The organism is Photobacterium sp. GB-72 (assembly GCF_003026095.1).
In the GTDB taxonomy this organism is placed as follows: domain Bacteria; phylum Pseudomonadota; class Gammaproteobacteria; order Enterobacterales; family Vibrionaceae; genus Photobacterium.
Genome location: NZ_PYNV01000013.1, coordinates 1 through 57,671 on the forward strand (window position 1 = coordinate 1; position 57,671 = coordinate 57,671).

A 57,671-nucleotide genomic window follows, 5' to 3' on the forward strand; every position below is an offset into this window, starting at 1 on the left:
TTGTAACTGGTCGTGTTGAGCAAGGTATCATCAAAGTTGGTGACGAAGTTGCTATCGTTGGTATCGTAGACACTATTACAACTACTTGTACTGGTGTTGAGATGTTCCGTAAGCTTCTTGACGAAGGCCGTGCTGGTGAGAACGTTGGTGTTCTTCTACGTGGTACTAAGCGTGATGAAGTTCAACGTGGTCAAGTACTTGCTAAGCCAGGTTCAATCACTCCACACACAACTTTCACTTCAGAAATCTATGTGCTTTCTAAAGATGAAGGTGGTCGTCACACTCCTTTCTTCAAAGGTTACCGTCCACAGTTCTACTTCCGTACAACTGACGTAACTGGTACTATCGAGCTACCAGAAGGCGTTGAAATGGTAATGCCTGGTGATAACATCGCAATGACTGTTACTCTAATCGCACCTATCGCGATGGACGAAGGTCTACGTTTTGCTATCCGTGAAGGTGGCCGTACAGTTGGTGCTGGTGTTGTTGCAACTATCATTGCATAAGTTACGACGACTTCGTTGAATTTAATTTGACGACAGCGCACAAAAAAGGGCATCATTTGATGCCCTTTTTCTACACTTTAATACAAAAATGCATGTTTTTTGTTCAAGTGATAGAGATAAATTTTCGTAAGATGAAGTTTTTTATTAATGTTATTAAAGGCTTACCCCTTTTTCTTCATCCATGGCCTCGCTATAGCGGGGTTATTTTCGTCTAAATAAAGACTAGTTACAGGTTGGTTGTATGAATGCGAATGCCGAAAACCAAGAAAGCGAAAGCAAAATGGATGGCCTGAAATGGGTCGTAGTTTTTGCTTTGCTAGCTGCTGCTGTGGTTGGTAATTACCTGTACAGTGATGTTTCTGTTGTGCTGCGTACATCTGCAGTAATTGTTTTAGTGGCAGTTGCTGGGATCACTGCTGCATTTACAGCAAAAGGTAAAGCCGCGATTCGTTTTGCAAGTGAGTCGCGCATGGAAGTCCGCAAGGTGGTATGGCCTACTCGTCAGGAAGCTACGCAGACAACCTTTATCGTTCTAGCAGTCACTGTAGTGATGGCGTTAGCCCTTTGGGGTATCGACGGCATTATGGTCCGTTTAGTACGCCTATTTACCGGCGTGTGAGGTAAGAATTCATGAGCGAAGCTCCAAAAAAACGATGGTATGTAGTACAGGCTTTTTCAGGTTTTGAAGGCCGAGTTGCACAGTCACTACGCGAACATATCAAAATGCACGGTATGGAAGAGCACTTTGATGAAGTTCTTGTTCCTACAGAAGAGGTAGTTGAAGTTCGTGCAGGTCAGCGCCGTAAGAGTGAGCGTAAGTTCTTCCCAGGTTACGTACTGGTACAAATGGTGATGAACGACGAAACATGGCACTTAGTACGCAGTATTCCACGTGTTATGGGCTTCATTGGCGGAACTTCTGATCGCCCAGCTCCGATTTCTGATAAAGAAGCGGATGCGATCCTAAACCGTCTACAGCAAGCTAGTGAGTCTCCTGTTCATAAAACAGTATTTGAACCTGGTGAAGTTGTTCGTGTGACTGATGGTCCATTTGCTGATTTCAATGGTACAATTGAATCAGTAGATTACGATAAGAGCCGCGTGAAGGTTTCTGTATCGATTTTCGGTCGTGCAACGCCAGTAGAATTAGAGTTCGGTCAAATCGAAAAGAACTGATCAAATTCTGTTCAAGTTGTATTGTCAGGGGCGTGAGATTAGGCTATAATTTCGCGCCCTTTCGTTAGACGGGGAGTCTGTTTGTTTAAAAATAGACGTTTGAACCCAAATTTAGGTATATAGCAATGGCTAAAAAAGTAGAAGCTTACATCAAGCTGCAAGTTGCAGCTGGTATGGCGAACCCTAGTCCACCAGTTGGTCCAGCTCTTGGTCAACATGGTGTTAACATCATGGAATTCTGTAAAGCGTTTAACGCTAAGACTGACTCAGTAGAGAAAGGTCTTCCAACTCCAGTTGTTATCACTGTTTACAGTGACCGTTCATTCACGTTCGTAACTAAGACTCCACCTGCAGCAGTTCTTCTGCTTAAAGCAGCTGGCCTTAAGTCTGGTTCTGGTCGTCCGAACACTGAGAAAGTAGGTACTGTAACTGACGCTCAGATCCAAGAGATCGCTGAGACTAAAGCTGCAGACATGACTGGTGCTGATATTGAAGCTATGAAGCGTTCAATTGCTGGTACTGCTCGCTCAATGGGCCTAGTGGTAGAGGGTTAATAAGATGGCTAAACTGACTAAGCGCATGCGCGTTATCCGTGACAAAGTTGACTCTACTCGTGAGTACGAAATCAACGAAGCTGTTGCTCTTCTAAAAGAACTAGCTACTGCTAAATTCAATGAAAGTGTTGACGTTGCAGTTAACCTAGGCATTGATGCACGTAAATCTGACCAAAACGTACGTGGTGCAACTGTACTACCAAACGGTACTGGTCGTGATATCCGTGTTGCTGTATTTACTCAAGGCGCAAACGCTGAAGCTGCTAAAGAAGCTGGCGCTGAGCTTGTAGGTATGGAAGATCTAGCTGATCTAGTTAAGAAAGGCGAGATGAACTTCGACGTAGTTATCGCATCTCCTGATGCAATGCGCGTTGTAGGTCAACTTGGTACTATCTTAGGTCCTCGTGGTCTTATGCCAAACCCTAAAGTTGGTACTGTAACTCCTAACGTTGCTGAAGCAGTTAAAAATGCTAAAGCAGGTCAGGTTCGTTACCGTAACGACAAAAACGGTATCATTCACACTACTATCGGTAAAGTGAACTTCGATGCCGCTCAACTACAAGAGAACTTAGAAGCTCTTCTAGTTGCACTGAAGAAAGCTAAGCCTTCTTCAGCGAAAGGTACTTTCATTAAGAAAGTAAGCATCTCTACTACTATGGGTGCAGGCGTAGCATTAGATCAGAACTCTCTGAAAACTAACGTAGCGTAATAATTTGCAGAAGCGATAAGTTAGTGTATAATTTGTCGCTTCCGAATTCGTGGCTGGGGCTAATTGCTTGCAGTTAGCCTCCGTCAAAGACCGTAGGTGTTTTTCGGAACTTAATATTTACCTACGTAGACGGTGCCAGAGCATGATTGATGTATGTCTTTCTTGGATCTGCGCCGTAAGACTCTCCTGCTATTTGAGCAGTGAGTGGTGTCAAACAATCCAGGAGCAAATCCAATGGCATTAAATCTTCAAGACAAAAAAGCAATTGTTGCTGAAGTCAACGAAGCTGCCAACGGTGCACTTTCTGCTGTTGTTGCTGACTCTCGCGGTGTTACTGTGGGTGCGATGACTACTTTACGTAAGCAAGCTCGTGAAGCTGGCGTATACGTTAAAGTTGTTCGTAACACACTAGCACGCCGTGCAGTGGAAGGAACTGACTTCGAATGTCTACAAGACGTTTTTGTTGGTCCTTCTCTAATCGGTTTCTCTAATGAGCACCCAGGTGCTGCAGCGCGTCTTTTTAAAGACTTCGCTAAAGAGAACAAAGCATTCGAGATCAAAGCAGCTGCATTTGAAGGCGCTGTTGCAAACGTTGAAGTACTAGCAACTCTACCAACTTACGACGAAGCTATCGCACGCTTAATGATGTGCATGAAAGAAGCGTCTGCTGGTAAACTTGTACGTACTATCGCTGCAGTACGTGATCAGAAAGAAGAAGCTGCTGCTTAATAGCAGAGTTTTATCTGATTACTATTTAAACTTATTGTTGACTTTAAAAGAGAATTGTTATGTCTATCACTAACGAGCAAATCCTAGACGCAGTTGCAGAAATGTCTGTAATGCAAGTTGTTGAGCTAATTGAAGCTATGGAAGAAAAATTCGGTGTTACTGCTGCAGCTGCAGTTGTAGCAGGCGGCGCAGCTGCAGATGCAGCTGAAGAGCAAACTGAATTCGACGTAATCCTAACAGCTTGTGGCGCTAACAAAGTTGCTGTAATCAAAGCAGTACGTGGCGCAACTGGTCTTGGTCTTAAAGAAGCTAAAGCAGTAGTTGACGGCGCTCCAGCACCTCTAAAAGAAGGCGTTGAGAAAGCTGAAGCTGAAGCTCTTAAAGCTCAATTAGAAGAAGCTGGTGCTTCTGTTGAAATCAAGTAATAATTATTTGATTTCATAGCCTTTTATGGCTATTGGCTGGTGGCAAATTGCCACCGGCCTTTTTGCGCTGTAGGGCAGTGGTAATTTTCACCTTGTTTTGTATCCACTGTCTAGCAAAAAAACGACCCTGATTTCATTGGGTTGTTCCTACACATAAACAACGTTTAGTCACTACCCCCCGTGTGTATTGGGGTAGTTTGGATCACTTATCAGCGATCTGAGGAACCTATGGTTTACTCTTATACCGAGAAAAAGCGTATCCGTAAGGATTTTGGTAAGCGTCCGCAAGTGTTGGATGCTCCATACTTGCTGTCGATCCAGCTTGATTCTTTCCAAAAATTTATCGAGCAGGATCCAGAAGGGCATTACGGTCTAGAAGCTGCCTTTCGCTCTGTTTTTCCAATCCAGAGCTACAATGGCAATTCCGAGCTGCAATACGTTAGCTATCGTCTCGGTGAGCCGGTCTTCGATGTTAAAGAATGTCAGATTCGTGGCGTAACTTATTCTGCTCCACTGCGTGTGAAGCTACGTCTTGTCATGTACGATAAAGACGCGCCGGCTGGCACTGTAAAAGACATTAAAGAACAAGAAGTTTACATGGGCGAAATTCCGCTCATGACAGATAACGGTACATTCGTTATTAACGGTACCGAGAGGGTTATCGTATCCCAGCTACACCGTAGCCCGGGTGTCTTCTTCGACAGCGATAAGGGTAAGACCCACTCCTCAGGTAAAGTGTTATATAACGCTCGCGTAATCCCTTACCGTGGTTCATGGTTGGATTTCGAGTTCGATCCTAAGGACAGTGTATTCGTACGTATCGACCGTCGTCGTAAATTACCTGCGTCTATCATCCTTCGTGCACTTAACTACACAACAGAACAGATCCTTGACATGTTCTTCGAAAAAATTCATTTCGAAGTTCAAGGTAAATCTCTTGTTATGGAGTTGGTACCGGATCGTCTACGTGGCGAAACTGCAAGCTTTGATATCGAAGCGAACGGTACAGTTTACGTAGAGCAAGGTCGTCGTATCACTGCTCGTCATATTCGCCAATTAGGCAAAGACGGCATTGATCACATCGAAGTACCAGTTGAGTATATCGTTGGTAAGATCGCATCACGCGATTACATCAACGAAGAAACCGGTGAACTGATTGTAGCGGCTAACCAGGAATTAAGCCTGGAAGCATTAGCACTTCTATCTCAGGCGGGTCACAAGTCTATTGAAGTTCTGTTTACGAACGATTTAGACCACGGTCCTTACATGTCAGATACCCTACGTATCGACAACACAACTGACCGTTTAAGTGCATTGGTAGAAATCTACCGTATGATGCGCCCTGGCGAGCCACCAACACGTGAAGCAGCTGAGCAACTTTTTGAAAGCTTGTTCTTCTCAGAAGATCGTTACGATCTATCTGCTGTTGGTCGTATGAAGTTCAACAGTTCTCTACTTCGTGAAGAGACTACAGGTCCTGGTATCTTAGACCACGCAGACATCATTGATGTTATGCGTAAACTGATCGATATCCGTAACGGTAAAGGTGAAGTTGATGATATCGACCACCTTGGTAACCGTCGTATTCGTTCAGTTGGCGAAATGGCTGAAAACCAATTCCGCGTTGGTCTAGTACGTGTTGAGCGTGCTGTTAAAGAGCGTCTAAGTTTAGGCGATCTTGATGCAATCATGCCTCAAGACCTAATTAACGCTAAACCTATTTCTGCGGCAGTGAAAGAGTTCTTCGGCTCTTCTCAGTTGTCACAGTTTATGGACCAAAACAACCCACTGTCAGAAGTTACTCACAAACGTCGTATCTCGGCGCTTGGTCCAGGTGGTCTGACTCGTGAGCGTGCTGGCTTTGAGGTTCGAGACGTACACGCGACGCACTACGGTCGTCTATGTCCTATCGAAACGCCTGAAGGTCCAAACATCGGTCTAATCAACTCGCTATCTGTTTTTGCGCGTTGTAACCCTTACGGTTTCTTGGAAACACCTTACCGTAAAGTGGTAGACGGAAAAGTTACAGACGATATCGAATACCTATCAGCAATCGAAGAAGGTCTATACGTTATTGCACAGGCTAACGCCGCGCTTAACGAAGACGGTTCATTTGCTGACGAATTGATCACTGCTCGTCAGAAAGGTGATTCAGGTCTGCACCCACGTGACCATGTTCAATACATGGACGTTGCAACCAACCAGGTTGTATCTGTGGCGGCATCTCTGATCCCGTTCCTAGAACACGATGATGCTAACCGTGCCCTAATGGGTGCGAACATGCAACGTCAGGCAGTTCCAACTATCCGTGCTGATAAGCCGCTAGTAGGTACTGGTATTGAGCGTCAAATCGGTGTTGATTCTGGTGTTACAGCTGTAGCTAAACGTGGTGGTACAGTTCAGTCTGTAGATGCATCTCGTATCGTTATCAAAGTTAACGACGACGAGTTGATCCCTGGTGAAGCAGGTATCGATATCTACAACCTAACTAAGTACACGCGTTCTAACCAGAACACATGTATTAACCAGCGTCCAACCGTGCTACCTGGCGAGCCAGTATCACGCGGTGATGTTCTTGCTGATGGTCCTTCAACAGACCTTGGTGAGCTAGCGCTTGGTCAAAACATGCGTATCGCGTTCATGCCTTGGAACGGTTACAACTTCGAGGATTCCATCTTAGTTTCTGAGCGTGTAGTTCAGGAAGATCGTTTCACAACAATCCACATTCAAGAGCTTTCTTGTGTGGCGCGTGATACGAAGCTGGGTTCTGAAGAAATCACTGCTGATATCCCTAATGTGGGTGAAGCTGCGCTTTCTAAGTTGGACGAGTCAGGTATCGTTTACATCGGTGCTGAAGTGAAGGGTGGTGACATCCTAGTTGGTAAAGTGACACCTAAGGGTGAAACACAACTAACACCAGAAGAGAAGCTTCTACGAGCTATCTTCGGTGAGAAAGCATCTGATGTTAAAGATTCATCTCTACGTGTTCCTGGAAGTGTTACTGGTACGATTATTGACGTACAAGTATTTACTCGTGATGGCGTTGAGAAAGACAAGCGTGCTCTTGAAATTGAAGAGATGCAGCTGAAAGAAGCGAAGAAAGATATCACAGAAGAATTCCAGATCCTTGAGGGTGGTCTTCTTGCTCGTGTTCGTACGCTTCTACTATCTGCGGGTTACGGCGAAGACAAGATTGCTTCAATGAACCGCGATGCACTATTCGCTGTTACGCTTGATGACGAAGCTTTACAAAACCAGTTGGAACAGCTTGCAGAGCAGTATGATGAACTGAAAGCTGAGTTCGATAAGAAGTTTGAAACTAAGCGTCGTAAGATCACTCAAGGTGATGACCTAGCACCTGGCGTACTTAAGATTGTTAAAGTATACCTAGCTGTTCGTCGTCGCATCCAACCGGGTGATAAGATGGCGGGTCGTCACGGTAACAAGGGTGTTATCTCTAAGATTAACCCTGTTGAAGACATGCCTTACGATGAGAAAGGTCAAACGGTTGATATCGTTCTGAACCCACTGGGTGTACCGTCTCGTATGAACATCGGTCAGATCCTTGAGACTCACTTAGGTCTTGCGGCGAAAGGTATCGGTGACAAACTTAACGATATGCTTAAAGAGCAGCAGGAGTTACACAAGTTCCGTAACTTCCTACAACGCGTATACAACCTAGGTGATACTCGCCAGAAAGTTGATATCGAAGCTCTTACTGATCAGGAAGTGCGTACTCTTGTACAAAACCTTCGTAAAGGTCTACCGATTGCAACACCTGTATTTGATGGCGCACCTGAGTCATCAATTAAAGAGTTGCTAAAATTGGGTGATCTACCTGAATCAGGTCAGCTAACGTTGTTTGATGGCCGTACTGGTGATGCATTTGAGCGTCCTGTAACTGTTGGTTACATGTACATGCTTAAACTGAACCACTTGGTTGATGACAAGATGCACGCCCGTTCTACCGGTTCTTACAGCCTTGTTACTCAGCAGCCGCTGGGTGGTAAAGCTCAGTTCGGTGGTCAGCGTTTTGGTGAGATGGAAGTATGGGCGCTTGAAGCATACGGCGCAGCATATACCCTTCAAGAAATGCTAACCGTTAAGTCAGATGACGTTAACGGCCGTACGAAGATGTATAAAAACATCGTTGACGGTGATCATCGTATGGAACCAGGTATGCCGGAATCATTCAACGTATTGTTGAAAGAAATCCGCTCGTTGGGTATTAACATCGAGCTGGAAGACGAATAAGACTGGGTTAGTCACCTATACTTATTAGTTACTCCGGTATAAATATGAAGGCGCCAGTAGACTGGCGCCTTTATGGGTCAACTCCTCACAGGAGCCGAATGTGAAAGACTTACTTAAGTTTCTGAAAGCACAACATAAGACCGAAGAATTTGATGCAATCAAAATCGGTCTAGCTTCACCTGACATGATCCGTTCATGGTCTTTTGGTGAAGTTAAAAAGCCAGAAACAATCAACTATCGTACCTTCAAGCCTGAGCGTGACGGTCTTTTCTGTGCACGTATCTTTGGCCCAGTAAAAGACTACGAGTGTCTTTGTGGCAAGTACAAGCGCCTGAAGCACCGTGGTGTGATCTGTGAAAAATGTGGTGTTGAAGTTACTCAGACTAAAGTACGCCGTGAGCGTATGGGTCACATTGAGCTTGCTTCACCTGTTGCCCACATCTGGTTCTTAAAGTCACTGCCATCTCGTATCGGTTTGTTAATGGACATGCCTCTACGTGATATCGAGCGTGTACTTTACTTTGAATCATACGTAGTTATTGAACCTGGTATGACCAACCTTGAGCGTAGCCAGCTGCTTTCTGAAGAGCAGTACTTGGATGCACTTGAAGAGTGGGGCGACGAGTTCGACGCTAAGATGGGCGCAGAAGCGGTTAAAGCACTTTTAGGCAACATGGACCTAAATGCTGAAATCGAAAATATGCGTGAAGAGTTAGAAGAAACTAACTCTGAAACTAAGCGTAAGAAGCTAACTAAGCGTCTTAAGCTAGTTGAAGCTTTCCTACAGTCAGGTAACAACCCAGAGTGGATGATCCTGTCTGTACTGCCAGTTCTACCGCCGGACCTACGTCCGTTGGTACCACTAGACGGCGGTCGTTTCGCGACTTCAGATCTGAATGATCTATACCGTCGTGTTATTAACCGTAACAACCGTCTGAAGCGTCTTTTAGACCTGGCTGCTCCTGATATCATCGTACGTAACGAAAAGCGTATGCTTCAGGAATCTGTTGATGCATTACTAGATAACGGTCGTCGTGGCCGCGCTATCACTGGCTCTAACAAGCGTCCTCTGAAATCTCTTGCTGATATGATCAAGGGTAAACAAGGTCGTTTCCGTCAGAACCTTCTTGGTAAGCGTGTAGACTACTCAGGTCGTTCTGTTATCACAGTAGGTCCATACCTACGTCTGCATCAGTGTGGTCTTCCTAAGAAGATGGCACTAGAGCTATTTAAGCCATTCATCTACGGTAAGTTAGAGACTCGTGGTCTTGCTACGACAATCAAAGCTGCTAAGAAGATGGTTGAGCGCGAAGAAGCAGTCGTTTGGGATATCCTAGACGAAGTTATTCGTGAACACCCAGTAATGCTTAACCGTGCACCAACACTGCACCGTCTAGGTATTCAGGCGTTTGAACCAATCCTAATCGAAGGTAAAGCGATTCAGCTTCACCCACTTGTGTGTGCGGCATACAACGCCGACTTCGATGGTGACCAGATGGCGGTTCACTTGCCGTTGACGCTAGAAGCACAGCTAGAAGCACGTGCTCTAATGATGTCAACAAACAACATTCTTTCACCAGCATCTGGTGATCCGATCATCGTACCTTCTCAGGACGTTGTATTGGGTCTTTACTACATGACGCGTGAGAAAATCAACGCGAAAGGTGAAGGCATGTACCTTGCTGGACCAGCTGAAGCTGAGAAAGCATACCGTACTAAGATGGCTGAGCTTCACGCTCGCGTTAAAGTACGTATTACAGAATATGTGAAAGACGAGCAGGGTAACTTTGTTGAGAATTCTCAACTTGTTGATACTACTGTTGGTCGTGCAATGCTATGGCCTATCGTACCGAAAGGTCTGTCATTTAGCCTTGTAAACACTGAAGCACTAGGTAAGAAGCAAATTTCTAAGCTTCTTAACACCTGTTATCGTAAGCTGGGCATGAAAGATACTGTTATCTTTGCTGACCAGATTATGTACACAGGTTTTGCTTACGCTGCACTTTCTGGTGTATCTGTTGGTATCGACGATATGGTTGTACCTGCGGCTAAATACACTAAGATCGCTGAAGCTGAAGCTGAAGTTGCTGAAATCCAAGAGCAGTTCCAATCAGGTCTTGTAACTGCTGGTGAACGTTACAACAAAGTTATCGATATCTGGGCTACAGCGAACGAACAAGTTGCTAAAGCGATGATGGATAACCTGTCTTTCGATACTGTTATTAACCGTGACGGTGAAGAAGAGCAGCAAAAATCGTTCAACAGCGTATACATGATGGCCGACTCTGGTGCTCGTGGTTCTGCTGCACAGATTCGTCAGTTGGCGGGTATGCGTGGTCTGATGGCTAAGCCAGATGGCTCAATCATCGAAACGCCGATCACTGCGAACTTCCGTGAAGGTCTAAACGTACTCCAGTACTTTATCTCTACTCACGGTGCTCGTAAGGGTCTTGCGGATACCGCACTTAAGACAGCAAACTCAGGTTACCTAACGCGTCGTCTAGTAGACGTAGCGCAAGACGTAGTGATCACAGCAGATGACTGTGGTACTTACGCTGGTATCACCATGATGCCTCTAATCGAGGGTGGTGATGTTAAAGAACAACTTGGTGATCGTGTTCTTGGTCGTGTTGTTGCTGAAGACGTTCTAAAACCGGGTACAGAAGAAGTTCTAGCACCACGTAATACGCTTCTTGATGAGAAGTGGTGTGAGATCCTAGAAGCAAACTCTGTAGACCAAGTTAAAGTACGTTCAGTTGTAACGTGTGAAAATGACTTCGGTTGTTGTAAGTTCTGTTACGGTCGTGACCTTGCTCGTGGTCACTTGGTTAACTCTGGTGAGGCAGTGGGTGTTGTTGCTGCTCAGTCAATCGGTGAACCGGGTACACAGCTTACGATGCGTACGTTCCACATCGGTGGTGCGGCATCAGCAGCAGCAGCAGACAATAGCGTTGTAGTGAAAACTACAGGTTCTATGAAGCTGCACAATGCTAAATTCGTAACGAACAATGCTGGCAAGCTTGTAATTACTTCTCGTGCATCTGAACTAAGCATCATTGATGAGTTCGGCCGTACGAAAGAGAACTACAAACTGTCTTACGGTACTATTTTAAGCAAAGGTGACGGTGCAGACGTTGTTGCTGGTGAAACAGTAGCTAACTGGGAAGCGCACACCATGCCAATCATCACTGAAGTGGCTGGTCGTATCCAGTTCGTTGACATGATCGACGGCGTAACAGTTTCTCGTCAAACAGATGACCTAACAGGTCTATCTTCAAGCGAAGTAACTGATGCAGCAGCTCGTCCAGCAGCAGGTAAAGATATGCGTCCAGCTATCAAACTTGTTGATGCTGATGGTAATGATGTAATGATCCCTGGTACTGATATGCCAGCTCAATACTTCCTACCTGGTAAGGCGATTGTTCAGCTTGACGACGGCGCTATGGTTGGTATCGGTGATACGCTTGCACGTATTCCGCAAAAATCTGGCGGTAACAAGGATATCACGGGTGGTCTACCACGCGTTGCTGACTTGTTCGAAGCACGTAAGCCAAAAGAACCAGCTATCTTGGCAGAAATTACCGGTACAGTATCGTTCGGTAAAGAAACTAAAGGTAAGCGTCGCTTGATCATCACACCAAGTGAAGGTCAGCCGTACGAAGAGATGATCCTGAAGCATCGCCAACTTAACGTTTTCGAAGGCGAAAAAGTTGAGAAGGGTGACGTAATCGCTGATGGTCCAGAAACTCCGCACGATATTCTACGTCTACGTGGTGTACACGCAGTTGCAGAATACATCGTTAACGAAGTTCAGGAAGTTTACCGTCTACAGGGCGTTAAGATTAATGATAAGCACATTGAGACTATCATTCGTCAGATGCTACGTAAGGTAACTATCACTGTTGCTGGTGATTCTGAGTTCCTAGAAGGCGAGCAAGTTGAATTCTCTCGCGTAACGATTGCTAACCGTCAGCTTGAAGCTGAAGGTAAGACTCCTGCAAGTTACTCTCGTGACTTACTAGGTATCACTAAAGCATCGCTTGCGACTGAGTCATTCATCTCAGCAGCATCGTTCCAGGAAACAACGCGCGTACTAACAGAAGCTGCTGTTTCTGGTAAGCGTGATGACCTACGTGGTCTGAAAGAGAACGTAATCGTGGGTCGTCTGATCCCAGCGGGTACAGGTTTCTCTTACCACCAACGTCGTCAATTGCAGCGTGATGTTGAGCTTGAGCCAGTAGCACCACAAGTTGATGCAGAGCAAGCCTCTCAAGACTTAGCGGCACTATTGAATGCAGGTCTTAACGACGAGAATTAATTCTCAACGTAACTGATTCTAAAAGGCATCCTTCGGGGTGCCTTTTTTATTGTTTGTAATAAATATCAGGCTAGTGGACGGGTTATGTAAGAGGGAAAAAGAAGGTGTTGGATAGTGTGTAATGAAGTGGCAGCCTATGTTACTGCCACATATTATAATGGCTAGGCTATGCGCCAGGAGGACAAGATAGACTGTCGCTGATCAGCTCAATCAGTTTGTCTTCAAGGGCAAAGCGAAGTTCCATTAGCTCACCCACTTGAGATAAATCTTCATCAAATTTTTCAAGTAAATCGTCTTTTTTGACTTCACTGTATTTATCATTGAAGTTCAATAATGGATCTGTCGTTAAAGTGATTTTTGCGTAAAGAGTGGAAATTTCTTCGGTAGGTGAATAACCTGTTTGATGCCAGCGCTCCATTACGTTATCGTAAATTTTGAAGTGACCCGCTGAAATATAATCAACCAGAGCTTCACTGAATAACGATAATTGAGAGGCGGTAGGAAGTTGGCGGTTAGCCTCTTCTTTCGGGGCTAAGCCTGCTAGTTTACAAAAATCGATAAGCAGTTGTTGACGCATCATCAGCCATTGGTCAATGACGTCATTATGACCGCCCCATTCTTTTTTGACTTGTTCGAATTTACTAAGCATGAGCACGTCCTCATGGTCATGTCGATATCGTTAAATCGATAGTCGATGATCTTTCTCTTTTAAAGAGAGCTAGTTGTTCGGATAACTACTTGGTTTAAACTTTAGATTGCCAGTAAATTTACGCAGCCGCAAGGATGAAAGTAATAAAAATGTTAAAAAATGAGAATTTGGCATATTGCTGCGAAACCCTGAATGGTAAAATACTACTTGAAAATAGTAAGCTTCCATTGCGAGCAATGTCTGATTTAGCGACTAAGATGAGTGATATTCGACAAATAGGTACGTTTAATGGGATACCTGTTTATTGGGGAGAAGCTAAGTTTTTAGACGATTCAGACGTTTTCTATAGTTTGCGCGAATTATTAAATGAAGATTCAGGGCTTTTTAATCTTGTCGGACGAGCAATCCAATTATCTCATATGCTCTATCAACAACACTTTTGCGGACGCTGTGGTCATGAAGCAATGTTGTGTGAAGACCAATTGGCAATGCAGTGTCAAATTTGTAAGGCAATAGATTATCCACGTGTTTCGCCTTGTATTATTGTCGCGGTACGTAAAGATGAGAAAATTTTGCTCGCGCAGCATCCCCGACATAAAACAGGTATGTATACCGTGATTGCGGGTTTTGTTGAAACCGGTGAAACACTAGAGCAATGTGTTGCACGTGAAGTATTGGAAGAAACAGGCATTACTGTTGCGAATATTCAATACTTTGCTAGTCAGCCGTGGGCATTTCCCTCTAATCTGATGATGGGATTTACTGCTGATTACGCCAGTGGTGATATTAAGCCTGATTATGAAGAGTTAACCGACGCAATCTGGGCTGATGCGGAGCATTTACCTCAGTTACCGCCACAAGGGACAATCGCACGTCGGTTAATAGATCATACGCTGTCTTTTTCAAGCTCGCCCTGTAATGATTAACAATCAGGTTTAACGCGTTATCGTATCGTTATTTCCTATTGATAGAATAAGATATGTTCTATTTTGTTCTGAGTAATGAATGATACAATAAATGCAGAATTTACCCATGGAGTCTCAAATGAGCGAATTAAAGAATGACCGCTACCTACGTGCGTTGTTAAAACAGCCTGTTGATTACACGCCGGTGTGGATGATGCGCCAAGCGGGTCGTTATCTCCCAGAATACCGTGAAACACGTAGCGTTGCAGGTGACTTTATGTCGCTATGTAAGAACGCTGAGCTAGCAAGTGAAGTCACATTGCAGCCACTGAAGCGTTTCCCGCTTGATGCTGCTATCTTGTTCTCAGATATCTTGACGATTCCTGATGCAATGGGTCTTGGCTTATACTTCGAAGCTGGCGAAGGACCTAAATTCCAACGTCCTATTACTTGTAAAGCTGACGTAGATAAAATTGGTTTACCCGATCCTGAAGGTGAGCTGCAATACGTAATGAATGCCGTTCGTCAAATTCGTCATGATCTGCAAGGTGAAGTACCATTGATTGGCTTCTCTGGTAGCCCATGGACATTGGCGACTTACATGGTTGAAGGTGGTAGCTCTAAAGCTTTCACTAAGATCAAGAAGATGATGTATGCAGAGCCACAAACACTACACCTATTGCTAGATAAGTTAGCGGATAGTGTTACTGAATACCTAAATGCACAGATCAAAGCCGGTGCACAGGCTGTGATGGTATTTGATACTTGGGGTGGTGTGTTAACTCCACGTGATTACAACGAATTCTCGCTGCGTTACATGCATAAGATTGTAGATGGCTTAATTCGTGAAAATGAAGGTCGTCGTGTACCAGTTACGCTGTTCACTAAAAATGGTGGCATGTGGCTTGAGCAAATCGCAGCAACGGGCTGTGATGGCGTAGGCTTAGATTGGACCATTGATATCGCAGAAGCGAAACGTCGCATCGGTGATAAGGTTGCACTACAAGGTAATATGGATCCATCCATGCTTTATGCGCAACCTGAACGTATTCGTCAAGAAGTAGCAACGATTCTTGAAGGTTTTGGCGATGGTGGTACAGGCCATGTCTTTAACTTAGGTCATGGTATTCACTTGGATGTTCCGCCTGAAAATGCTGGTGTGTTTGTTGAAGCCGTGCATGAATTATCAAAGCCTTACCATAAGTAATTTGCCAAATTGATATGATAAAACTGAAACCCACGTAATTGCGTGGGTTTTTTTTATCTCTAAACTTGGTCTTTGATTGCTAAATGCTGGTGGACGTATTGGCGAATATAAGGGACGACGTCTAATTCAAACCATGGATTCTTTTTAAGCCAAATGGCATTACGAGGCGATGGGTGAGGCAATGGAATGTAGCGTGGTGCCCATTGTTGCCATTGCCTTACGGTTTCTGTGAGTGTTTTCGGCTTATCTTGTAAATAATAGTTTTGTGCGTATTGTCCGATCAGTAATGTCATACCGATATTAGGCATCAGATCAAGCACTGGCTGATGCCATTTTGGTGCACACTCTGGGCGAGGCGGTAAATCACCAGTTTTCCCTTTTCCGGGATAACATAAACCCATCGGCATAATGGCAATGTGTTCTGGGTTATAGAAGGTATCTTTGTCCAACCCAAGCCATTGGCGTAGACGATCACCGCTAGGATCATTGAATGGGATCCCTGTTTGATGGACTTTTAATCCGGGCGCTTGTCCAATAAGCAATAACCTAGCTTTAGAGCTAAATTGAATCACAGGCCGTGGTACTAGGTGATCTTTGCAGATCTCGCAGTGGTGAATAAGATCGCGTAAGTTATCAACTTGTTTCATCTTAGTTGTACGTTCAAATATAGTTGCACTTTTAATATCCACTTTTAAAATCAATAAGATAATTTAGATCTTGCTGTTGTTTAAAGCGGAGGTAATTAGTTTTGAATATCTCTATGACTTGTTCTGGAAAACTTTCCGCCGCTATATGTGGAGTGATACTGATTTTTGGATGATGCCAAAAAGGATGATCTTGGTTAAGTGGCTCTTGCTTGAACACATCAAGGTAAGCATGGTTGAGTTGTTTATTATCAAGCGCATTAATTAAGTCTGATTCAACAACAGTATTACCTCTACCAACATTGAAAAAAAGTGCATTACGACAGTGCGACCAGCATTGTTGGTTATAGATATCATTCGTGTGTTCTGTTGATGGCAGAATAGAAACAATCACATCAGCCTTGCTGAGTGCGTGCTGCAATTCTGTAATTGGATATGTTTGAGTAAAATCAGTAGAGGCTGATAAGCCTTGCCTGTTGACACCAATGACCGAGAAGTTCAATGCTTTTGCCGTTTTTGCGAGTATACAGCCGATGCTTCCTGTTCCTATGATTACCATGGTTTTACCACTGACAGATTGATAAGGGATTGGCTGCCATAAAGATTGTGTTTGTTGCTGTGCGTATTGGTGGAAGTGACGATAGTAATTAAGGCACTGACCAATAACATATTCACTGATCAAAGGGCCAAAATATCCTTTAACGTTAGTGAGTAAATAATCTTGTCGTAGATAAGGTTTAATGAGGGCATCAATACCTGCAAATGTTGATTGTAACCACTTTAGTTTGGGTAATTGTTCGAGTTGGTTGGCGATCAAAGGAGGATCCGCTAGAATTATGCTTGCTTGCGAAGGATCATCGGTTAAGCAAAGGTCCGGTAACTGCGCCTGTGCCAATAATTGGGTATAGCGTTGTTGTTGCTTTGATATTACTGAAACTTTGATCATGCTTTTCCTTTAGCCTTATTCGTTTATCAAGTAAACTTCACTTCAAATCACTACTGTAGATTATCTCATGCTTAAAAATCCGATCCAGTTACGCTTAGAAAAATTAGAACCGTGGCAACACCTGACATTTATGGTGTCTTTGTGTGAGCGTATGTACCCAAATTATGTATTTTTCTGTGCAGAAACAGGATTTGCTGATTCTTATAAATATCGAGTGATCTTAGATAGCGTCTGGGAGATTTTGACCGTTAAAAACGCCAAAATTAACTTCGAGAATCAGCTAGAAAAATTAGAAGATATGGTGCCAAGCGAAGATGAGTTTGATATCTACGCGGTAAGCCCTGCGATTGATGCGTGTGTTGCACTTGCTGATCTTCTGCATGCGATGTTAGATCGTGATCTTATGATGGAAACAGTGATCAAACTAAGTGCTTTATCGGCAGAAACTGTTGCTAATCTTGAGTACGCACAAACAGGTATCGAGATCACTAACGATAATCAAAAAGAAAATGAAGCAGTATGTGCGGAATGGGATACCCAGTGGGCGATTTTCCGTGCATTAAAAGAAGCAGAAACACGTGATATTGAATTGATTAAAGATCTTCGTGCAGAGTTGCGTGATGAGCCTGTCAGTAATATCGGTATTGAGCTCTAACAGCTAATATCGCCATGACAGTAAAAAAAGAGCCTAAGGGCTCTTTTTTTGTATCGGGTGAAAGTGCGTTGTTCAGCATAAAAATATTTCGTTATATAAGCAAAATATCGTAGAAAAGACGGTTATTTCATCATTTGTATTGTTTGTGTTTCAGTATGTTTGGGGTTTGTGAAGTTTTTAGTTCTGGTTTTTAATTTAAACGCCAGTGAATATCACTGCTTGGTGATTTAAATTTGCACCATTACACTTATTTTATTTTGGCTATTGTAATTCGATCCCTTCACCGTTTATAACGTTACAGCGCCGTAGCACATTGTTTATGGCAATAATGGTTTATTCACGAGGAGGTACAATGCATACATTTATAGCAATGACATTCGCTACCTGTTTTTGTGGTCGTAATATTACTGCGCAATATGCGATGTGTGACGGTAATATCCGCCAACTCCTCATGCTCTCTCTAAAACGTATTTAGAGCTGGCTGCTTATATTTAAACATTACTGTCAGCTTGCGAAGAAGCTGATAGGTCCTTTGAAACATATTCCCATCTCGCTTCCTCCAAGCTGAAAGTCACAATCAAAGGAATACTATGTTAAGTGCACGCAATATTGCCGCATTAGGCTTTATGACATTCGCCATGTATTTAGGCGCGGGAAACTTAATCTTCCCTCCATTCTTAGGTTATCAAGCTGGTGATAACTTTCTAAGTGGCATGACAGGCTTTCTTTTAACTGGAGTGGGTTTACCTGCGATTGCGCTGGTGATTGTCGCTTGGGTTCGAGGCTCTGATAACTTAACCGCTGCATTACCGAAACCTTTAGCAACTAGCTTTTGGGTGATGTTGTTTATTGTGATTGGTCCTGCTTTTATTATTCCTCGTACGATCACCGTGGCTTACCAATTTAGTCTTGCTCCCTTCATGGGTGATGTTGGTCTTATTCCTTTTTCTATAGCATTTTGTATCGCCGCTATTTTGTTCTCGTTATATCCCGGTAAGCTGGTGGACACTTTAGGTAAATGGTTAACGCCAATACTGCTAACGATTTTAGGTGTGATGGCTGTTGTCGCTATTTTATATCCTTCAGGTTATGTCACTGAAGCGACGGGAGCTTATGTTAATGGGGCGATGGCTGAAGGTTTAACCCAAGGTTATATGACGATGGATGCATTAGGATCGATTGGTTTTGGCTGGGTTATCTTCCGTGCTATTGAAGGTATGGGCGTTAAAGAGCCTAAAGCCATTGCAAAATACACCTTAATTGCGGCGCTTATGTATTCAAGTGCAATGGCATTAGTGTACTTGTCTCTTGCTTATATTGGCGTAACAAGCGAAGGGCTGGGATTAAACTTCACTAATGGTGGTGAGATCTTAACCGCTTTCACCAATTATCATTTTGGTGTGTTTGGTACTTTGTTATTAGGTGCGGTATTGGTATTGGCGTGCTTAACAACAGCGATTGGGGTGACAACTGCGGGGAGTGAGTTTTATAGCCGTACTTTCACACCGGTGACCTATCGTAAAAGTGTTATTGTGATCATGGTGCTATCAGGCATTATTGCTAACGTTGGCTTATCGCAATTGTTGAAAGTGACATTACCTGTGGTTGTTGCGTTACACCCTATTGCGATTTCATTACTGATTATTGCACCACTGCGTCATCAGTTATCACAAAAGATGGTATTGGCAACCTTAGCCGTTGCGATGATTTTTGGCTGTATTGATGCAACGCATATTCTTGAAGCGATGCCAGCACAGATGGATAAGATACTAGAGGCTAACCTACCGTTATATCACTATTACGCAGGTTGGATTTTGCCGACGGTAATCACCTTGGTTATCGGATTAATTGCGCAGCGTTTGACAGTAAAACGCCAAGTACTGACTAAAGAATACTAATGTACTGAGTGGTTTAAAGAGATAATAAAAAAGGGACCGAAAGGTCCCTTTTTTCATGATGGAGGATTATTTTTCTTCATCATTATTTTGAATTACACCATGCTTTTTCTTCCACTTTTCCCAACGCTGGAAAGCCAGTTGCTGCATGTCAGTATTTTTATCGGCTTCATCGACAATTTCTTCACCTACCAGGCTTTCGAAAATATCTTCTAAGGTCACCAGACCTTGTACTGTGCCGTATTCGTCAACGATTAAGATAAGCTGTGAACGTTCCTGCATTAAGCGCTCAAAAGCCTTAGGTACGCTAACGTTATTCATAATAACGGGTAGTGGGCGCATTAATACACCGAGTTCTTGGCCCCCTTTACCCGCTTGGCTTTCAGCAAATAGCTCTAGGCGGTGAACGAAACCGACAATGTTGTCACTCTGCTCGCTATATACCAATGGACGAGAGAACGGGCTATTTTTATGCTGAGACAAGAATTCATTAATGGTTTGCTCTGCATCAACACGGAATAGCACCGGACGTGGCGTCATAATTTTCGTTACGCTTACATCACGGAATTGCAGTAAGTTGGTTAGGATTTTTGACTCGCCTTCACCTAATTCACCTGTTTCGTGTGCTAATAACGCCATTGCTGAAATTTCATCACGTAATTTTGGTTGCTCATGACCGCGTGATAAACGACGAGTAATTTGCTCTGATACCCACACTAGAGGGATCAAAAGCAATACCATCCAACGCAACATAGTCGCTGAGAATGGTGCAAGTTGACGCCAGTAAGTTGCACCAATGGTTTTTGGCACAATTTCAGACAGTAATAAAATACCTATGGTTAATACGCCCGAGAACACACCTAACCATTCACTACCAAATACGATAGTCGCTTGTGCACCTGCGGTTGCAGCACCTATGGTGTGAGCGATGGTGTTTAGGGTCAAGATCGAGGCAAGAGGCCGATCAATATTATCTTTGAGCGCGGTGAGTTTTGCCGCCGCAGGGTGGTTTTGTTGGCGTAATGTGGCGATATAACTTGGTGAAATACTAAGTAACACCGCTTCTAATACGGAACAAATAAACGAAACACCAATCGCAACGGAGATGTAAATCGTAAGGAGTACCATGTCAACCTATCAGTAAATTAGCGAATATCAGCTATATTAATCGGGGCTGGGCAGAATAAATACAACTATTTTTATGCGGTATTTGGTAACATTTTGTGAACTTGCGCTCAGATTGTGGTTAAAGAGTCCGCACCTGAGTCGAATAAAGCAGACAAACCTTTGCCACACGGGCTTCTTTTGAATTAGAGTTGTCTCGTCTTACGAAAAACCTTAGAAGGGAAACCTAATGAACAAGACCCAACTGATTGACCTGATCGCAGAAAAAGCGGATCTATCTAAAGCACAAGCAAAAGCAGCTTTGGAATCTACTCTTGACGGCATTACTGATGCGCTAAAAGACGGTGACCAGGTTCAACTAATTGGCTTTGGTACATTTAAAGTAAACCATCGTGCAGCTCGCACTGGCCGTAACCCACAAACTGGTGCTGAAATTCAAATTGCTGCAGCTAACGTTCCTGCGTTTGTTGCTGGTAAAGCACTAAAAGATGCATTGAAGTAATTGTGATACCGCCAGAATGAATTATTCATCTGGCGGTTTTTTTATGTCTAAAATTTCATTTCTCTTTTCTTTTCTTCTTCCTCTCATTCTCACTGGATGTGTTGCAGGAAACCTTGCTGATAACACCGCATTGCCGATCACTAGAGTGAATGTTGCTGAGCAAAAAGTAGATGGTACATATATCTATTGGTATTTATCCCGTCAGAATGCTCCAGAGCGGCTAGGAGAGCGTGTGTACAGTACTAAGCAAGGTGATTATCAAAGTGATTACCAATGGCAGTCAGGTAAGCTTAAAACGCTGTTACAACAGGGTGAGCGGTTAATCGATGGACAGCAAGTTCCCTTTGAATTACAACTTCGCTTCGATAGCCAAGGCGTCGCAGTTTATCAACGCTATAAAGAAGATGGGCATATCTTACCGTTAACGACAAATGAAATAACGGAGCTCAAACAGCACAGCGAATATTTAGTCCATCGGATTGAACGACTAAAAAGATCAAAACAGTATTTTGAGCAAGGCTATAGACAGCAACAACAGCAGATCTCTTGTCAAACTCAACAGCCGATCACGATTGATGATCCTAATGTATTATCCGCATTTTCCCCATCGGGATATTGGACGGCTATTGGCGAGCAGAAAAACGGTAGGTTAAGAATTCATAAGTTGTTATCGGGTGTGGTGAGTGAGACTTGTCTACAAGCACCGACACTGATTGATACGAAGCAATAAATGCTTGCAAAAAAGACAATAAAAAACGCGCTGATTAAGCGCGTTTTTTAACTTAGGGAGAATGCGTTTTATTGCTGTTGCTCACGAGCAATAGCGCGATAACCAATATCGTCACGATGGAACATGCCATCCCACGAAATTTGTTTTGCCAACGTATAAGCACGCTGTTGTGCTTCTAAGACAGTATCGCCCATCGCGGTTGCACACAGCACACGACCACCGTTAGTGACGATATCGCCTTGATTATTCGTTGTGCCGGCGTGGAAGACTTTCTCGCCAGCCACTTCTTGTTGCGGCAAGCCTGAAATCACATCACCCTTGTTGTAGCTTGCTGGATAGCCGCCAGCGGCTAAAACAACACCGATAGAAGCGCGTGGATCCCATTTCGACTCTACGGTATCTAGCTTGCCATCAATCGCTGCTAAACATAGCTTAACCAAATCAGACTGCATACGTAACATGATAGGTTGAGTTTCCGGATCACCAAAGCGACAGTTGTATTCGATCACTTTTGGGGTGCCATCGCTCATGATCATCAAGCCAGCATAAAGGAAACCTGTATAAGGTGCGCCTTCTGCGGCCATCCCTTCAACTGTTGGGTAGATCACTTCTTTCATCACGCGGTCATGGATATCTTGTGTTACAACAGGGGCTGGTGAATAAGCGCCCATGCCACCCGTGTTAGGGCCAGTATCGCCATTTCCAACACGTTTATGATCTTGGCTGGTGGCCATAGGTAGAACGTTTTTACCGTCTACCATTACGATGAAACTGGCTTCTTCACCATCTAAGAACTCTTCGATAACTACGCGGTGTCCGGCTTCACCAAATGCATTGCCAGCGAGCATATCGCGTACGGCATCTTCGGCTTCTTGCTCTGTCATTGCGACAATCACGCCTTTACCTGCTGCTAAGCCATCCGCTTTTACTACAATCGGTGCGCCTTTTTGCTTTAAGTAAGCAAGAGCGGGGTCGATTTCAGTAAAGTTTTGATATTCCGCCGTTGGAATATTGTGGCGAGCAAGGAAGTCTTTAGTGAAAGCTTTAGAACCTTCAAGTTGTGCTGCGGCTTCTGTTGGACCAAAGATGGGCAGTTTAGCTGCGCGGAACGCATCAACCACACCAATAACCAGTGGCGCTTCTGGGCCGACAATGGTTAAACCAATTTGATTATTTTGCGCAAATTCAACTAATGCTGCGATGTCTTCAACACCAATCTCAACATTTTCCAGTTTAGGTTCAAGTGCTGTTCCTGCATTACCAGGAGCAATAAATACCGTTTCTACTTGTGGGTTTTGTGCAACTTTCCAGCCTAATGCGTGTTCACGGCCGCCGTTACCAATGATCAGTACTTTCATCGTTAATCCTTATTGCTTCGCGCTAAATACTTAAAAATCTCTGCTCTTTAAAAAAGAGCAGAGACTAAATCGATAGTTTTATTCACTTAAGTTTGTGATGACAACTTAGTGGCGGAAGTGGCGCATACCGGTAAATACCATCGCCATACCATGCTCGTCAGCAGCAGCAATGACTTCATCATCACGCATTGAACCACCCGGTTGGATAACACAAGTAATGCCTGCTTCTGCTGCGGCATCAATACCATCACGGAACGGGAAGAATGCATCTGATGCCATTACGCTACCCGCGACTTCTAGGTTTTCGTCAGCGGCTTTGATACCTGCAATTTTGGCAGAATAAACGCGGCTCATTTGGCCTGCACCAACACCGATGGTCATATTGCCTTTTGCATACACAATCGCGTTTGATTTCACGTATTTCGCTACTTTCCAGCAAAATAGTGCATCACGCAGTTCGTCTGTGGTTGGTTGACGTTTAGTGACAACGGTTAAATCATCAACCGATACCATACCTTGGTCACGGTCTTGAACCAATAAACCACCATTTACACGTTTAACGTCAAAACCCGTGGTTTTGGTTGTCCATTCGCCACACTCAAGAAGACGTAAGTTTTTCTTGGTTGCAACAACGGCTGCCGCCTCTGCTGATACTTTCGGCGCGATAATAACTTCGACAAATTGACGATCAACAATCGCTTGTGCAGTTGCTGCATCTAATTCACCGTTGAACGCAATAATGCCGCCAAATGCTGAGGTAGGGTCAGTTTTGTAAGCGCGATCGTAAGCTTCAAGTAAATTGTCCCCGAGTGCGACACCACATGGGTTAGCATGTTTTACAATCACACAAGCGGGTAAATCGAATTCTTTCACACACTCAAGTGCTGCATCTGTATCGGCGATGTTGTTGTATGATAGCGCCTTACCTTGAAGTTGCGTTGCCGTTGCGACAGAAGCTTCTTGTGGGTTGGCTTCAACATAGAATGCTGCTGCTTGGTGGCTGTTTTCACCATAGCGCATGTCTTGTTTTTTCTCGAATTGCTGATTGAAAGTGCGTGGAAACTTCGATTCCTCGTCACCTTCTTTGTTGTCGCCGTAAGATGGCACCATAGTACCAAAGTAGTTGGCGATCATACCGTCGTAAGCTGCAGTATGTTCAAAAGCTGAGATAGCTAAATCGAAACGTGTTGCCTGAGTTAGTGAGCCATTGTTGGTGCTAATTTCTGTTAGTACGCGGTCGTAATCGTGCGCATTAACGACAATCGCTACATCTTTATGGTTTTTTGCTGCAGAGCGAACCATTGTTGGACCACCGATGTCGATGTTCTCAACTGCGTCGGCGAGCGTACAACCGGCTTTGGCAACAGTTTCAGCAAAAGGATAAAGGTTAACAACAACCATATCGATAGGGTTAATACCGTGCTTTTCCATTACTTCGTCGTCAGTACCACGACGGCCTAGTACGCCACCGTGAACTTTTGGGTGAAGGGTTTTTACACGGCCATCCATCATTTCTGGGAAACCGGTGTAATCAGAAACTTCAGTGACTTGAATGTTTTTCTCGGCAAGTAAACGAGCGGTACCGCCTGTCGATAAGATTTCTACGCCGCGATTGGCAAGAGCCTGTGCGAATTCCACAATACCTGTTTTGTCTGATACGCTGATCAGTGCACGGCGAATAGGACGAGCGTTTTCCATGGCTACTATCTCTTTTAATTACACGGTGAATAGAATATTTCCCAAGACCAAGCCCATTTGGTGTGAATTGGTTTTGGGAAATATCCTGATTCTCATCACATCAACAAAGTTTGGGTGATGACAATAGTGATTTATCAATAATGGTCATTTGTGTGTAATGTGACCATTATTTTACATGAATAGGAAGATTACGCAAACGTTTGCTTTTTTGGGCGTCTTTAGGAGAAATGAGCAAGATGGCGATGTATTTGATTGGTCAATTAGCAAAGTTATGTCAGGTCAGTAGCGATACATTACGGTTTTACGAAAAAAATGATTTGCTCCAGCCTGCAGGCCGAAGCGACAGTGGTTATCGTTTATATAGTGATGATAATTTATCGCGAGTTAAATTTATCTTACGGGCCAAAGCTATTGGCTTAAGTTTGGAAGAAATTCGTGAGCTATTAGATATCCGACTGGAAGCTAGTCAACATAGTTGTGCGGAAGTAAAAGCGATCACCCAAGCTAAGCTTGACGAAGTGGATATGAAAATAAAGGAACTCTCGCGTATTCGACGCGCGTTAAAAAAGATCAATGATGCGTGTTGTGGCCATGTGGATGATGATGCGAGCCATTGCTCAATCCTTGAGGCCTTGAACGATAGCTGTGATACGCCAGATCCTATCGGTGACACCAAGTCATGTTGTTCAAGGCACAAGAAATAGAACGTATAAATTAATCGCTGGTGGCTTCTTTTGCATTTTGGATCGCATCTTTTGTGGTATCACGGAAAAAGTGTCCCGTTGCTTTGGTTGCATCACGGGTCGCGTGACCAATCTCAGTGAAGCCATCTTTAATATTTTGTTTATCGCTACTGCTACAACCAACTAATGGTAACGAAGCGATCAGTAGTACCGCTAAAACATGTTTATTTAACATCTGAGATCCCTTGATAAAATTTCAAAGACTAGTGTAGCGTTTTTTTATCATGAACCAAGTTAAATTCATGTCATGAATATCGTGATTAGCGTCATTATATTTCATTAGGGCATTGTGAAATTTTGTGATAATTTCCAGTCAAAAGCGTATCGCTAATACGAATTAAAGATAAGGAAAATCGATGTTAAAAGTAAATGAATATTTTGATAGCCAAGTAAAATCAATTGGCTTTGAATCTTCGGGTGATCATGTCAGTGTTGGCGTAATGGCACCTGGCGAATATACTTTTGGTACTGTAGCACCTGAGCGTATGACGGTGGTTAAAGGTGCATTAACTGTAAAACTACCAGGCCATGTTGACTGGGAAACTTACAACGCAGGCGATAACTTTGAAGTTCCAGGTGACAGTTCATTTAATGTGAAAGTATTGGTTACTACTGCTTATCTTTGTGATTACTTATAATTTTAAATTATAGTGATTATCTAAAAGCTTCACTTCGGTGGAGCTTTTTTGTTTGCCGCTGTTTGATATCTCTATGCCGATCCTCGTTCAATTAATTGTGGCGGTAAAATAAACTGTTGTGCCGTTTCATTATGAACCGTCATTTTTGCGAGTAACCGTTGTCCTGCAAGTTGACCCATTTGTCGCGTAGGAGAGCTGATCATGGTTAGGCTTGGCTGAGTTAAAGCCGCTTCAGGGGTATCATCAAACCCAATTAAGCCGATTTGTTGACCAATATAGTTATCTTTTCCGACACTTTTCCCTACCCGTTGAATACCATACATCGCCCCTAATGCAATGGCTGGTCGGTGGCATAATAGCGCGGTAATTTTAGGATGCTGAGTTAGCAGTTGTTGAACATGATCCGCGGCTTGGCACTGGTTATTCTGAGCTTCAATTATCCATTCATTTTTAAACGGTAAGCCATATTGCATTAATGTCGTGCCATAGCCGCCAATACGCTCAGCACGGGTGAGTGAGTCACTGCTGCCACCAATATACGCAATATGACGATGACCTTGTTGGATCAAGTGCTGAGTTGCAAGGATTGCGGCTTGATGATTATCAGGCCCAATATAATCGACCTCATTATTCACGGCGGAGCGGGCCAAGCAAACCGCAGGAATATTGGCTTGTTTTGCCATTTCGAGTACTTTGTTGGTTGCTTCTCTTACCGGGCTAAATGCAATACCTGCGACACCTTGTTGGATCATCGATTGGACACATTGGATTAATTTGTCTGCTTGATGGTTGGACTGAGCAAGAAATAACATATGGTCATGTTGTTCAAGCTCATCGCTTAACCCTGCCGTGACTTCGGTATAAAAGGGATCTGTAATATCCGCTAAGATCCAGCCGATCAAATTTGAGTGATTGGATCGTAAATTCGCTGCGGCGTTATTGCGAACATAGCCTAAGGCTTCAACTGCTTGATTGACCTTGTCGATTGTCGCTTTTGATATACGGCCTTTATTGCCCAGCACCAAAGAAACAGTAGAAACGGAGACGCCGGCATAGTCGGCAACATCGGTGATCTTTACTTTGCTTGATTTAGCCATTAGATAGTTAATTACCCTGTATTTATCTATCAATATAAAACGTTATATCTATAATCCGAATATTAACAGGATCACAGTTTTTAATATGTGTTATGGCGCGAGATATGTTCCGTGATCTCGATGCCGATAAAAGTTGATAAAACGTTTTATCATTTATTTCGTAATTCAGCAAAAGCGTTGGCAGAAGTTTTGAGCTCATCTTCGTCGACGTTTTTTTTCAACAAAGTGATAAAACGTTTTACCACTTTGTTTTTGACGAAGATAAAACAGTGATCAGGTGACAATGATGTCTAAATCTGCAAATAAAACAACGCTATGGGAATTTTTCCAAAGCTTAGGTAAAACGTTTATGTTGCCAGTGGCACTTTTGGCGTTTTCCGGTATTTTACTGGGTATTGGTAGCTCGTTATCAAGTGCTGCAGTAAAAGAAAGTATGCCTTTTCTTGATAATACCGTACTGCAATTGCTGTTCATGTGGATGACCAAAGTTGGTTTGGTTGCATTTATCTATTTACCTATCATGTTTGCCGTAGCCATTCCTCTTGGCCTTGCTCGTGAAGAAAAAGGTGTTGCCGCGTTTGCCGGTTTTGTTGGTTACGCAGCACTTAACTTATCGATTAATTTTTACCTAACAGTGGCTGGCGTATTAGGCAATGCGACCGAAGAAAAAGCCTACGGTGTGAAGTCTGTTTTAGGCATAGAGTCGATTGATACTGGCATTTTAGGCGCGGTGATCGTCGGTATTATTGTGGCGAAACTGCATGCACGTTTCTATACCTACAAAATGCCTGATGCATTAGCTTTCTTTGGTGGCGCGCGTTTTGTTCCGATCATCTCAACCTTAACGCTCGGTGTGGTTGGTCTATTAGTACCGCTAGTATGGCCTTACTTTGCTATGGGTATTAATGGTATTGGTAGCTTAATCTCTCACTCAGGCCCATTTGGTCCATTCCTTTTCGGTACCGGTGAGCGTTTGTTATTGCCATTTGGCTTACACCACATTCTTGTTGCATTGGTGCGTTTTACGGAAGCGGGTGGCACGATGGATGTGTGTGGTAACACGGTAAGTGGCGCATTAAATATTTTCTATGCAGAGCTTTCTTGCTCAACAACTAATGGCTTCTCTAACTCGGCAACATCATTCTTGTCGCAAGGTAAAATGCCTGCTTTCCTTGGTGGATTACCCGGTGCTGCTCTTGCGATGTACCACTGTGCTCGCGTTGAAAATCGCAGCAAAGTAAAAGCGTTATTGTTATCAGGTGTGGTTGCGTGTGTGATTGGTGGTATCACAGAGCCATTAGAATTCTTATTCCTGTTCGTTGCACCAGCACTGTACTTTGTTCATGCTATTTTAACAGGTGTTGGCTTTATGGCGATGCACCTATTAGGCGTAACGATTGGTAATACTGATGGCAACATTATCGACTTTTTGATTTTCGGTGTACTTCAAGGTACGGCAACGAAATGGTACTTAGTACCTCTTGTTGCTGCAGTATGGTTTGTGATGTATTACAGCGTATTCCGCTTTGTGATCACTCGCTTTAATTTAAAAACTCCAGGCCGTGAAGTGGCTGATGTAAAAGATGAGTTAGCCTTTGCGGAAACGGGTGAGAAAACGACGGGTTACAAAGGTAATATTATTTTAGAAGCACTGGGTGGTGCTGCAAACATTACGTCACTGGATAACTGTATTACTCGTTTACGTTTATCGGTTAATGATATGAGTTTAGTGAATGACGCCGTACTCAAAGCTAACGGTGCGTTGGGGGTCGTTAAGCTTGACGATCATAACTTACAAGTCGTGATTGGGCCTCAGGTGCATATGGTCAAAAATGAAATGCAGGGCTTAATGCCAGCGACGGCATAATATGATTGCGGAGCCTAGTGCTCCGCTTTTTTGTTTTGGATAACTGTTTTTGCTTGTTGCAAGAGGTTGATATGTTTGATTTCTCTACCCCAGTTAACCGTTATGGTACCTATTGTACCCAGTGGGATTATGTTGAAGATCGGTTTGGTGAAGCGGATTTATTGCCGTTTACTATTTCTGATATGGATTTCGCCGTTGCGCCATGTATTGAGAAAGCGTTATCTGAGCGATTAGCACATGGTGTATTTGGCTATAGCCGATGGAATCATGATGATTTTAAATCTGCGATCACAGGATGGTTTTCACGCCGCTATCATAGTCCAATCAATCCCGAGCATATTGTGTATGGTCCATCGGTGATTTACATCATTTCGCAATTAGTGATGCAGTGGACAAAGCAGGGGGAAGGAGTCCTCATTCATACTCCAGCCTATGATGCGTTTGGTAATATGTTAGCGGCTAATGATCGTCTCATGCTAACAAGCCCGTTGTTAAAAACGGCTGGTGGCAGTTATGAGATTGATTGGGCACAATTTGAAGCACAAGCGGCAAAATCAAACTGTAAAGTGTTATTACTGTGTAGTCCACAAAATCCAACTGGAAGAGTATGGACACGTGATGAACTCAGCCGTATGGCACAGATCTGTTTGCAACATCAGGTGAAAGTGATCTCCGATGATATCCATATGGATATGGCATTTAATGATTATATTCCTTGGCCTGAAGTGGCATTAGATGATAATTGGGCGTTGGTTTCTTCAGGATCAAAGTCATTTAATATTCCTGCATTAACGGGCGCATATGCGTTTATTGCCGATCAAACGGTGCGTGAACGGTACCTTACTCAGTTAAAAGCGGCACATGGTTTATCTTCACCGTCGATTTTAGGCGTTATAGGACATATTGCCGCTTATAACCAAGGTGAAGTATGGCTCGATAGTTTAAAAGACTACCTTCAAGCTAACCTTTGTTATGTCGCAGAGCAGTTAAATCAGGCCTTTCCTGAGTTGAATTACCAAGTGCCTGAGGGGACATATTTAGCGTGGATTGATTTAACGCCATTGAGCGTGGATATGGATGCCCTACAACAACGTCTAATTAGTCATTACAAAGTCGCCATTATGCGCGGTGATACCTATGGTCAAGAAGGGCAAGGCTATGTTCGTTTGAATGTCGGTTGTCCTCGTAGCAAAGTAGAAATAGGTCTCAAGGCATTGATGAGTGCATTGCATGATCTAAAACATCAATAGAATATTGCTTGTTTTATAACTAAGAAAAGCTTCGCGTCGGCGGAGCTTTTTTGTATCTGTTATTGCCACTCACTTTTAGAGATCAAGCGTTTTATCAATTGCGCCTTTATATGACATGTAACGCATATGTTGGATTTATAAAAATTATCTGGAGAGAAAGCATTATAGTAACAGTATTTAGCAAGGTTGAGTTCTGGTTAATCACGCCTAACATGTTGCTTTAGATACTTAGAGCCTAATTGATCTTGTCGTTATAGCGAAACTATTTCATGACTAAACGTAATAAGTAGGATAGGGAGTTCTATGAATCTATCGTTAACACATGCATCAATTAGTACCAAAGCTTGGATCATATGGCTGTTATTTGCCATCGGTCTTATTTCTATTTCTGCATTAAATATTTCCTCAACTAATCAACATATGCGAGCTAATTATGAGGGAGGTATTAAGCAAATAGTAGAAGGGGCGGTAGGAGTGGTTAATTACTATCATGCACTTAGCTCCAATGGCACATTGAGCGAAGAAGAAGCGAAAAAACAGGCTTTAGCGGCAATTAACGCAATGCGTTTTGATGGCGGAAATTATATTTTTGCGGGAAATAAGGAAGGCTATCAAATCGCAACCCGTTTTGATGAAATGATGGGGACTGACATTCTGTCACTAACAGACGGTAATGGACGACGATTCGTCGAAGAGCTTTACAGTGTCGGTAAGCAAGGTGGTGGTTTTGTTGATTATATGTGGAAGTCATCGTCAGATCCTAATCAACTGATTTTAAAAACGAGCTATGCTGACTATTTTCATCCTTGGGGCTGGATGATTGGCGCAGGAATGAATATCAAAGCCTTAAACCAAGATATTCAAGCTAGCCAATGGCTATCGTTTGTGAATGTTGCTGTTATTTTGGCAATACTGTCATTATTGATGGCGTATTTTATTCGTAGTATTACTTTGCCAATTAAAAAAACCGTTGCTGCGATGCGCGATCTATCAACCGGTGAAGGTGATTTAACTCAGCGTCTTAAAGAAGAGGGCGGTCCTGAATTAACGGCACTTGCGAAACATTTTAATCGCTTTGTTATTTCTATTCAGGCCATTATCCATAATATTAGTGATGCAGGTTCACAACTGACTCACTCTTCGCGTTGTTTATCACAATCAGTGTTATCGATGGATAGTAATTTAAATCAACAGAAAGAAGACACCGATCAACTCGTGGGGTCAATGGGGGAAATGCTCACTGCGGTTGAAGAAATTGCAGGCAGAACCGTTGATGCCACTGATTTTAGTATTAAAGCAGCGAAACAAACAGAAGCCAGTAAAGTGATTATTCAGCGTAATATTGAAGAGTCACAATTGCTCGCATTAGATATTGGTGAAGCCAGTAAAGTGATCACCCAACTAGCAACAGATAGCCGTAATGTCGATACCGTGTTGGAAGTGATACGTGGCATTGCAGAGCAGACCAACTTATTAGCGTTAAATGCTGCGATAGAGGCTGCAAGAGCCGGTGATGCAGGGCGAGGCTTTGCTGTTGTTGCTGATGAAGTTCGCACCCTATCACAGCGCACACAAGAGTCGACGATTGAAATTCAAACCATTATTGAAAAATTACAACAAGGTGCGGAGCAAGCGGTTGGTGTCATGAATCAGGGGGCTGAAAAAGCCCAGAATGCGTCAAAGATTTCTGCATCGGCAGGGGAAGCGTTGAATTTAATTGTTGAAGAAGTTCATGCGATACAAGGGATGAATCAGCAGATCTCAGCCGCAACAGAGCAGCAATCATTAACCGTTAATAGTATTAATCAAAATGTGGCAAGTTTGAATGATAGCTCGATATCATTGTCGACTGAATCTAATCAGATGTCGTCATCGAGTGAAGAGCTCAATCAAATTTCGGAAGATCTAATGGTGACGATTCAGCGTTTTAAACTGCATTAAAGTAGGACTATTATGTTTTATTTAGCATGACAGTACCGAATAGCAGCCAATAAAAAAGCCATGCCTGAAATACAGGGATGGCTTTTTTATCAATAACTTAAACTAAATGTATTAGTTCATGCCATATTTTTTAAGCTTCTTACGTAGCGTACCACGGTTGATACCCATCATGGTTGCAGCGCGAGTTTGGTTACCGCGAGTGTACTGCATGATAGTGTCTAATAGTGGTTGTTCAACTTCTGCAAGCACAAGCTCGTACAGATCGTCGACTTCCTGACCATTTAATTGAGCAAGGTAGTTTTTAAGGGATGCCTTCACTGAATCACGTAATGGTTTCTGTGTGATTTGGTCTTGTGAAGTTACAGTTGTTACTGTTAACGCTTCGGAAGTCAGATTTTGTTCGAACATAATTCTGTAAGCTCTTCTAGTATTTATGCAACGTTTTCGAAGTAGCCTTGCAGCGCATCAAGTTGCTGTTGAGCATCCTCGAGTGCGTTGAAGGTCTGGCGGAAATCACCGGCTGGTGCATGTTCTTTCAAGTACCAAGACACGTGTTTACGTGCAATGCGCAGTCCTAGGTATTCACCGTAGAACTGGTGGAGTTCTTGAACATGTCCCAACATGATTTCACTGATCTCATCAATTGATGGGGCAGCGAGGTGTTCACCAGTTGTTAAGTAATGGTGGATTTCTCTAAAAATCCACGGCTTCCCTTGTGCAGGTCGGCCAATCATTAGAGCATCGGCACCCGTATAATCGAGTACAAAGCGTGCTTTTTCCGGGCTATCGATATCACCGTTAGCGATAACTGGGATCGAGATGGCTTGTTTCACCGCTCTAATGTAGTCATATTCCGCTTCACCTTTGTACATACATGCCTTGGTACGTCCGTGAAGGGCGAGGGCTTGTATGCCGCATTGCTCGGCGAGTTTGGCTATGTCGACACAGTTTCTATTTTCCAGATCCCAACCAGTACGGGTTTTAAGCGTAACTGGAACATCTACCGCATCCACCACTGTACGAAGAATGTCTTCGATAAGGTTGGGATATTGCAGTAGTGCAGAACCGGCTAATCGTTTGTTTACTTTCTTTGCTGGGCATCCCATGTTGATATCGATGATTTGCGCACCGTTTTCAACACTGAACTGCGCAGCTTCAGCCATCAACTTTGGATCAGCCCCTGCTATCTGAACCGAACGAATACCTGATTCACCTTCGTGAACCATACGATTGAGCGATTTAGACGTCTTCCAGAGATCTGGGTTCGACGACATCATCTCGCTAACTGCCATACCTGCACCGTAGCGAAGGCATAACTCACGAAATGGCCGATCGGTCACACCCGCCATAGGCGCGACTATCAGCTGGTTTTTAAGTTGATAAGGACCGATTTGCAAAATGTCTCTACCTGACTGTGCCAGTAAGGGCGCGCATTTTACGCATTTTTTGCTCTGCTGAAAAGGCCAATAATTGAGCATGATGATTTTGTTTGCCAAAATCGTATGATTTTCAATCAATTGACCGATTAAATTTATAAATAAAAATCAGCAGTAGTACCCAAAACTGCGTGTGATTATGCCTTACGGCCTGAGATGCGACACCACTCTTCACGTGCAATTACTGGGTCTAAAGCCAGTTCATCGCTGTAGTAGGTTGACACATCAGCCGCTTGGCTTTCTAGCACACCTGAGATCGCTAAGTCGCCACCGTCTTTAACAAGGCTCTTGATCACTGGTGATAGTTCACGCAGTGGGCCTGCAAGGATGTTAGCAACTACAACGTCAGCTTGAATACCTTGAGGCTGGTCTTGTGGTAGGTATAGCTCTAGATTGTCAGACACACCGTTACGTTCTGCGTTATCACGTGACGCTAAGATAGCTTGTGGGTCGATATCAATACCAATAACTTTTGCTGCGCCAAGTTTTAGTGCAGCAATCGCTAGAATGCCTGAACCACAACCAAAATCGATAACCGTTTTACCGGTTAGGTCTTGGCTGTCTAACCACTCAAGACAAAGTGATGTTGTTGGGTGAGTGCCTGTACCAAATGCTAGACCTGGGTCTAATAGTACGTTCACCGCGTCTGGCTCTGGCGCTTCACGCCAGCTTGGGCAGATCCATAGACGACGACCGAAACGCATAGGGTGGAAGTTATCCATCCACTCACGTTCCCAGTCTTTATCCTCTAACTGCTCGATTTTATAAGCAAAATCATCAGCAATTAATGGGCTGTTTTTAAGCATGTTCAGCACGAAATCCATGTCGGCTTCAGCATCATACAAACCAATTACATCGGTATCACCCCAAAGGCGGGTTTCACCTGGCATAGGCTCGAAAACTGGCGTGTCTTGTGCGTCTAGGAAGGTGACAGACAGAGCACCAGTCTCTTCCATTAGCATGTCGCCAATTGCTTCTGCGCTCTCTGCAGTTGCGTTCAGTTTAATTTGAATCCAAGGCATGGTTTATTCGCTTATTTTGTGACTACTTGAACATAGGGGGCGAAGTCTAGCATGAAATTTCACCAATCCCCATTATCAGATGCCATTCTAGGGATAAAAAAAAGATAGTACCGACTGGCACTATCTTTAATGTAGTTGATTATTTAGCGTGATATAGCCGATTTTAGTCGCTTAATTGCGGTGTTTCTACTTTTGTTGGTTTGGCATAGCTACCAACGACAAAAGCGATCAAACCTAATAACAGCGTTGGTACAATCGCATGAACGCCATTCATATCGGGTTTACTAAATGACAAAATAATGTAGCTACTCAAGCCGACGATCATGGAAGCAAAAGCGCCGGTTGCGGAGGCTTTTTTCCAATATAAGCCGAGTACCAGAGGCCACAAAAATACGGCTTGCAAGCTACCAAAGGCTAATAGGTTAAGCCAAATGATCATATCTGGTGGATTCATCGCAGCGATAAACACTAAGCCTGAGAAAATCCCTGTTACCCATAGTGATAATTTAGGTAGGCGCTTTTCAGCGTGTTCATTATTGGCAATGTTTGGATTGATATAGTTGATATATAAATCTTTGAGCAGTGTTGCTGAAGCTTGAATGAGTTGTGAGTCGATAGTCGACATAATCGCCGCCATTGGGCCTGCCAAGAACACACCGGCTACAACAGGTGGTAATACGGTTACCATAAGGGTTGGCATGATCTGATCGGGGCTAGCGATATCAGGCACGATAGCACGGCCTAATGCGCCTGCTAAGTGCATCCCAAACATCAGTAGCGCTACCATGATGGTACTGAGTACCATGCCTTTATGCAGTGAATTACTGTCTTTATAAGACATACAACGTACCGCAGCATGCGGCAAACCGATGACACCAAAACAGACCAAAATCCAAAAACTCAACATAAAGGGCTGACTCAGGAAATGATTTGGACCGTAAGGGGTAATTAACGCCGGATCAATATCGTGAAGCTTGGTGACTAATGCGCCGATACTTCCGCCCGCATGCACGATCCCAACCAGTAACGCAATGGTACCGATGATCATCATCAAGCCCTGTAAAGTATCAGTCATCACAACAGCACGAAAGCCACCAATTGTCGTGTATAGGCCTACGGTGATCGCAAAGATCATTAAGCCATGCATATACGATAGGCCTGTTACGGTTTGGAGCAGACGTGCACCACCGACAAACTGTACGACCATGGTGCCAAAGAAGGCGATCAGTAATGACAGTGAAGCAAAAATGACGACCCCACGGTTTTTATAGCGAGCATAAAGGATGTCATTAAGGGTTAATGCGTTATGACGTCTCGCTTCGATGGCAAATTTCTTACCGAGTACACCAAGGGTCAGCCATGCTGCGGGTAACTGGATCATCGCAAGTAATACCCAGCCTAAGCCCATTTTATAGGCAGCCCCTGGACCACCAATAAAGGTGCTGGCGCTGGCGTAAGTGGCTGCAAGGGTCATCGCAAGGACAAAGCCGCCCATGCTACGCCCACCGACTAGGTACTCGGTAAGAAAGTTTCCTTTGCTTTGAAAGCGTCGGGTGTAAAGTGCCATCGCAAAGACTGCGGCAAGGTACAGTACGATAGGAATAATGAGTTGGCTATTCATGGGGGTCTTCGTGGTTAATATCTAAAGGAAGATCTCGGTAGACGACTTTGACCATGACACCGCACATGACGGTAAAAATGATTGGGCCGACAATGCATGACATCAAGAACCAGAGTGGAAAGCCAAAATATAGGGTTGGCATGCTTAGATCACCGATGGCGGGCGCTAAGCCGTAGGCGGATAGGTACCACCAAAGAAAATAAGCTAACGCTAGTCCTATCGCCCAGAGTGCCTCTTTATGGGCTTGGCGATAGCGTGCTGAGAGCGTTTTCATGCTGTATCTCCAGTTGTTATCAAGTGTTTTCCTACTCAATACAGTGTAGTAACTAGTAGGGTTGGTCAAAAAGGTGGGCTATTGTGGCAAAAGATACTGTGTTATGCCATGTGAACCGATCAATCGAGGTGAATTGAGATTGGGTATAAACAAAAAAGACTACCCGAAGGTAGCCTTTTATCGTCAAGCAAGTGCGCTTATTGCAGACCGAGTTTCTTCTCAAGGTAGTGGATGTTTGCGCCACCTTTTTGGAAGTTCTCGTCAGCCATAATATCTTGCTGAAGCGGAACGTTGGTTTTAATGCCGTCGATGATCATTTCGCTCAATGCATTACGCATACGAGAAATAGCGACATCACGATTTTCACCGTACGCAATTAACTTACCGATCATTGAATCGTAGTAAGGCGGTACTGTGTAACCTGAATAGATGTGTGATTCCCAACGGATACCCATACCACCTGGCGCATGGAAACGCTCGATAGTACCTGGGCAAGGTAGGAAACGCTCTGGATCTTCAGCATTAATACGACACTCGATAGCATGGCCACGAATTTGAATATCGCTTTGGCTAAATGACAGCGGTTGACCTGCGGCAATACGTAGCTGCTCTTTGATCAAGTCAACGCCTGTTACCATTTCGGTTACTGGGTGCTCAACCTGAATACGGGTGTTCATTTCAATGAAGTAGAACTCACCGTTTTCGTAAAGGAATTCGAATGTACCAGCGCCACGGTAATTGATTTCTAAACATGCACGAGTACAACGCTCACCGATGTACTTACGCATTTCTTCGGTAATGCCCGGTGCTGGTGCTTCTTCAACCACTTTCTGGTGACGACGCTGCATCGAACAGTCACGCTCACCTAAGTGAATCGCGCCACCTTGGCCATCAGCTAAGACTTGAACTTCAATGTGACGTGGGTTTTCAAGGTATTTCTCCATGTAAACCATGTCGTTATTGAAACAAGATTTTGCTTCAGCACGGGTCATTGCGATCGCTTCAGTCAATTCATTTTCTGAACGAACCACACGCATACCACGACCACCGCCGCCACCAGAGGCTTTGATGATCACAGGATAACCGATACGTTTAGCAAAAGATTTGTTCTTTGCTTCATCGTCATCAAGTGGGCCGTCAGAGCCAGGTACACAAGGTACGCCAGCTTTTTTCATTGCCGTAATAGCAGAAACTTTATCGCCCATTAGACGAATAGTGTCAGCTTTTGGACCTACGAAAATAAAGCCTGAACGCTCAACTTGTTCTGCGAAGTCAGCATTTTCAGAAAGGAAACCGTAGCCTGGGTGGATAGCGACTGCCCCTGTAATTTCAGCGGCACTGATAATACGAGGAATATTTAAGTAACTATCGATACCGCGTGCAGGACCAATACATACTGACTCGTCAGCAAGTAGAACGTGCTTAAGATCGCGGTCAGCGGTTGAGTGAACCGCAACCGTTTTAATCCCTAGCTCTTTACAAGCGCGCAAGATACGAAGTGCAATTTCACCTCGGTTTGCAATTACTAATTTATCTAACATAGCCAGAGCCTCGATTACTCGATGATGATAAGAGGCTGATCGAATTCAATCGCATCGCCGTCTTCTGCAAGAATAGCGACAACTTTACCGGCTTTGTCAGCTTGGATTTGGTTCATCATTTTCATCGCTTCAACGATACATAGTGTGTCGCCGATATTCACCGATTGACCAACTTCAACAAATGATTTTGCTTCAGGGCTTGGAGAGCGGTAGAAAGTACCAACCATAGGTGAAAGCACAGAGTGACCTGATGCAACAGGTGCTGGTGCTTCAGTTGCAGCTACAGGTGCTGCTGCTGGCGCTTCTACCGATGCAGTTGGCATAGGCTGTTGTGCCATTGGCGCTGCCATGTATTGTTGTGGCATTGCTGTTGCTGGAACGCTACGGCTGATGCGTACTGATTCTTCACCTTCAGAGATTTCTAGCTCAGCGATGCCTGATTCTTCTACAAGCTCAATTAGCTTCTTGATTTTACGAATATCCATTTATATTTCTCTTTTTATATTGTTCAGTTAGCTATCTGCATGCAGACGACGTACCGCTGCATTCAGGGCGAATTCATAGCCGTCAGGGCCTAAGCCACAAATCACGCCTACTGCTTTATCGGATAAGTAAGAATGATGACGGAAAGGTTCACGAGCGTGGACATTAGATAAATGCACTTCAATAAACGGAATGGCGACGCCGAGTAAGGCATCACGAAGGGCTACACTCGTATGAGTAAAAGCAGCAGGATTGATAATGATGAAATCGACCTTGCCATAAGCTTGATGGATTGCATCAATTAACACATGTTCCGCGTTGGATTGAATATGCTCTAATGCCACACCTAATTGGGTAGCTTTAGCAGTGAGCCCATCAACCACTTGAGTTAATGTTTGATGGCCATAATGGCCCGGCTCTCGTAGACCTAGTAAGTTAAGATTAGGTCCATTTATTAATAAAATTCGTTTAACGGTCGACATCTTGACGTATTTTCACTTGTTTATGAGGTTAAACTCTAACAACTTGCAGACTTATGCAATTTTGTTTCCGTGTGTCCGTTTTTTTACTGCTAAACGTTCATTGTTGAGCAATTATAGTGAATTCACCGCAAATCGCAGCAAAATACTGGTCTAATCACCACTTTTTTGTGCGAACACGTGTAAGCCTTAGTGAGGAGTGTCGTTACTATTAGAGGTTTTATCTTACGACAAGTTCACTCTACTAAGTGTAAGAATTTAGTAATAATTATGACTAAATTCGAACCATACCCACAAGATGAAAAACGGTAAAGTTTAGTCGATAATATTTGACGAATAAATCAACAATCAAGCTGTTGATTTATTCAGCATTGCGATCAAAGTGGCGTATTTTAGGCTGAGAATGCTGGTAGTTAGCTGAATTGAATGAAGATAAGGATGGAGAGAAAATAAAAAAGACCGCAATTGAGCGGCCTTTGTATATTGATAAAAAAGTTGAATTACATCACTTTTTGTTTTTCTTCAATGAGTCGATCAACGACGGTTGGATCAGCAAGTGTTGAAGTATCACCTAAGGTTGAGGTATCTCCAGTTGCTATCTTACGAAGAATTCGGCGCATGATCTTACCTGAACGGGTCTTCGGTAATGCATCTGTCCAGTGTAAGAAGTCTGGTGTGGCGATAGGACCGATTTCCTTACGTACCCAGTTTTTCACTTCTTTATGCAGTTCTGCACTTGGGATTTCACCATCGTTTAGGGTGATATAGGCGTAAATTGCTTGGCCCTTTATCTCATGTGGTACACCCACAATCGCCGCTTCTGCAATCTTATCGAAAGCAACGAGTGCAGATTCAATTTCAGCCGTCCCCATACGGTGACCTGAAATATTTAATACGTCATCGACACGACCTGTGATCCAGTAATAACCGTCTTCATCACGACGTGCGCCGTCACCGGTGAAGTACATGCCTTTAAAGGTAGAGAAATAGGTTTGTTCAAAACGTTCGTGATCGCCCCAAAGCGTACGCATTTGACCTGGCCATGAATCGGTCATGACTAAGTTACCGTCAGTCGCGCCTTCAAGGATATTACCGACGTTATCAACCAGTGCTGGTTGTACACCAAAGAATGGACGGGTTGCAGAGCCTGGTTTTAGTGCGGTAGCACCCGGTAGTGGGGTAATTAAGATCCCGCCTGTTTCTGTTTGCCACCATGTATCCACGATTGGGCAACGTTTGTCGCCAATTGTACGGTGATACCATTCCCATGCTTCAGGGTTAATGGGTTCGCCGACAGAGCCCATGATACGCAATGATAAACGGTTAGTACCTTGAATTGCTTCATCACCTTTCGCCATCAGAGCACGAATAGCGGTAGGTGCTGTGTATAAAATGCTGACTTGGTGCTTATCCACCACTTCACTCATGCGACTGGTTGATGGGTAGGTTGGTACACCTTCAAATAATACCGTGGTTGCACCATTAGCAAGTGGCCCGTATACCAAGTAGCTGTGACCTGTGATCCAACCCACATCAGCAGTACACCAGTACACATCACCTTCTTGGTAATCAAATACATATTTAAACGTCATCGTGGCGTAAACCAGATAGCCACCTGTAGTGTGAAGTACACCTTTAGGCTTACCTGTTGAGCCTGACGTATAAAGAATAAACAGAGGATCTTCAGCGTTCATTGGCTCAGGAGCACAGTGAGCCGAAGCCACTGCTGTTGCTTCATGCCACCATACATCGCGATCATCATTCCAAGCAACTTCACCGCCTGTACGTTTAAAGACAACCACTTTTTCAACCGTCGTTACTTCAGGGTTGACTAGCGCGTCATCGACATTTTTCTTAAGGGGAACGGCACGACCACCACGTACGCCTTCATCAGCAGTCACAACCACTTTTGCATTTGAATCGATAATACGTCCAGCCAAGGCTTCCGGAGAGAAACCGCCAAAGACGATAGTGTGCACCGCACCAATACGGGTACAAGCGAGCATTGCAATTGCCGCTTCGGCAACCATTGGCATGTAAAGACACACTACGTCACCTTTACGTACACCTTGGCTCTTCAGGGCGTTAGCAAACTGACAGACTTCTTGATGTAATTCATTGTAGGTTAGGATGGCGTCATCATTAGGATCATCACCTTCCCAAATAATTGCTGCTTGATCGCCTTTGGTCGCGAGGTGGCGGTCAATACAGTTAGCAGAGACATTAAGCTCACCGTCTTCAAACCATTTTATGCTGACGTGGCCGGTATCAAATGAGGTGTTTTTAACTTTAGTAAATGGTGTCATCCAATCAACGATTTGGCCATGTTCACGCCAAAAACCTTCAGGGTTAATCACTGATTGCTGATACATCTCACGGTATTGCTCTTCATTGATATGAGCTGTTTTTGCGATGGTCTCATTGACCGGATAAACGTGAACCTCACTCATCCTATTCTCCTTGAGTTCTTATACTTTCTGCGCCCTGCATCCTTAGCCGATGTAATAAGGGTGAGCAAACTGACTTTTTATAGTTGTTTTGTGCTGCGTATACGTTGTGCCATTTTGTGTGTGTCTACAATTAGACTTTAGGATGAGAGAGCTGGATCAAAGGGCGTAAATGCAAGTTACATGGATTTTTCATGACAATTTGTAGATGAATATAGGAACTTGAGTGATAGCGTGAGGCGAATAAAAATTAAAAGGAGATCTCCGTCGCACTATTAGAGTAATTATGTGTTGTTAGTGGGGTTAAATTGCGGACTGACATTAGTTTGAGAAGGAAACTACGTCATAATATGTTGCTTTTTTATTCACCACATTATGCGAGATCACTATGTTTACACGTTCGCCCTACAGCTGGAGCTCACAATACTTGTGGGGCTTCTTCTTCTCTTACGGTGTTTACCTGCCATTTTGGGCTATTTGGTTTAAGCATATTGGAGTGGATGATTCTGATATTGGGTTGCTGTTGGGCTTAGGTTTTACAGTTCGTTGTATTGCGAACTTAGTGATAACACCACGTATTCACAAGGTAGAGCATCTTATTCCGGCACTTAGAGGCTTTACTCTGCTAGGTCTCGTTGCCTGTATTCTTTATATTGTCGGTGGCGGGGGATTATGGGTACTAGCTGCTGTCACTATCTTATTTAATTTATCCGCAGGGCCTATCGTGCCCATCTCTGATGCGATCGTGAATCATTATGCTAAAGGAGGGCTAGTGGATTACGGTCGTACTCGGCTTTGGGGGTCAATTGCGTTTATTGCTGGCTCTACCATTGTCGGTCTACTGGCAAATCACTATGGTGCCGATATTATTCCGTGGGTGGCATTATCTGGATTAGCTTTCTCACAAATCATGGCTGCGCGTAATCCTGCGATAATGCCGGTTGATGAGGGCAGTGTAGAGCAAGTGCGCCCTGCGTTATGGGGTATTTTACGCAATAGTGTGGTGATAAAATTGCTCGTCATTGCTTCTTTATTGCAAGGTAGTCATGCTGCTTATTATGGTTTTAGCTCTATCTATTGGCAGAAAATTGGTTTTAGTGAATCAATGATTGGTTACCTATGGAGCTTCAGTGTTGCTGCAGAAGTGATGGTATTTCTGGTTAGTAAGCGCTTATTTTCTGGCTGGTCAGTAAATAATATGTTTCGCTTAGCAGCATTCGGTGTCTTGGTGCGATGGGGATTAACCGCCACTTTGACAGAGCAGTGGCTGATGTTCCCCGTTCAAGCTTTACATGGCGTAACTTTTGCTGCAGCTCACTTAGCGGCGATTCGCTATATTCAACAACAGCCGAGTAACCATTCTGTTGCGCTGCAATCGCTATATAATGCGATTCCTCTTGGGGCGGTAATGGCAATATTAACGTCGATGAGTGGATGGATGTATGGCAATTGGGGCGCGAATGTGTTTTGGATCATGGCTGCGATGGCTTTTCCGGTGTTCTTTATTCGTTTAACGCCTTCTCAACAGATCGCGGCGACCGACTATCAAACCAGTAAAGCATAGTGATTACTAACTTCTACTTTAAAGCGCAGTCTTGATGGCTGCGCTTTTTTATTGCGATAAAGAAAAGAGAAGGCTCACTATCTTACTGAGAGAACTGTGATCAGACAGGATTGAGTAAGCTGTGACAACTTAGTTACAGTGGTGAATCAGTTTTAAAAGGATGATGTGTGATGGTACAGGGATGGATTGTTATAACCGTATCACTGGTATATCTCGGCGTACTGTTTGCGATTGCATGGTATGGCGATAAAAAAAGCCAATGGTTAGCAGGGTGGCGACCGTGGATATATAGTTTATCCATTGCGGTGTATTGTACCTCGTGGAGTTTTTTTGGCACGGTGGGACAAGCTAGCCGTGAGCTGTGGTCTTTCCTTCCCATTTATCTCGCGCCAATTATCGTATTTACTTTAGGCTGGAAAGTCTTAGCTCGGCTGATCTTTATTGCTAAGCGAGAACACATTACTTCAATAGCGGATTTCATTGCAGCCCGTTACGGAAAATCGCAAGGTTTAGCCATGCTCGTCACCGTGATCGCGGTGATAGGTATTTTGCCTTATATCGCGTTGCAGTTGCGTGGCATTACGCTGGGGCTTGAACAGATCACGCCGAATTTAGGCGAAATGTTTAATCAAGAAGGGTTAGATACTGCGTGGATAGTGTCCGGTGTATTAGCATTATTTTCTATTTTGTTTGGTACTCGGCATATTGATTCCACCGAGCACCACCGCGGTATGATGATGGCGATAGCGTTTGAGTCATTGATCAAGCTTGCAGCGTTTCTCGCGGTTGGCATTTTCGCGCTGAGTTTATTTCAAACCGCTCCTCAGCTTAATGCGCTAAGTTTGCAATCACTTACTTACACGTCACCTAATATTGGTAGTTTATTTATTCATATGCTACTTACCATGGCGGCAATTATCTGTTTGCCACGTCAATTTCATACCATTGTGGTGGAAAACCATAGCCAAGCTGATTTACATAAAGCGCGTTGGATCTTTCCTTGTTACCTGTTCTTAATGGGGATTTTTGTTATTCCCCTTGCTTTGATTGGCCAGCAATTACTACCGAATGTTTCAGCAGATACTTACGTAATTAATTTACCGTTACAGCAAGGTGCGAACGGTATTGCGCTGCTCGCTTTTATTGGGGGGGCCTCTGCGGCGACAGGAATGGTGATTGTTTCAACCATCGCTTTGGCAATTATGGTATCGAATGATTTAGTGATGCCCTTAATGTTACGTCGAGTACGCATTGGGCCGCGTAATTTTTCAGCTTTTTCTGGCTTATTATTAAATGTCCGTCGGGTGTTAATTGCGGTGTTATTACTTGCAGCATGGGGCTTTTATCATGTGCTAGATAACGTTCATTCACTGTCGGCGATAGGTTTATTGTCATTTGCTGCGATTGCACAATTTGCTCCAGCGTTGCTTGGCGGTATTTACTGGCGCTTTGGTAATAAAAAAGGGGTGTATACCGGTTTAGTTGGTGGGATGACGATTTGGCTTATTACCATGATGAGCCAAACCAGTATGTTGGCAGGGGATGCGGGCAGTAATGTTTTACTGTGGTTATTAAGTCCACCACAACTGCCTATTTTACGAAGCTTGACTTCTGTTGATTGGGGCATGTTGTTGAGCTTATGTGTCAATGTTAGTTTGTTTGTCGGGGTTTCATTAATAACACGCTCGTCACTCACTGAGCGTTTACAAGCGGCTTCTTTTGTTGGTGCTTCTCCTGCAGAAACGGAAGATGGAAGCTTATATCAAACCCGTGTGACGGTCGCTGAATTAGAAATGTTGGCTTCTCGTTTTGTTGGCCGTAAACGCGTTCGCCATGCATTTGCTCAGTTTGCCGAGCAGCAAGGTAATCGCTTAGAGCCTCAGCAACAAGCTTCTGCCAGTATGATCCGCCATACCGAAAGAGTATTGGCTGGCGTTTTTGGTGCCTCTTCAGCAAGGTTAGTGCTTACTTCTGCCTTGCAAGGAAGAAACATGCAATTAGAAGAAGTCGCAACGATTGTTGATGAAGCTTCTGAGTTGTTTGACTTTAGCCGAGGGTTATTACAAGGAGCGATTGAGCATATTAGCCAAGGTATCGCTGTGGTTGATAAACAGCTTCGGCTGGTGGCGTGGAACCAACGGTATTTAGAGCTGTTTTCTTTTCCTCCCGGTTTGATCCAAGTTGGTCGCCCTATTACTGATGTGATTCGGTATAACGCTGAGCAAGGATTATGTGGCCCCGGCGATCCTGAAGCACATGTAGCTAAACGAGTTGAGCATTTACAGCGGGGAACGGCACATACGTCATCGCGAATTCGGCCTGATGGACAAGTGATAGAAGTGCAAGGTAATCCAATGCCTGGTGGTGGTTTTGTGATGAGTTTTAGTGATATTACCGCGTTTCGTCAGGTTGAAATGGCATTAAAAGAAGCCAATGAAAACCTTGAAGCGCGAGTTAAAGAGCGGACCCAACAGCTTGAACAATTGAATCATCAATTAATGATAGCCACTCAGCAAGCGGAGCAACAAGCGCAATCCAAAAGTCGCTTTTTAGCGGCGGTGAGTCATGATTTGATGCAACCGCTCAATGCTGCGCGCCTTTTTTCATCTTCGTTAACTGAAGTTGCTGAGGGCAAAGAAAGTGCGCGTTTAGCCACTCATATCGAAAGTGCATTAGGCGCAGCAGAAGATCTGATTGGAGATCTGTTGGATGTTTCTCGTTTAGAAGCAGGTAAATTACAAACACATATTGTGCCGTTTAAAGTCAGTGATGTGCTTAATACATTATCGGCTGAATTTGGTGCTTTAGCGCAACAACAAGCGATCACCTTTGATGTGGTATGCAGTGATGCGGTGATCATCTCAGATGCCAAGCTCTTACGCCGTGCTTTGCAAAATTTCTTAACCAATGCTTTTCGTTATAACCCTAGCGGTAAAGTGTTGTTAGGTGTGAGGCGTCGAGGCCTGCGTTTGCAGATTGAGGTTTGGGACAATGGACCGGGGATCCCGATAGAAAAGCAGACCAATATCTTTGATGAATTTACCCGTATAGAACAAACAGGGAGCGAGCATGGCTTGGGATTAGGGCTGGCGATTGCGCGTGGGATCTCACGGGTATTGGATCACCCATTAGATTTACGCTCATGGCAGGGAAAAGGCACAGTCTTTTCGTTATCAGTACCATTAGGTAATGCGTCTATGCTAGCTGCTTGTACGCAGGTATCCACAACTGAGATCAAAGCGCCATTAGCTGGGCTGAAAGTGCTGTGTGTCGATAATGAAAATGACATTTTATTAGGAATGGAAACCTTACTCACTCGCTGGGGTTGTGAGGTTAAATTAGCTGAAAATCTTGATGAAGCTATGTGTGCTCTCGAACAACAGTGGCAACCCGATGTTATCTTTAGTGATTACCATTTATCCCATCAACAAACAGGATTAGAAGTATTGCTGCAATGCCGTTCAAGGTTAGGTGATAGTTTTAAAGGGGTGGTGATTAGCGCAGATAGAATGACCGAAAATCAGGCCGCGATCCGAGGCCATGGTTTTGGATTTATCAGTAAACCAGTTAAGCCATTAAAGCTTCGCGCGGTACTGAATCAATGTTTGCCTGTAGAAGCATAATGTGAATTAGTACAAAGAAAAAGGCGGAGTCCAATGGACTCCGCAAAAGCTAGGGAAGTATAGCTAAGGAGAAGTGAGGTATTGCTTAGTGATCTTGGGCAGCGCCAGAGCCTTGAGGGAAGCGGATAGATTCCACCATCTCTTGGACATCATCAGGTACTTCGGCAGTAAACTTATTCACCACAATCGCGACAACAAAGTTTAGACACATACCAAGCGTACCGATCCCTTCTGGGCTAATACCAAAGAACCAGTTGTCAGGTGTACTTGCTGCAGGGCTAATAAATTTGAAGTAAATAATGTAAGCTGCAGTGAAAGTAATACCCGAAATCATGCCTGCTATCGCCCCTGATTTATTCATCTTCTTATAGAAGATCCCAAGAATAATGGCAGGGAAGAAAGACGCGGCGGCTAAGCCGAATGAGAAAGCAACTACTTGAGCAACAAAGCCAGGTGGATTAATTCCTAAGTAGCCCGCACCCACAATCGCTACGGCGGCACCAATACGGGCGGCGAGTAACTCTTGTTTGTCGGTCATGTTCGGTTTCAAGCCTTTTTTCAGTAAATCATGTGAAATAGAGGTGGATATCACCAGTAGTAACCCTGCAGCGGTTGATAGTGCGGCAGCTAAACCACCGGCGGCAAGCAGTGCGACAACCCAGTTAGGTAACTTAGCTAGTTCAGGGCTGGCTAATACAATGATGTCACGGTTGATCTTCATTTCATTACGATCATCGCCAGAGTAGAACATCTTGCCGTCATTATTTTTATCTTCCCACGCGACAAGGCCCGTTTTTTCCCAGTTTTTCACCCAACTAGGTGCTTGCTCGGCAGGAACCCCTTTCATGTCTGGGCCATTGATCGTATCAATCATATTGACACGGGCAAATGCGGCAACAGCTGGTGCGGTAGTGTATAAAATGGCAATAAAGACTAATGCCCAGCCCGCTGATACGCGTGCATCTTTTACTTTTGGTACAGTGAAGAAACGGATAATTACGTGAGGTAGACCTGCAGTACCCACCATAAGAGCGGCACAGATGAAGAACACATCGACCATACTTTTTGAACCATCGGTGTAAGCGGTGAAGCCAAGTTCAGTGGTTAAACCATCAAGCTTTTCAAGTAGATACGTTTCAGAACCATTGACCGTTGATCCCAAACCAAATTGTGGTATAGGGGATCCTGTCATCATTAAAGAAGTAAAAATAGCGGGAACCATGAAGGCAAAAATTAACACACAATATTGCGCGACTTGGGTATAGGTGATCCCTTTCATACCACCCATTACTGCGTAGAAGAAGACGATCCCCATACCGATAATGATCCCCATGTTGATATCCACTTCTAAGAAACGAGCGAATACCACCCCGACTCCACGCATTTGGCCTGCTACATAAGTGAATGAAACAAAAATGGCACAGAACACAGCCACCATGCGGGCAGTTTTAGAGTAATAACGATCGCCGATAAAATCAGGTACCGTAAATTTACCGAATTTACGTAAGTAAGGTGCCAGACATAGCGCTAATAATACGTAGCCGCCAGTCCAACCCATTAAGTAGACGCCACCATCGTAACCAATGAATGAGATGATCCCTGCCATTGAAATAAATGAGGCGGCTGACATCCAGTCTGCAGCTGTTGCCATGCCGTTAGCGACAGGGTGGACACCACCGCCAGCAACATAGAACTCACTGGTTGATCCTGCACGAGCCCAAATCGCAATACCGATATAAATGGCGAATGTAATGCCGACGAGAATAAAGGTCCAAGTTTGAATATCCATGTGACGCTTCCTTAATCTTCCTGAACGTTGAATTTACGATCGAGTGCATTCATGCGATTAACATAAACAAAGATCAGAATGACAAAGGTATAAATCGCCCCTTGCTGCGAGAACCAAAAACCTAACTTAAAACCACCAATTTGAATGGTATTGAGGGCATCAACAAATAAGATCCCTGCGCCATACGAAACACCAAACCAGATTGCTAGTAGCGATCCCATGATACTGAGATTTTCTTTCCAATAGGCTTGTGCTTGCTCCTTGGATGCGAACGCCATTGTTATCTCCTTCACAATTTCAAATACGATATTTATTGTTAATAAATTGTTACGAAAGAAACAATAGCAATGAAAGTAGATTCTATCTGTGCAACTTTAGTCGAGGGTAAAAAAGCAAAAACGCCCTGATGAGGGCGTTTTTGTGAGCGGTAAATCGCTTTTTATAATGAAGACGGCAATTATGATTAGCCAAAAGTCTAAGTTAATAGGTAGAAATCTTTTATACCCATTAAAAGATTATTGACGGCAACAGCGGCCAATATTAATCCCATGACACGGCTGATGATCGCCGCGCCTACATTACCAATGTATTGTTGGATTTTATTGGCGCCAAGTAAGAGTAATAAGGTAATCAGTAATACCGATATCATCACCAGTGTCGTAATGATTTGTTCACTGATGGCGTAGCGATTGTTATCTGTCAGCATCACGATAGCCATCATGGCGCCAGGAGATGCAATGGAGGGAATAGCAAGTGGGTAGACAGCTAAGCTGCCCAACTCTGAATGAGCGACTTCTTCTTTGCTCATTTTACATTCTTGATCGACTTTACCCTCACCAAAAATCATGGTTAAGGCAAAAAGTAGTAGAACGAGCCCGCCAGCGGCTTGAAAAGCGGGCAATGGAATTTGCATCGCTTCTAATAGTACCTGACCGACAATAACAAAAAATAATAATACACCTGTTGCAATAGCAACGGCTTTTAAAGCAACAATACGCTGTTGCTGTGCAGTTAATTGTTGGGTTTGAGAAAGGTAAACCGGGACTGAACCGATAGGATCAATCACAGCCCAAATAAGAACAAATTGAGTCACTAAGGCAGTAAGCAAACGCCCCTCCATAAGCTAAGGCAATGAAATAGTGTGAGTAGCCGCTTACGAGTGTATCAAAATATTCAATTGTGATGGTTAGTCACATTTTATTTAAGGCATGATAACGTAACAAAATATTATCAGGCCGATAGTGAAAAGGGCGTTATAGATCCAGCTGTTGCAACAATATAACGGCTTGGGTTCTATTTTTGACTTCAAGCTTGCGAAATATCGCGGTCATGTGTGCTTTTATCGTTGCTTCAGAAACGGTTAGCTCGTAAGCAATCTGTTTGTTGAGCAAGCCATCTGACAACATGCCTAATACTTTATATTGCTGTGGCGTTAGGGTGGCAATTTTATCTGCTAGATCTCGATAAGCGTTATTGTTATCTGCGATGTCTTCAGGAAAAAAAGGTTCACCATCGAGGACTTGATTCAGTGCAGAGATCAACGCACGCATATCACTAGATTTTGGAATAAAGCCAAATGCACCATGACTATGAACCTGACGAATGACTTTTTCTTCTTCACTGGCAGAGATCACAACAGTCGGTAGTTCTGGGTATTGTTGACGAAGTTGGATTAATCCAGACATGCCATTTGCACCAGGCATTTTGAGATCGAGTAACAGCAAATCGACATCAGGCTCTTTTTCTAACAACGCAAATAGAGAATCAAGGGAGTCTGCCTCGAGCAGGTTCGCACCGCTAATCGCCATATGGACCGATTGAAACAGGGCATTACGAAACAGAGGATGATCATCGGCAATAACGATAGTGTGCTGAGCTTCCATGGCAGTACTTTTTTTATTATTAATAAACTAACGCTAACACTTCACTGATCACTGCGCAATTTTCATACCATAAAGATCTGAAGTTGATCCTTAATCATTCACTTTAGTTGTAACTCAACACTTCTATTTTGTTAAATGTGACTGTTTTTCTGCAAATAGTTACTGGAGATGCAGTGCTTGTTGGTGCAGGTGTTCACTAAATTTACTGGCATCCATAAACCCTGTTACTCGGGCTTTCGTTGCTTGGTTACCGTTATTATCCCAGAACAATAATGTTGGGAAACCTATGACATTTAGCTGTTGCATCAACGCTAGATCTTGTGGGGTATTAGCGGTCACATTCGCTTCGAGTAAGGTGTATTTCTGTAATTGCATCGCCACGGATGGTGAAGGGAAGACTTCTTTTTTGTAGGTAATACAAGGCGCACACCAATCAGCGGTTACGTCCAGCAATACCGGTTTATGTTGGCTTGCTGCGTCTGCTAACGCTAGATCTAAATCATCAATAGATTGAATAGAGATAAAAGTAGTGGTCGAAATGAGCTGAGCTTGGCGTTCTAAATGTTTAATCGTGGTAAAGAGGAAAATAGAGCACAGACCAATAATGATCCCAAGTCCAATGCTATATAACCCTTTATATGGGATAGGGTGGCGGCAGATAAACCAGAGTGTTCCGCAAGATAACAGGATACATATAATCGTTATCGCCATGATAATCGGGTAATTAGTTAATAACATCATAGTGATAACTCTTATCTTTGGGGATGTTATTAGCTTAGCAAGAATTTCATCAATTTGTGTAAATGGATGTCAAAGTTAAGACAAAAAAAGATTGCTCGAGAGCAATCTTTTTTAAAATTGGAATGTGTATTTGGTATTACAGCAAGAAGCCGCCAACAGCAAAACCAAGTGCTACGGAAGTCGCTATCGTAACGACACCAGGGATAAAGAATGGGTGGTTAAAGACAAGGTTACCAATACGGGTGGAACCTGTGTCATCCATTTCAACGGCTGCCAATAGGGTTGGATAAGTAGGCAGAACGAACAATGCACTCACTGCTGCAAATGAAGCAATCATAGTTAGCGGTGCGACGCCAATCGCCAATGCTGCTGGCATCAGTGCAACAGTTGTTGCGCCCTGAGAGTAAAGTAGCATTGATGCAAAGAATAATACCAGTGATAGCATCCATGGGTATTCACCTAATAGAGAACCAGCAACTTCCTTGATACCATCAACGTGGGCGTTAACAAATGTTGAACCTAACCATGCCACACCTAATACACAGATACAGGCAGTCATACCTGAACGGAACGTCGGCGCAGAAGCAATTTTTGATGCGTCAATCTTACATAACCAAACGGTAGCTGCAGCTGCTGTTAGCATTACCGACATGATTGCTTCGTTACGACCTAGAGTTGGGTTGTCAATTAAGCCAATAGAGTGCGAAATAGCAGCGGCGTAGCAAACGACAAAGATAATCGCGACTAAAAAGATGTAAGTTGCCCGTTTTGCTTGAGGTTTAATTTCGCGACGGCTTGTATTATCAGCCGTTACTAGACCTTTTGCTAGGCGTTCTTGATAAATAGGATCATCTTTTAGCTCACACCCCATAAAATTGGCAACAAAAGCGCCAACCATACAAGCAATGAATGTTGTAGGGATACAGATTGCCAGTAGTGTTACGTAGCTTACGCCGATAGGTTCTAAAATACCGGAGAAAGCAACAACGGCCGCAGATATTGGGGATGCAGTAATTGCAATTTGTGAGGCAATAACGGCAATAGAAAGAGGGCGAGATGGGCGAATACCTTGGCCTTTAGCCACTTCTGCAATAACCGGTAAGGTTGAAAATGCGGTATGTCCAGTACCTGCCATTACCGTCATTAAGTAGGTCACGATTGGCGCATAGAAAGTAATGCGCTTTGGATTTTTACGCAGAAAATCTTCTGCAAGTTGTACCAGCCAGTCCATACCGCCCGCGACTTGCATGGCGGCAATGGCAGTGATCACTGACATAATGATTAAGATAACATCGACAGGGATAAATGATTGGCTGGTAGGCACACCTAACACTAGCGATAAAACAATAACGCCTGCACCACCGGCGAAACCAATCCCGATCCCACCAATCCTTGCCCCTAAAAAGATAAAGGCAAGGACAACAAAGAGCTCTATTCCAATCATAGAATTTTTCCTGTTTAAAAGTTTAAAAAATAGAAGTTAAAAATAAAAAGTTTGAGGTAAAAACAAAAAATTTCGCAAAAAAAAGCGGATCCTCTAGTGAAAATCCGCTGTATTACTCAGGTACCGCTACGCTTAGTTATAGCGCTGTGCCTTGTATTGAGGGTGCATTAAGTTTTCGATGGAGAAGATATCATCTAATTGCTCTTCCGTCAGCAAGCCGCGCTCTAGCACCACTTCACGGACGCTCTTACCGGTTTCAGCACAGATTTTACCTACGATATCGCCTTCATGGTGACCAATGAATGGGTTTAAGTAAGTCACGATACCGATAGAGTTAAACACGTAGCTCTCACAGACATCTTGATTGACTGTGATGCCTTCGATACATTTCTCACGTAAATTAACACACGCATTTTTAAGCAAGCTGATTGATTCAAACAACGCTTGGCCAATCACAGGCTCCATGACGTTAAGTTGAAGCTGACCTGCTTCTGCTGCAAAAGTAATGGTTGTATCGTTACCAATTACTTTAAAGCAAACTTGGTTAACCACTTCTGGGATAACAGGGTTTACTTTTGCAGGCATGATAGATGAGCCTGCTTGCATTTCAGGAAGGTTGATTTCGTTCAAACCAGCACGAGGACCAGAAGACAGTAGACGTAGATCGTTACAGATCTTAGAGAGTTTCACCGCAGTACGTTTTAGCGCGCCGTGAACCATAACATAAGCGCCACAGTCAGATGTTGCTTCGATCAAGTCTTCTGCTGGGGTAACAGGTAGGCCTGTAATTTCAGCTAGACGTTGAACCGCTAGGTGTTGGTAACCTGTCGCTGCATTCAAACCAGTACCGATAGCCGTCGCACCTAGGTTGACTTCAAGCAGTAGCTGCGCGGTGTAATGCAGGTTTTTGATTTCTTCTTTTAACAACACACTATAAGCATGGAATTCTTGGCCTACCGTCATTGGTACAGCGTCTTGTAGCTGAGTACGGCCCATTTTTAAGATGCTAGCAAATTCCGTTGCTTTCACATCGAAGGCTGTCTTTAGGTACTCTAATGCTTCTAGCATGTTAATGATGCTGTTATATACCGCAACACGGAAACCAGTAGGGTAAGCACAGTTAGTCGATTGTGACTTGTTTACGTGATCGTTCGGGTTAATGATGTCATATTCACCTTTCTTTTTGCCCATAAGCTCAAGAGCAAGGTTTGCAATCACTTCATTGGTGTTCATGTTGACAGATGTGCCAGCGCCGCCTTGGTATACATCAGAAGGGAATTGATCCATACAACGGCCTGTTTCTAAAATAAGATCACAAGCTTGCTCGATGTAGTTACCGACTTCTGAAGGGATCGCACCCAGTTCTTTGTTCGCCATCGCTGCAGCTTTTTTGGTGAAAACCATGCCGCGAACAAACTCAGGTACGTCTGAGATGGTGGTATTAGAGATATTAAAGTTTTCGATTGCACGTAGAGTGTGAATACCCCAATACGCGTCTGCTGGAACGTGACGCTCACCAAGAAGATCTTCTTCGATTCGAGTTGCAACATTCAGTGCTGCTTCGTTATTTTTTTCAAGATCAATCATCTGAGACATAATATAGCCCTTTGGGAATCTTTTAATAAAATCAATGATTAAGCCAACTGTCTAAGCAAAGGGTCCGTTTTGCTAAGTTGAAGCAAGATGATCGTACCTGACATCTTAATTGATGCTGATGATACTCCCCTGATTGGCTAAAAACATAATCCAGATCACTTTTTACGTGAGCCTGAAAATATTTGCACAGAAACGCGATCCTACTCACAAAAGTTGTTAACAGGAGGGGTGGCTTATTTATCTAAAAATGAAAAGAAATAACAAAATATGAACAAGTTGTTTGAGGGGGAAATGTGTATTTAAGGTTTAGTGCAAAAAGAACTGTTGAATTATTTGTTAACGATTTTTTATCTTAGGCGACACGGTATTTAGCGTTTAAACATGTAATACTATATTGAGTCATTCAGCGTTTTGAATACCGATACGTTATAAAAAAGAGGTTAGGTGTGTTTGCAATATTAATGCTGCTTTTTATCGCCGTTCCAATGATTGAAATTGGTCTATTTATTCAGGTCGGTGGCTTTTTAGGTTTTTGGCCGACCATGATGCTAGTGTTTATTACTGCCGTGGTTGGGGCTTCTTTGGTACGTAGCCAAGGATTAGCGACATTAATGTCTGTACAAACAAAGATGCAGCAAGGGCAAATGCCAGCACAAGAAATTGTTGAAGGTGTACTGTTAGCCGTTGCTGGAGTGTTATTGCTTACGCCTGGATTTATGACAGATGCATTAGGCATGTGTATTTTACTGCCGCCTATTCGTGCCAAAATTGCACAGCAATTAATGCAGCGCGTAAAAGTGCAGAGCAACTTTAATCAGTTTGGTGGCGGTTTTAGCTCAGGGTTTGATGGGCAATCAACTGGGCCGTTTAGTCATAAAAATGACAATGGTGATGTTTTCGATGGTGAATTTGAACGTAAAGATGATCAAAATAACAACCATCAAAACCCACGTTTAAAGTAGGTCTTTAAACGTAGTATATAAAAAGTTATTAATAAAAAAGGCAGCGTTAGCTGCCTTTTTTATATTTACACTATTCATATTTTAGAGGGGATAACGAGCGAAGATAAGGTCGTTTTTCGTAATCGCCGTGCATACAAATAAGCACAAATACCACCAATAACATTGGCAATGGAGATGCCGATAAAGAGCCCTTTCGTACCATAGTACAAGCTGCCTACCCAAGCGCTTGGTAGCAGAAAACCAAATAAACGTAACAGGTTCCAAATCAGTGCGTTGACGGTTTTATGTAATGCATTGAGCGCGCTAATGAGTAGCATACATACTGCTTGTAAACCATAACTAGCTGGTACGACTAATAAATAATGCCACAGTTGATGTTGTACTGTGGCATCACGAGAAAACAGTGAAGCTAATGGCACACTGAGTGGCACCATGGCGATAAAAATCAACAGTTGGAATAAAATCGCAAAATGCATGGCAGTAAAAAGCGCCTTAAAAGCCCGTTCCGGTTTATTGGCGCCAAGGTTTTGCGCCATAAACGGCATTAATGCTGAGCCCAATGCCATCATCCCTATCACTAAAATTGATTCAATACGCATCGCGGCACCGAATGCGGCAACTGATGCGGTACCTTGCGCGGCAAGCAATGACATTAATAGAGCGCTCGATAATGGATTGAGTGCGTTTGATAATCCAGCAGGCGCGCCAATATGTAAAATCTGCTGCCAATCAGATTTTAATTTTAGGAGGACTGGCATTGTGAGTAATTTTTCACGGCGATGGAGCAAATACAATGATGCGGTTAATGCTACAGCCCAACTGATCCCGCTTGAGATAGCAGCGCCTTTCACTCCTAATTCTGGAAACGGCCCGTAACCAAAGATCAATAAAGGATCGAGGATACCGTTAATTAAACCAGCTATGATCATAATTTTAGCTGGGCTTTTGGCATCGCCTGTTGCGCGTATTGCACTGTTACCCGTCATAGGGATCACCAATAAGGGGATTGCGATGTACCACACAGTCATATATTCGTGGATGATTGGCAGTAAATCCGCACTGGCGCCCATTAAGGAAAAGAGTGGATCTATCGTTAGCCACCCAACTGTTGAACCTAACACCATTAAAATAACGGCAAGCAATAAACCATGTGTGGTAAGCCTTGCTGCACTTTTGGTATCACCACTTCCGAGTAAACGTCCAATGCTGGTGGAGATCCCAACACTCATGCCCATGGTGATACAGTTCAGACCAAAGGTAACGGGAAATGTAAAACTGACCGCGGCTAATGCATTGGTGCCAAGTAGTGAGATAAAAAATGTATCAACCAGATTAAACATTAAAATAGCAATCATACCGAATACCATTGGTACAGCTAAACGGCGTAATGCATCTGGGATCGGATCGGATAATAAGCCGTATTTATCAGGCTTGTTGTTGGTTTCCATGGCGGTCTCATTGTAAGGATGCTTGCATACCCTAATGCAAAGAATGTGATCGGGCAAAAGTTCTCAAATAAATAATGAAAAAAAATTGGTCTACACCTTGGGTTCTCTCATATTAGACCCAACATGATTAGATAATAGAAAAGTCGCCAAACATCAGTTTGTGTGTACATTCATGTATGGAAATTACCAATTATCAGGAGAGACGACCGATGAATATTCGTCCTTTACACGACCGTGTTATCGTTGAGCGCCAAGAAGTTGAATCTAAGTCTGCTGGCGGCATTGTATTAACAGGTTCTGCGGCTGAAAAATCAACACGCGGCAAAGTACTTGCAGTAGGCAAAGGTCGTATTTTAGAAAACGGTTCTGTTCAGCCACTTGACGTTAAAGTTGGCGACACTGTTATCTTTGCTGAAGGCTACGGCACTAAGACTGAAAAGATCGATGGCAAAGAAGTTCTAATCATGTCTGAAAATGACATCATGGCAATCGTTGAATAATCCGATCACATCGAATTAAAAATTAAGAAAGGAAACGCAAGATGGCTGCTAAAGACGTTAAATTTGGTAACGACGCACGAATTAAAATGCTAGAAGGTGTCAACATTCTAGCTGACGCAGTAAAAGTAACATTAGGTCCTAAAGGCCGTAACGTTGTACTAGACAAATCATTTGGTGCACCAACGATTACTAAAGATGGTGTTTCTGTTGCGCGTGAAATTGAACTGGAAGATAAATTCCAGAACATGGGCGCACAAATGGTGAAAGAAGTTGCATCACAAGCTAACGATGCGGCGG

The 57,671-nt window shown here is 43.6% G+C and carries 51 protein-coding genes (1 of these 51 running past the window's edge); 26 read left to right on the top strand and 25 right to left on the bottom strand.

Annotated features, from left to right (window positions below):
- The 9 genes from C9J40_RS14525 to rpoC all read left to right on the top strand — a co-directional run.
- A partial coding sequence (locus C9J40_RS14525) for an EF-Tu/IF-2/RF-3 family GTPase (RefSeq protein WP_255418665.1) occupies positions 1 to 506 on the top strand: 506 nt, incomplete at its 5' end.
- Positions 507 to 747: 241 nt separating this feature from the next.
- Positions 748 to 1,125, top strand: coding sequence for a preprotein translocase subunit SecE (gene secE, locus C9J40_RS14530; RefSeq protein ID WP_107247307.1), 378 nt, complete (start codon positions 748 to 750; stop codon positions 1,123 to 1,125).
- An 11-nt stretch (positions 1,126 to 1,136) separates the two neighbouring features.
- Complete coding sequence (nusG, locus tag C9J40_RS14535; RefSeq protein WP_045084741.1) at positions 1,137 to 1,682, top strand: transcription termination/antitermination protein NusG; 546 nt, start codon at positions 1,137 to 1,139, stop codon at positions 1,680 to 1,682.
- Positions 1,683 to 1,807: 125 nt separating this feature from the next.
- Positions 1,808 to 2,236, top strand: coding sequence for a 50S ribosomal protein L11 (rplK, locus tag C9J40_RS14540; protein WP_005372708.1), 429 nt, complete (start codon positions 1,808 to 1,810; stop codon positions 2,234 to 2,236).
- A 4-nt stretch (positions 2,237 to 2,240) separates the two neighbouring features.
- A complete protein-coding gene (gene rplA, locus C9J40_RS14545; protein ID WP_107207946.1) occupies positions 2,241 to 2,945 on the top strand; it encodes a 50S ribosomal protein L1 in 705 nt (234 codons plus the stop codon).
- 234 nt (positions 2,946 to 3,179) lie between these two features.
- On the top strand, positions 3,180 to 3,674 hold the full coding sequence (gene rplJ / locus C9J40_RS14550; protein WP_107207948.1) for a 50S ribosomal protein L10: 495 nt from the start codon (positions 3,180 to 3,182) through the stop codon (positions 3,672 to 3,674).
- 59 nt (positions 3,675 to 3,733) lie between these two features.
- Positions 3,734 to 4,099: a 50S ribosomal protein L7/L12 gene (gene rplL, locus C9J40_RS14555; RefSeq protein ID WP_105061414.1), complete on the top strand. Its 366-nt coding sequence runs from the start codon at positions 3,734 to 3,736 to the stop codon at positions 4,097 to 4,099.
- Between the two features lie 228 nt (positions 4,100 to 4,327).
- Positions 4,328 to 8,353: a DNA-directed RNA polymerase subunit beta gene (gene rpoB / locus C9J40_RS14560; RefSeq protein ID WP_105061413.1), complete on the top strand. Its 4,026-nt coding sequence runs from the start codon at positions 4,328 to 4,330 to the stop codon at positions 8,351 to 8,353.
- Positions 8,354 to 8,453: 100 nt separating this feature from the next.
- Positions 8,454 to 12,671, top strand: coding sequence for a DNA-directed RNA polymerase subunit beta' (rpoC, locus tag C9J40_RS14565; protein WP_107207949.1), 4,218 nt, complete (start codon positions 8,454 to 8,456; stop codon positions 12,669 to 12,671).
- 166 nt (positions 12,672 to 12,837) lie between these two features.
- Here rpoC and rsd read toward each other — a convergent pair whose 3' ends face one another.
- On the bottom strand, positions 12,838 to 13,320 hold the full coding sequence (rsd, locus tag C9J40_RS14570) for a sigma D regulator (protein ID WP_107207951.1): 483 nt from the start codon (positions 13,318 to 13,320) through the stop codon (positions 12,838 to 12,840).
- Positions 13,321 to 13,469: 149 nt separating this feature from the next.
- Between rsd and nudC the strand changes: the two genes are divergently transcribed.
- Complete coding sequence (nudC, locus tag C9J40_RS14575) at positions 13,470 to 14,246, top strand: NAD(+) diphosphatase (RefSeq protein WP_107247308.1); 777 nt, start codon at positions 13,470 to 13,472, stop codon at positions 14,244 to 14,246.
- 118 nt (positions 14,247 to 14,364) lie between these two features.
- Positions 14,365 to 15,432 (top strand): uroporphyrinogen decarboxylase, encoded by a 1,068-nt coding sequence (hemE, locus tag C9J40_RS14580; RefSeq protein WP_005372689.1) that lies wholly within the window; start codon positions 14,365 to 14,367, stop codon positions 15,430 to 15,432.
- A gap of 59 nt (positions 15,433 to 15,491) precedes the next feature.
- Here hemE and C9J40_RS14585 read toward each other — a convergent pair whose 3' ends face one another.
- Together C9J40_RS14585 and C9J40_RS14590 are read right to left on the bottom strand one after the other, a co-directional pair.
- Positions 15,492 to 16,079, bottom strand: coding sequence for a uracil-DNA glycosylase family protein (locus tag C9J40_RS14585; protein WP_107247343.1), 588 nt, complete (start codon positions 16,077 to 16,079; stop codon positions 15,492 to 15,494).
- Between the two features lie 31 nt (positions 16,080 to 16,110).
- Complete coding sequence (locus C9J40_RS14590) at positions 16,111 to 17,022, bottom strand: D-2-hydroxyacid dehydrogenase (RefSeq protein WP_107247309.1); 912 nt, start codon at positions 17,020 to 17,022, stop codon at positions 16,111 to 16,113.
- Positions 17,023 to 17,089: 67 nt separating this feature from the next.
- Between C9J40_RS14590 and C9J40_RS14595 the strand changes: the two genes are divergently transcribed.
- The 3 genes from C9J40_RS14595 (at position 17,090) to brnQ (ending at position 19,575) form a co-directional block, all read left to right on the top strand.
- Entirely contained in the window at positions 17,090 to 17,677 is a 588-nt protein-coding gene (locus C9J40_RS14595; RefSeq protein WP_005372684.1) for a YjaG family protein, read from the top strand.
- 352 nt (positions 17,678 to 18,029) lie between these two features.
- Positions 18,030 to 18,152, top strand: a complete 123-nt coding sequence (locus C9J40_RS22350; protein WP_255418321.1) for a hypothetical protein — start codon at positions 18,030 to 18,032, stop codon at positions 18,150 to 18,152.
- A gap of 115 nt (positions 18,153 to 18,267) precedes the next feature.
- Positions 18,268 to 19,575 carry a branched-chain amino acid transport system II carrier protein gene (gene brnQ / locus C9J40_RS14600; protein ID WP_107207956.1) on the top strand — a complete coding sequence of 436 codons (1,308 nt, stop codon included), beginning with the start codon at positions 18,268 to 18,270 and terminating at the stop codon, positions 19,573 to 19,575.
- A gap of 66 nt (positions 19,576 to 19,641) precedes the next feature.
- On the opposite strand, the gene C9J40_RS14605 is transcribed toward brnQ, so the two are convergent.
- On the bottom strand, positions 19,642 to 20,700 hold the full coding sequence (locus C9J40_RS14605) for a CNNM domain-containing protein (RefSeq protein ID WP_005372680.1): 1,059 nt from the start codon (positions 20,698 to 20,700) through the stop codon (positions 19,642 to 19,644).
- Between the two features lie 226 nt (positions 20,701 to 20,926).
- Here C9J40_RS14605 and hupA point away from each other — a divergent pair, with 226 nt between their 5' ends.
- Complete coding sequence (gene hupA / locus C9J40_RS14610; protein WP_005372678.1) at positions 20,927 to 21,199, top strand: nucleoid-associated protein HU-alpha; 273 nt, start codon at positions 20,927 to 20,929, stop codon at positions 21,197 to 21,199.
- A gap of 43 nt (positions 21,200 to 21,242) precedes the next feature.
- Positions 21,243 to 21,929 carry a DUF1481 domain-containing protein gene (locus C9J40_RS14615; RefSeq protein ID WP_233217799.1) on the top strand — a complete coding sequence of 229 codons (687 nt, stop codon included), beginning with the start codon at positions 21,243 to 21,245 and terminating at the stop codon, positions 21,927 to 21,929.
- A gap of 68 nt (positions 21,930 to 21,997) precedes the next feature.
- On the opposite strand, the gene purD is transcribed toward C9J40_RS14615, so the two are convergent.
- Both purD and purH read right to left on the bottom strand, forming a co-directional pair.
- On the bottom strand, positions 21,998 to 23,287 hold the full coding sequence (gene purD / locus C9J40_RS14620; RefSeq protein WP_107247311.1) for a phosphoribosylamine--glycine ligase: 1,290 nt from the start codon (positions 23,285 to 23,287) through the stop codon (positions 21,998 to 22,000).
- 105 nt (positions 23,288 to 23,392) lie between these two features.
- Entirely contained in the window at positions 23,393 to 24,985 is a 1,593-nt protein-coding gene (gene purH / locus C9J40_RS14625; protein WP_045150142.1) for a bifunctional phosphoribosylaminoimidazolecarboxamide formyltransferase/IMP cyclohydrolase, read from the bottom strand.
- Positions 24,986 to 25,221: 236 nt separating this feature from the next.
- On the opposite strand from purH, the gene zntR reads away from it, so the two are divergent.
- Positions 25,222 to 25,689, top strand: coding sequence for a Zn(2+)-responsive transcriptional regulator (gene zntR / locus C9J40_RS14630; RefSeq protein ID WP_107207960.1), 468 nt, complete (start codon positions 25,222 to 25,224; stop codon positions 25,687 to 25,689).
- A 10-nt stretch (positions 25,690 to 25,699) separates the two neighbouring features.
- On the opposite strand, the gene C9J40_RS14635 is transcribed toward zntR, so the two are convergent.
- Complete coding sequence (locus C9J40_RS14635; protein WP_105061403.1) at positions 25,700 to 25,903, bottom strand: hypothetical protein; 204 nt, start codon at positions 25,901 to 25,903, stop codon at positions 25,700 to 25,702.
- A 181-nt stretch (positions 25,904 to 26,084) separates the two neighbouring features.
- On the opposite strand from C9J40_RS14635, the gene C9J40_RS14640 reads away from it, so the two are divergent.
- Positions 26,085 to 26,366: a pyrimidine/purine nucleoside phosphorylase gene (locus C9J40_RS14640; RefSeq protein WP_006647687.1), complete on the top strand. Its 282-nt coding sequence runs from the start codon at positions 26,085 to 26,087 to the stop codon at positions 26,364 to 26,366.
- Between the two features lie 71 nt (positions 26,367 to 26,437).
- Here C9J40_RS14640 and malI read toward each other — a convergent pair whose 3' ends face one another.
- The gene (malI, locus tag C9J40_RS14645) at positions 26,438 to 27,463 is read right to left on the bottom strand and encodes a Mal regulon transcriptional regulator MalI (RefSeq protein ID WP_107207961.1); all 1,026 of its coding nucleotides are present in this window, start codon (positions 27,461 to 27,463) and stop codon (positions 26,438 to 26,440) included.
- 286 nt (positions 27,464 to 27,749) lie between these two features.
- Here malI and malX point away from each other — a divergent pair, with 286 nt between their 5' ends.
- From malX to C9J40_RS14660, 3 genes are all read left to right on the top strand, one after another.
- Positions 27,750 to 29,330, top strand: a complete 1,581-nt coding sequence (gene malX, locus C9J40_RS14650) for a maltose/glucose-specific PTS transporter subunit IIBC (protein WP_107207962.1) — start codon at positions 27,750 to 27,752, stop codon at positions 29,328 to 29,330.
- 71 nt (positions 29,331 to 29,401) lie between these two features.
- Positions 29,402 to 30,580 carry a MalY/PatB family protein gene (locus C9J40_RS14655; protein WP_107207963.1) on the top strand — a complete coding sequence of 393 codons (1,179 nt, stop codon included), beginning with the start codon at positions 29,402 to 29,404 and terminating at the stop codon, positions 30,578 to 30,580.
- A gap of 303 nt (positions 30,581 to 30,883) precedes the next feature.
- Complete coding sequence (locus C9J40_RS14660) at positions 30,884 to 32,521, top strand: methyl-accepting chemotaxis protein (protein WP_107247312.1); 1,638 nt, start codon at positions 30,884 to 30,886, stop codon at positions 32,519 to 32,521.
- Positions 32,522 to 32,632: 111 nt separating this feature from the next.
- Here the strand turns inward: C9J40_RS14660 and fis are convergent, their stop codons facing one another.
- From fis to acs, 9 genes are all read right to left on the bottom strand, one after another.
- Entirely contained in the window at positions 32,633 to 32,929 is a 297-nt protein-coding gene (fis, locus tag C9J40_RS14665) for a DNA-binding transcriptional regulator Fis (protein ID WP_005372656.1), read from the bottom strand.
- 23 nt (positions 32,930 to 32,952) lie between these two features.
- Positions 32,953 to 33,918, bottom strand: a complete 966-nt coding sequence (gene dusB, locus C9J40_RS14670) for a tRNA dihydrouridine synthase DusB (protein ID WP_199187146.1) — start codon at positions 33,916 to 33,918, stop codon at positions 32,953 to 32,955.
- Between the two features lie 176 nt (positions 33,919 to 34,094).
- Positions 34,095 to 34,979 carry a 50S ribosomal protein L11 methyltransferase gene (prmA, locus tag C9J40_RS14675; protein ID WP_107207966.1) on the bottom strand — a complete coding sequence of 295 codons (885 nt, stop codon included), beginning with the start codon at positions 34,977 to 34,979 and terminating at the stop codon, positions 34,095 to 34,097.
- Between the two features lie 163 nt (positions 34,980 to 35,142).
- The gene (gene panF / locus C9J40_RS14680; protein WP_107207967.1) at positions 35,143 to 36,600 is read right to left on the bottom strand and encodes a sodium/pantothenate symporter; all 1,458 of its coding nucleotides are present in this window, start codon (positions 36,598 to 36,600) and stop codon (positions 35,143 to 35,145) included.
- Entirely contained in the window at positions 36,593 to 36,874 is a 282-nt protein-coding gene (locus tag C9J40_RS14685; protein ID WP_045084725.1) for a YhdT family protein, read from the bottom strand. Before C9J40_RS14685 ends, panF begins: the two co-directional genes overlap by 8 nt.
- Before the next feature lie 197 nt (positions 36,875 to 37,071).
- The gene (gene accC, locus C9J40_RS14690; protein ID WP_105061397.1) at positions 37,072 to 38,415 is read right to left on the bottom strand and encodes an acetyl-CoA carboxylase biotin carboxylase subunit; all 1,344 of its coding nucleotides are present in this window, start codon (positions 38,413 to 38,415) and stop codon (positions 37,072 to 37,074) included.
- Between the two features lie 14 nt (positions 38,416 to 38,429).
- Positions 38,430 to 38,900 (bottom strand): acetyl-CoA carboxylase biotin carboxyl carrier protein, encoded by a 471-nt coding sequence (accB, locus tag C9J40_RS14695; RefSeq protein ID WP_107247313.1) that lies wholly within the window; start codon positions 38,898 to 38,900, stop codon positions 38,430 to 38,432.
- A gap of 27 nt (positions 38,901 to 38,927) precedes the next feature.
- Positions 38,928 to 39,380 carry a type II 3-dehydroquinate dehydratase gene (gene aroQ / locus C9J40_RS14700; protein ID WP_105061395.1) on the bottom strand — a complete coding sequence of 151 codons (453 nt, stop codon included), beginning with the start codon at positions 39,378 to 39,380 and terminating at the stop codon, positions 38,928 to 38,930.
- A 497-nt stretch (positions 39,381 to 39,877) separates the two neighbouring features.
- Entirely contained in the window at positions 39,878 to 41,827 is a 1,950-nt protein-coding gene (gene acs / locus C9J40_RS14705) for an acetate--CoA ligase (protein ID WP_107247314.1), read from the bottom strand.
- Between the two features lie 385 nt (positions 41,828 to 42,212).
- Here acs and C9J40_RS14710 point away from each other — a divergent pair, with 385 nt between their 5' ends.
- Together C9J40_RS14710 and C9J40_RS14715 are read left to right on the top strand one after the other, a co-directional pair.
- Entirely contained in the window at positions 42,213 to 43,388 is a 1,176-nt protein-coding gene (locus tag C9J40_RS14710; RefSeq protein ID WP_107247315.1) for a 3-phenylpropionate MFS transporter, read from the top strand.
- 170 nt (positions 43,389 to 43,558) lie between these two features.
- Positions 43,559 to 47,011 carry a PAS domain-containing hybrid sensor histidine kinase/response regulator gene (locus tag C9J40_RS14715; protein WP_107247316.1) on the top strand — a complete coding sequence of 1,151 codons (3,453 nt, stop codon included), beginning with the start codon at positions 43,559 to 43,561 and terminating at the stop codon, positions 47,009 to 47,011.
- A gap of 85 nt (positions 47,012 to 47,096) precedes the next feature.
- Here the strand turns inward: C9J40_RS14715 and C9J40_RS14720 are convergent, their stop codons facing one another.
- From C9J40_RS14720 to aspA, 7 genes are all read right to left on the bottom strand, one after another.
- Positions 47,097 to 48,800, bottom strand: coding sequence for a sodium:solute symporter family protein (locus C9J40_RS14720; protein ID WP_107247317.1), 1,704 nt, complete (start codon positions 48,798 to 48,800; stop codon positions 47,097 to 47,099).
- 11 nt (positions 48,801 to 48,811) lie between these two features.
- The gene (locus C9J40_RS14725) at positions 48,812 to 49,078 is read right to left on the bottom strand and encodes a DUF4212 domain-containing protein (RefSeq protein WP_005372635.1); all 267 of its coding nucleotides are present in this window, start codon (positions 49,076 to 49,078) and stop codon (positions 48,812 to 48,814) included.
- A 197-nt stretch (positions 49,079 to 49,275) separates the two neighbouring features.
- Positions 49,276 to 49,908 (bottom strand): MarC family protein, encoded by a 633-nt coding sequence (locus C9J40_RS14730; protein ID WP_107207973.1) that lies wholly within the window; start codon positions 49,906 to 49,908, stop codon positions 49,276 to 49,278.
- A gap of 145 nt (positions 49,909 to 50,053) precedes the next feature.
- Complete coding sequence (locus tag C9J40_RS14735; RefSeq protein ID WP_005372631.1) at positions 50,054 to 50,683, bottom strand: response regulator transcription factor; 630 nt, start codon at positions 50,681 to 50,683, stop codon at positions 50,054 to 50,056.
- 159 nt (positions 50,684 to 50,842) lie between these two features.
- A complete protein-coding gene (locus C9J40_RS14740; RefSeq protein WP_107207974.1) occupies positions 50,843 to 51,424 on the bottom strand; it encodes a thioredoxin fold domain-containing protein in 582 nt (193 codons plus the stop codon).
- A 136-nt stretch (positions 51,425 to 51,560) separates the two neighbouring features.
- Positions 51,561 to 52,868 carry an anaerobic C4-dicarboxylate transporter gene (locus C9J40_RS14745; protein ID WP_107247318.1) on the bottom strand — a complete coding sequence of 436 codons (1,308 nt, stop codon included), beginning with the start codon at positions 52,866 to 52,868 and terminating at the stop codon, positions 51,561 to 51,563.
- A gap of 132 nt (positions 52,869 to 53,000) precedes the next feature.
- The gene (gene aspA / locus C9J40_RS14750; protein ID WP_107207976.1) at positions 53,001 to 54,464 is read right to left on the bottom strand and encodes an aspartate ammonia-lyase; all 1,464 of its coding nucleotides are present in this window, start codon (positions 54,462 to 54,464) and stop codon (positions 53,001 to 53,003) included.
- A 446-nt stretch (positions 54,465 to 54,910) separates the two neighbouring features.
- Here aspA and C9J40_RS14755 point away from each other — a divergent pair, with 446 nt between their 5' ends.
- Positions 54,911 to 55,426 (top strand): FxsA family protein, encoded by a 516-nt coding sequence (locus tag C9J40_RS14755; RefSeq protein WP_107207977.1) that lies wholly within the window; start codon positions 54,911 to 54,913, stop codon positions 55,424 to 55,426.
- A gap of 74 nt (positions 55,427 to 55,500) precedes the next feature.
- Here C9J40_RS14755 and C9J40_RS14760 read toward each other — a convergent pair whose 3' ends face one another.
- Complete coding sequence (locus C9J40_RS14760; protein WP_107247319.1) at positions 55,501 to 56,874, bottom strand: MATE family efflux transporter; 1,374 nt, start codon at positions 56,872 to 56,874, stop codon at positions 55,501 to 55,503.
- 209 nt (positions 56,875 to 57,083) lie between these two features.
- On the opposite strand from C9J40_RS14760, the gene C9J40_RS14765 reads away from it, so the two are divergent.
- Both C9J40_RS14765 and groL read left to right on the top strand, forming a co-directional pair.
- Entirely contained in the window at positions 57,084 to 57,374 is a 291-nt protein-coding gene (locus C9J40_RS14765) for a co-chaperone GroES (RefSeq protein WP_005372610.1), read from the top strand.
- A 41-nt stretch (positions 57,375 to 57,415) separates the two neighbouring features.
- A protein-coding gene (gene groL, locus C9J40_RS14770) for a chaperonin GroEL (protein WP_105061388.1) crosses the window boundary here: on the top strand, positions 57,416 to 57,671 show its beginning. It continues 1,388 nt past the right edge of the window; 256 of the gene's 1,644 nt are visible here — the first part of the coding sequence; its start codon is at positions 57,416 to 57,418; the stop codon falls past the right edge of the window.

Coding starts and splice junctions, on each gene's coding strand:
- aspA (WP_107207976.1), bottom strand. CDS start 54,464: ATGTCTCAGATGATTGATCTTGAAAAAAATAACGAAGCAGCACTGAAT.
- C9J40_RS14760 (WP_107247319.1), bottom strand. CDS start 56,874: ATGGAAACCAACAACAAGCCTGATAAATACGGCTTATTATCCGATCCG.
- C9J40_RS14710 (WP_107247315.1), top strand. CDS start 42,213: ATGTTTACACGTTCGCCCTACAGCTGGAGCTCACAATACTTGTGGGGC.
- C9J40_RS14735 (WP_005372631.1), bottom strand. CDS start 50,683: ATGGAAGCTCAGCACACTATCGTTATTGCCGATGATCATCCTCTGTTT.
- acs (WP_107247314.1), bottom strand. CDS start 41,827: ATGAGTGAGGTTCACGTTTATCCGGTCAATGAGACCATCGCAAAAACA.
- brnQ (WP_107207956.1), top strand. CDS start 18,268: ATGTTAAGTGCACGCAATATTGCCGCATTAGGCTTTATGACATTCGCC.
- zntR (WP_107207960.1), top strand. CDS start 25,222: ATGGCGATGTATTTGATTGGTCAATTAGCAAAGTTATGTCAGGTCAGT.
- rpoB (WP_105061413.1), top strand. CDS start 4,328: ATGGTTTACTCTTATACCGAGAAAAAGCGTATCCGTAAGGATTTTGGT.
- aroQ (WP_105061395.1), bottom strand. CDS start 39,380: ATGTCGACCGTTAAACGAATTTTATTAATAAATGGACCTAATCTTAAC.
- panF (WP_107207967.1), bottom strand. CDS start 36,600: ATGAATAGCCAACTCATTATTCCTATCGTACTGTACCTTGCCGCAGTC.
- rplJ (WP_107207948.1), top strand. CDS start 3,180: ATGGCATTAAATCTTCAAGACAAAAAAGCAATTGTTGCTGAAGTCAAC.
- purH (WP_045150142.1), bottom strand. CDS start 24,985: ATGGAAAACGCTCGTCCTATTCGCCGTGCACTGATCAGCGTATCAGAC.
- rplL (WP_105061414.1), top strand. CDS start 3,734: ATGTCTATCACTAACGAGCAAATCCTAGACGCAGTTGCAGAAATGTCT.
- nudC (WP_107247308.1), top strand. CDS start 13,470: ATGTTAAAAAATGAGAATTTGGCATATTGCTGCGAAACCCTGAATGGT.
- fis (WP_005372656.1), bottom strand. CDS start 32,929: ATGTTCGAACAAAATCTGACTTCCGAAGCGTTAACAGTAACAACTGTA.
- C9J40_RS14720 (WP_107247317.1), bottom strand. CDS start 48,800: ATGGATATTCAAACTTGGACCTTTATTCTCGTCGGCATTACATTCGCC.
- rsd (WP_107207951.1), bottom strand. CDS start 13,320: ATGCTTAGTAAATTCGAACAAGTCAAAAAAGAATGGGGCGGTCATAAT.
- C9J40_RS14685 (WP_045084725.1), bottom strand. CDS start 36,874: ATGAAAACGCTCTCAGCACGCTATCGCCAAGCCCATAAAGAGGCACTC.
- C9J40_RS14605 (WP_005372680.1), bottom strand. CDS start 20,700: ATGGTACTCCTTACGATTTACATCTCCGTTGCGATTGGTGTTTCGTTT.
- secE (WP_107247307.1), top strand. CDS start 748: ATGAATGCGAATGCCGAAAACCAAGAAAGCGAAAGCAAAATGGATGGC.
- rplA (WP_107207946.1), top strand. CDS start 2,241: ATGGCTAAACTGACTAAGCGCATGCGCGTTATCCGTGACAAAGTTGAC.
- C9J40_RS14615 (WP_233217799.1), top strand. CDS start 21,243: ATGTCTAAAATTTCATTTCTCTTTTCTTTTCTTCTTCCTCTCATTCTC.
- nusG (WP_045084741.1), top strand. CDS start 1,137: ATGAGCGAAGCTCCAAAAAAACGATGGTATGTAGTACAGGCTTTTTCA.
- prmA (WP_107207966.1), bottom strand. CDS start 34,979: ATGCCTTGGATTCAAATTAAACTGAACGCAACTGCAGAGAGCGCAGAA.
- malX (WP_107207962.1), top strand. CDS start 27,750: ATGTCTAAATCTGCAAATAAAACAACGCTATGGGAATTTTTCCAAAGC.
- C9J40_RS14745 (WP_107247318.1), bottom strand. CDS start 52,868: ATGATTGGAATAGAGCTCTTTGTTGTCCTTGCCTTTATCTTTTTAGGG.
- C9J40_RS14715 (WP_107247316.1), top strand. CDS start 43,559: ATGGTACAGGGATGGATTGTTATAACCGTATCACTGGTATATCTCGGC.
- C9J40_RS14725 (WP_005372635.1), bottom strand. CDS start 49,078: ATGGCGTTCGCATCCAAGGAGCAAGCACAAGCCTATTGGAAAGAAAAT.
- C9J40_RS14595 (WP_005372684.1), top strand. CDS start 17,090: ATGCTTAAAAATCCGATCCAGTTACGCTTAGAAAAATTAGAACCGTGG.
- hupA (WP_005372678.1), top strand. CDS start 20,927: ATGAACAAGACCCAACTGATTGACCTGATCGCAGAAAAAGCGGATCTA.
- purD (WP_107247311.1), bottom strand. CDS start 23,287: ATGAAAGTACTGATCATTGGTAACGGCGGCCGTGAACACGCATTAGGC.
- C9J40_RS14660 (WP_107247312.1), top strand. CDS start 30,884: ATGAATCTATCGTTAACACATGCATCAATTAGTACCAAAGCTTGGATC.
- hemE (WP_005372689.1), top strand. CDS start 14,365: ATGAGCGAATTAAAGAATGACCGCTACCTACGTGCGTTGTTAAAACAG.
- C9J40_RS14765 (WP_005372610.1), top strand. CDS start 57,084: ATGAATATTCGTCCTTTACACGACCGTGTTATCGTTGAGCGCCAAGAA.
- rplK (WP_005372708.1), top strand. CDS start 1,808: ATGGCTAAAAAAGTAGAAGCTTACATCAAGCTGCAAGTTGCAGCTGGT.
- accB (WP_107247313.1), bottom strand. CDS start 38,900: ATGGATATTCGTAAAATCAAGAAGCTAATTGAGCTTGTAGAAGAATCA.
- C9J40_RS22350 (WP_255418321.1), top strand. CDS start 18,030: ATGCATACATTTATAGCAATGACATTCGCTACCTGTTTTTGTGGTCGT.
- C9J40_RS14655 (WP_107207963.1), top strand. CDS start 29,402: ATGTTTGATTTCTCTACCCCAGTTAACCGTTATGGTACCTATTGTACC.
- malI (WP_107207961.1), bottom strand. CDS start 27,463: ATGGCTAAATCAAGCAAAGTAAAGATCACCGATGTTGCCGACTATGCC.
- C9J40_RS14635 (WP_105061403.1), bottom strand. CDS start 25,903: ATGTTAAATAAACATGTTTTAGCGGTACTACTGATCGCTTCGTTACCA.
- accC (WP_105061397.1), bottom strand. CDS start 38,415: ATGTTAGATAAATTAGTAATTGCAAACCGAGGTGAAATTGCACTTCGT.
- C9J40_RS14585 (WP_107247343.1), bottom strand. CDS start 16,079: ATGAAACAAGTTGATAACTTACGCGATCTTATTCACCACTGCGAGATC.
- C9J40_RS14740 (WP_107207974.1), bottom strand. CDS start 51,424: ATGATGTTATTAACTAATTACCCGATTATCATGGCGATAACGATTATA.
- C9J40_RS14640 (WP_006647687.1), top strand. CDS start 26,085: ATGTTAAAAGTAAATGAATATTTTGATAGCCAAGTAAAATCAATTGGC.
- C9J40_RS14590 (WP_107247309.1), bottom strand. CDS start 17,022: ATGATCAAAGTTTCAGTAATATCAAAGCAACAACAACGCTATACCCAA.